Origin of the sequence: Streptomyces sennicomposti, assembly GCF_019890635.1 — a bacterium.
Taxonomy (GTDB): Bacteria; Actinomycetota; Actinomycetes; order Streptomycetales; family Streptomycetaceae; genus Streptomyces; species Streptomyces sennicomposti.
Map to the genome: position 1 here is coordinate 1 of NZ_JAIOAB010000022.1, position 57,671 is coordinate 57,671.

At 71.3% G+C, this 57,671-nt stretch carries 36 protein-coding genes (1 of these 36 running past the window's edge); 17 read left to right on the plus strand and 19 right to left on the minus strand.

Going from position 1 to position 57,671, the window contains the following annotated elements; all coding sequences use genetic code 11:
* The 10 genes from K7787_RS14930 to K7787_RS14975 form a co-directional block, all read left to right on the plus strand.
* A partial coding sequence (locus tag K7787_RS14930; protein ID WP_223001689.1) for an AMP-binding protein occupies positions 1-2,400 on the plus strand: 2,400 nt, incomplete at its 5' end.
* Between the two features lie 299 nt (positions 2,401-2,699).
* A complete protein-coding gene (locus tag K7787_RS14935) occupies positions 2,700-4,499 on the plus strand; it encodes a flavin-containing monooxygenase (RefSeq protein WP_223001690.1) in 1,800 nt (599 codons plus the stop codon).
* A gap of 258 nt (positions 4,500-4,757) precedes the next feature.
* Positions 4,758-11,393 (plus strand): non-ribosomal peptide synthetase, encoded by a 6,636-nt coding sequence (locus K7787_RS14940; RefSeq protein ID WP_223001691.1) that lies wholly within the window; start codon positions 4,758-4,760, stop codon positions 11,391-11,393.
* Positions 11,394-11,550: 157 nt separating this feature from the next.
* Positions 11,551-12,858: an MFS transporter gene (locus K7787_RS14945; protein WP_043262301.1), complete on the plus strand. Its 1,308-nt coding sequence runs from the start codon at positions 11,551-11,553 to the stop codon at positions 12,856-12,858.
* A gap of 19 nt (positions 12,859-12,877) precedes the next feature.
* Complete coding sequence (locus K7787_RS14950; RefSeq protein ID WP_223001692.1) at positions 12,878-16,663, plus strand: amino acid adenylation domain-containing protein; 3,786 nt, start codon at positions 12,878-12,880, stop codon at positions 16,661-16,663.
* Between the two features lie 133 nt (positions 16,664-16,796).
* On the plus strand, positions 16,797-17,765 hold the full coding sequence (locus K7787_RS14955) for a TauD/TfdA family dioxygenase (RefSeq protein WP_308036361.1): 969 nt from the start codon (positions 16,797-16,799) through the stop codon (positions 17,763-17,765).
* A 249-nt stretch (positions 17,766-18,014) separates the two neighbouring features.
* Complete coding sequence (locus K7787_RS14960) at positions 18,015-18,233, plus strand: MbtH family protein (protein WP_009192366.1); 219 nt, start codon at positions 18,015-18,017, stop codon at positions 18,231-18,233.
* Positions 18,234-18,251: 18 nt separating this feature from the next.
* A complete protein-coding gene (locus K7787_RS14965) occupies positions 18,252-18,395 on the plus strand; it encodes a hypothetical protein (RefSeq protein ID WP_223001693.1) in 144 nt (47 codons plus the stop codon).
* Between the two features lie 216 nt (positions 18,396-18,611).
* Positions 18,612-19,571 carry a fatty acid desaturase family protein gene (locus K7787_RS14970; protein WP_019980153.1) on the plus strand — a complete coding sequence of 320 codons (960 nt, stop codon included), beginning with the start codon at positions 18,612-18,614 and terminating at the stop codon, positions 19,569-19,571.
* Between the two features lie 45 nt (positions 19,572-19,616).
* The gene (locus tag K7787_RS14975) at positions 19,617-22,949 is read left to right on the plus strand and encodes a non-ribosomal peptide synthetase (RefSeq protein WP_223001695.1); all 3,333 of its coding nucleotides are present in this window, start codon (positions 19,617-19,619) and stop codon (positions 22,947-22,949) included.
* 132 nt (positions 22,950-23,081) lie between these two features.
* On the opposite strand, the gene K7787_RS14980 is transcribed toward K7787_RS14975, so the two are convergent.
* From K7787_RS14980 to K7787_RS15005, 6 genes are all read right to left on the minus strand, one after another.
* Complete coding sequence (locus tag K7787_RS14980; protein WP_223001696.1) at positions 23,082-24,794, minus strand: carbamoyltransferase N-terminal domain-containing protein; 1,713 nt, start codon at positions 24,792-24,794, stop codon at positions 23,082-23,084.
* A 64-nt stretch (positions 24,795-24,858) separates the two neighbouring features.
* Positions 24,859-28,098, minus strand: a complete 3,240-nt coding sequence (locus K7787_RS14985; RefSeq protein WP_308036362.1) for an aminotransferase class III-fold pyridoxal phosphate-dependent enzyme — start codon at positions 28,096-28,098, stop codon at positions 24,859-24,861.
* A gap of 22 nt (positions 28,099-28,120) precedes the next feature.
* Positions 28,121-30,679: a type I polyketide synthase gene (locus K7787_RS14990; RefSeq protein WP_223001698.1), complete on the minus strand. Its 2,559-nt coding sequence runs from the start codon at positions 30,677-30,679 to the stop codon at positions 28,121-28,123.
* Positions 30,672-34,025 carry a non-ribosomal peptide synthetase gene (locus K7787_RS32110; protein WP_223001699.1) on the minus strand — a complete coding sequence of 1,118 codons (3,354 nt, stop codon included), beginning with the start codon at positions 34,023-34,025 and terminating at the stop codon, positions 30,672-30,674. The genes K7787_RS14990 and K7787_RS32110 overlap by 8 nt, the downstream gene beginning before the upstream one ends.
* A 5-nt stretch (positions 34,026-34,030) precedes the next feature.
* A complete protein-coding gene (locus K7787_RS15000) occupies positions 34,031-35,440 on the minus strand; it encodes an acyltransferase domain-containing protein (protein ID WP_223001700.1) in 1,410 nt (469 codons plus the stop codon).
* A 574-nt stretch (positions 35,441-36,014) separates the two neighbouring features.
* Positions 36,015-36,272: a phosphopantetheine-binding protein gene (locus K7787_RS15005; protein WP_223001701.1), complete on the minus strand. Its 258-nt coding sequence runs from the start codon at positions 36,270-36,272 to the stop codon at positions 36,015-36,017.
* 304 nt (positions 36,273-36,576) lie between these two features.
* Here K7787_RS15005 and K7787_RS15010 point away from each other — a divergent pair, with 304 nt between their 5' ends.
* Positions 36,577-37,620, plus strand: a complete 1,044-nt coding sequence (locus K7787_RS15010) for a MupA/Atu3671 family FMN-dependent luciferase-like monooxygenase (protein WP_169436995.1) — start codon at positions 36,577-36,579, stop codon at positions 37,618-37,620.
* Positions 37,621-37,855: 235 nt separating this feature from the next.
* Here the strand turns inward: K7787_RS15010 and K7787_RS15015 are convergent, their stop codons facing one another.
* The 13 genes from K7787_RS15015 to K7787_RS15075 all read right to left on the minus strand — a co-directional run bounded on the left by K7787_RS15015 (position 37,856) and on the right by K7787_RS15075 (position 52,172).
* On the minus strand, positions 37,856-39,040 hold the full coding sequence (locus tag K7787_RS15015) for a 2-oxo acid dehydrogenase subunit E2 (protein WP_223001702.1): 1,185 nt from the start codon (positions 39,038-39,040) through the stop codon (positions 37,856-37,858).
* Positions 39,033-40,040 carry an alpha-ketoacid dehydrogenase subunit beta gene (locus K7787_RS15020; protein ID WP_223001703.1) on the minus strand — a complete coding sequence of 336 codons (1,008 nt, stop codon included), beginning with the start codon at positions 40,038-40,040 and terminating at the stop codon, positions 39,033-39,035. Before K7787_RS15020 ends, K7787_RS15015 begins: the two co-directional genes overlap by 8 nt.
* A 3-nt stretch (positions 40,041-40,043) precedes the next feature.
* Positions 40,044-40,973: a thiamine pyrophosphate-dependent dehydrogenase E1 component subunit alpha gene (locus K7787_RS15025; RefSeq protein WP_223001704.1), complete on the minus strand. Its 930-nt coding sequence runs from the start codon at positions 40,971-40,973 to the stop codon at positions 40,044-40,046.
* A gap of 90 nt (positions 40,974-41,063) precedes the next feature.
* Complete coding sequence (locus K7787_RS15030) at positions 41,064-42,164, minus strand: C45 family autoproteolytic acyltransferase/hydrolase (protein WP_223001705.1); 1,101 nt, start codon at positions 42,162-42,164, stop codon at positions 41,064-41,066.
* Positions 42,161-42,775 (minus strand): GNAT family N-acetyltransferase, encoded by a 615-nt coding sequence (locus K7787_RS15035; RefSeq protein WP_223001706.1) that lies wholly within the window; start codon positions 42,773-42,775, stop codon positions 42,161-42,163. Before K7787_RS15035 ends, K7787_RS15030 begins: the two co-directional genes overlap by 4 nt.
* 1 nt (position 42,776) lies before the next feature.
* Positions 42,777-43,037, minus strand: a complete 261-nt coding sequence (locus K7787_RS15040) for a phosphopantetheine-binding protein (RefSeq protein WP_009192381.1) — start codon at positions 43,035-43,037, stop codon at positions 42,777-42,779.
* On the minus strand, positions 43,027-44,565 hold the full coding sequence (locus K7787_RS15045; protein ID WP_223001707.1) for an AMP-binding protein: 1,539 nt from the start codon (positions 44,563-44,565) through the stop codon (positions 43,027-43,029). The genes K7787_RS15040 and K7787_RS15045 overlap by 11 nt, the downstream gene beginning before the upstream one ends.
* Positions 44,562-46,577: a class I tRNA ligase family protein gene (locus K7787_RS15050; RefSeq protein WP_223001708.1), complete on the minus strand. Its 2,016-nt coding sequence runs from the start codon at positions 46,575-46,577 to the stop codon at positions 44,562-44,564. Before K7787_RS15050 ends, K7787_RS15045 begins: the two co-directional genes overlap by 4 nt.
* Positions 46,574-47,650: an NAD(P)/FAD-dependent oxidoreductase gene (locus K7787_RS15055; RefSeq protein WP_223001709.1), complete on the minus strand. Its 1,077-nt coding sequence runs from the start codon at positions 47,648-47,650 to the stop codon at positions 46,574-46,576. Before K7787_RS15055 ends, K7787_RS15050 begins: the two co-directional genes overlap by 4 nt.
* A gap of 3 nt (positions 47,651-47,653) precedes the next feature.
* Positions 47,654-48,949, minus strand: a complete 1,296-nt coding sequence (locus tag K7787_RS15060; RefSeq protein WP_223001710.1) for a lysine N(6)-hydroxylase/L-ornithine N(5)-oxygenase family protein — start codon at positions 48,947-48,949, stop codon at positions 47,654-47,656.
* Between the two features lie 110 nt (positions 48,950-49,059).
* The gene (locus K7787_RS15065) at positions 49,060-50,286 is read right to left on the minus strand and encodes an acyl-CoA dehydrogenase family protein (protein WP_223001711.1); all 1,227 of its coding nucleotides are present in this window, start codon (positions 50,284-50,286) and stop codon (positions 49,060-49,062) included.
* Between the two features lie 295 nt (positions 50,287-50,581).
* Positions 50,582-51,499, minus strand: a complete 918-nt coding sequence (locus K7787_RS15070) for a beta-ketoacyl-[acyl-carrier-protein] synthase family protein (protein ID WP_223001712.1) — start codon at positions 51,497-51,499, stop codon at positions 50,582-50,584.
* A gap of 214 nt (positions 51,500-51,713) precedes the next feature.
* Positions 51,714-52,172 carry an acyl carrier protein gene (locus tag K7787_RS15075; protein ID WP_106434071.1) on the minus strand — a complete coding sequence of 153 codons (459 nt, stop codon included), beginning with the start codon at positions 52,170-52,172 and terminating at the stop codon, positions 51,714-51,716.
* Positions 52,173-52,562: 390 nt separating this feature from the next.
* Between K7787_RS15075 and K7787_RS15080 the strand changes: the two genes are divergently transcribed.
* From K7787_RS15080 to K7787_RS15105, 6 genes are all read left to right on the plus strand, one after another.
* The gene (locus K7787_RS15080; RefSeq protein WP_009192389.1) at positions 52,563-53,480 is read left to right on the plus strand and encodes an NHL repeat-containing protein; all 918 of its coding nucleotides are present in this window, start codon (positions 52,563-52,565) and stop codon (positions 53,478-53,480) included.
* Positions 53,481-53,607: 127 nt separating this feature from the next.
* Complete coding sequence (locus tag K7787_RS15085) at positions 53,608-54,477, plus strand: 3-hydroxyacyl-CoA dehydrogenase family protein (RefSeq protein ID WP_247720905.1); 870 nt, start codon at positions 53,608-53,610, stop codon at positions 54,475-54,477.
* 547 nt (positions 54,478-55,024) lie between these two features.
* Positions 55,025-55,678, plus strand: coding sequence for a GntR family transcriptional regulator (locus tag K7787_RS15090; protein WP_009192391.1), 654 nt, complete (start codon positions 55,025-55,027; stop codon positions 55,676-55,678).
* Positions 55,679-55,726: 48 nt separating this feature from the next.
* Positions 55,727-56,485, plus strand: a complete 759-nt coding sequence (locus K7787_RS15095) for a PIG-L deacetylase family protein (RefSeq protein WP_009192392.1) — start codon at positions 55,727-55,729, stop codon at positions 56,483-56,485.
* Positions 56,485-57,180 (plus strand): 4-carboxy-4-hydroxy-2-oxoadipate aldolase/oxaloacetate decarboxylase, encoded by a 696-nt coding sequence (locus K7787_RS15100; RefSeq protein ID WP_223001714.1) that lies wholly within the window; start codon positions 56,485-56,487, stop codon positions 57,178-57,180. The genes K7787_RS15095 and K7787_RS15100 overlap by 1 nt, the downstream gene beginning before the upstream one ends.
* Positions 57,177-57,671, plus strand: partial view of a 4-oxalomesaconate tautomerase gene (locus tag K7787_RS15105; RefSeq protein WP_223001715.1) — the start only. 588 nt of this gene lie beyond the right edge of the window; the window shows 495 of its 1,083 coding nt (coding positions 1-495); the start codon lies at positions 57,177-57,179; its stop codon lies beyond the right edge, outside the window. Before K7787_RS15100 ends, K7787_RS15105 begins: the two co-directional genes overlap by 4 nt.

Below are 57,671 nucleotides of genomic sequence, written 5' to 3' on the forward strand. Positions count from 1 at the left end.
GGAACGCAGACGCACGGCCGGCCGGACCCCGACCTTTTCGGAACGATCGGATTCTTCTCCAATACGGTGGCGCTGCGCTGCCGGGTGGATTCGGCACTGACCTTCGACCAGTTTCTCGGTCTCGTGAGCGAAACGGTCCACGACGCACTGGACTACCAGGACGTTCCGTTCGAGGTGGTGGTGGGCGCACTGGCTCCCGACCGTGCCGCCGACCGGAATCCCCTGTTCCAGGCTGCCATCACCTATGGCATGACCGATCTGAGCGACGTATGGGCGCTGGAAGGTCTCCAGGTCACGCTCCTGCCGGACCCCGCGGAATTGTCGGGGCTCCAGTTCGACCTGTCGCTGGACGTACAGCGGCTGGCGGGCGAAGTCTCGCTCGACGTCGAATTCAACCGCCGGCGGTTCTCCGACGCGGCCATGCGGCGGTTCGCCAAGGCCTACGGCGACCTGCTGGGCGCACTCACCCGGCAGCCCGATGTCGCGCTCGGCGGCATTCCGCTGCTCGACCAGGCCGCACTGACGGAAACGCTGGCGCTCGGCGCGAGCGGTGAACCGGAGGGCGGCCGTACTCCCTCGGACCCCACGTCCGCATGGGACCTTTTCGAACTGACGGCGGCCACCGTGCCCGAACGGGAGGCAGTCGTCGCGGACGGCACGCGGCTCACCTTCGCCGAACTGGCCGGCCGGGCGCGGACGATGGCCGCGGGCCTCGGGGCTCGCGGCGTGCGCACCGGCACCGTGGTGGGGATCTGCCTGGACAGGCGCAGCGATCTGATCGTCGCGATGCTCGCCACCTGGTGCGCGGGCGGCGCCTTCCTGCTGCTGGATCCGCGCCAGCCCGGGTTCCGCCGCCGCCTGCTCCTCCAGGAGGCGGACATCGCTCTCGTCATCGCGGACGAGACGTTCGCCGAGGTGGAGACCGTCTCGACGGCCGCCCTCCTGGCGGACGCCGAGAAGACCCCGGGAGACGATCCGGCCGAGGGCGGCTTCGTGCGGCGCCCGGCCGCCGCTCCGGCCTACGTGGTCTTCACACCGGGTTCCACCGGACGGCCCAGAGGCGTGGTCATCGATCAGGCGAGCCTGGTCGCCCTCGCCACCACCCGACTGGCCCCGGTGTACGCACGGTTGCCCGAAGGCCGCCAGGTGAATGTCGGTGCGCTGAGTGCCCTGACCTCCGGCGTGTTCGTCAGCCAGTGTCTCGGCATGATCGCCTTCGGGCACCGGCTGCTGCTGATCGACGAGGACGAGCGAACGGACCCGTATCAGCTGCTCGCCCGTGGATCGGACCCCGAAACGGCGATCGAGGTACTCGACTGCGCGAGTGGCCGGCTCGAAATGCTGGTCGACGACGGCCTCCTGGCGCTCCCGCACCCGCCGAAGATCGTGGTGATCGGCGGCGAGAGCCCGTCGGACCGGCTGTGGCAGCGCCTGCACGACGAACCCGGGCTGCTCGCGTTCCACGCGTACGGCCTCAACGAGTGCACCGTCGAATCGGCCAGGGCGGAGATTCGCAAACACCCGGAGCCGGTGGCCGGGCGCGCGACCGGCACGTCCCGGATCTACGTCGTCGACGACCAGTTGCAGTTGCTGCCGCCCCTGTTCGTCGGTGAGATCTGCGTCGGCGGCCCCGGGGTGGCCCAGGGGTATGCGGGACAGCCGGCGCACACCAGCGAGCGATTCGTGGCCGACCCCTTCAGCCCGGTCCCCGGACAGCGCATGTACCGCACCGGCGACAAGGGCCGGCTGCGTCCCGACGGGCAGTTGGAGCTGTGGGGGCGTCTCGACGACCAGGTCACGATCCGCGGCCTGCGCATCGAGCCGGCGGAAGTGGAGAGCGTGCTGCTCGCGCACCCCGCCGTCGCCCACGCCGCGGTCGTGGCGGCCCAGGCCGGCACCCGCATGGCCGAACTGGTGGCGTACGTCGTGCCGGGCGACGCAGGCCAGGACGCGCTGACGCCCGCCGCCGTCCGGGAGTTCCTGCGCGGCAGGCTCCCCTCCGCGCTGTTGCCCGACCGGGTGCAGGTTCTCGCCGCTCTCCCGACCACTGCCGACGGGAGGGTGGACCGCGGGAAACTGTCGGGCGGCGATCCGACGGGCACCGTGTCGGACACCGCCCGAGGCGTCCCGGGATCCGCCGGCCCCCGTGAACGGCAGCTGTGCCAGATCGTGGCCGAGGCGATCGGTGTTCCGCGGGCGGGCGTCGACGACAACTTCTTCGACCTCGGCGGAGATTCGCTGCTCGCCATGGTCGTGATCGGCCGGGTACGCGCCGTCATGGGCTGTGAGCTGCGGCTTCGGGCGTTCTTCGACATGCGGACGCTCGGGGAGCTGGCCGCTCAGCTCCGTGCCGAGGACAGCGCGCCCCGGCCCGTGCTGGGCAGGAGAGCGGACTCATGACGGTGGCGACGACGCCCGGCCCCCGATCGCGGACAACCCGGCCTCGGGGATGACAGACTCGACCGGCAACACAGCTCCGGCTTCGGCGATTTGAGGTGCGAACCTCGTCCTTGCCGGAGTTCCGCCCCTGCTCAGCACGCTGACACGCGGCCCCGCCCCCACCTCGGACGGATCTTGACGAGGCCTGTGGGTGTGTCTCGCCGGCGAGACACACCCACGGGCCTCGGCGGGCGCCGGCCACGGCACATTCCAGGCGCCGGCCGGGCGGCCGGAGAAATGCACTCGGAGGAGAGACTTCTATGTCCAGGCAGAACGTGTCGGAGCACATCGCGAAGGTCGCCGCGGAGCGGGCCAAGAGACTGCGGCCGGACGGCATCGACCAATACCTGCCCCTGAGTGGCGGGTTCGCGCACATGAACGAGGACCCCTTCACCGATCGCATCGAGCGCGAGCCGTACCGCGACCACGTCACGGTCGCGGTCATCGGCGGGGGGTTCGCCGGCCTGATGACGGGCGCCCACCTGAAGGAGGCGGGGGTCGGCGACGTCAGGATCGTCGACACCGGAGGCGACTTCGGCGGAACCTGGTACTGGAACAGGTACCCGGGCGCCCAGTGCGACATCGCGTCCATGATCTACCTGCCGTTGCTGGAGGAGACCGGCTACGTGCCCACCGAGTGGTACGTGCGCGGCCCGGAGATCCTGGAGCACTGCCAACGCATCGGCAAGCACTACGGGTTGTACGAGAACGCGCTCTTCCACACCCGGGTCACCGGCTTGGACTGGGACGAGTCCACCCGGCTGTGGACGGTGCGGACCGACCGCGGTGACGAGTTCACCGCCCAGTTCGTGAGCCTGGGGCTCGGCCACCTGTCCGTGCCGAAGCTGCCCGGCATCCCGGGCATCGAGACCTTCGCGGGCCACACCTTCCACGCGAGCCGGTGGGACTACGCCTACACCGGCGACCCGGTCGGCGGACCGCTCGGCAATCTGCGGGACAAGCGGGTGGCGATCATCGGCACCGGCGCCACCGCGGTGCAGTGCGTCCCTCACCTGGCCACCGCATGCCGGGAACTGTTCGTGTTCCAGCGCACGCCGTCCGTCATCGAGGTCCGCAACAACCGGCCGATCGACCCGGAGTGGTTCGCGCAGATGGCGACGCCCGGATGGCAGCAGCGCTGGCTGGACAACTACGCGGCCAACATGACGGCGGCCGAGCAGCCGGCCGAGGACCTGATCAACGACGGCTGGACCGCCATGGCGAAGATGTGGCGCAACGCCGGAGAGGGCTCGCGGCCGGACTCGGACACGTCGGAGGAGATCGGCGGCGAGTACTACGCGGACATCGAGAAGATGGGCCGGCTCCATGCCCGGGTGGAGGAGACGGTCAAGGACGCACGGACCGCGGAACTCCTCAAGCCCTGGTACTTCCTTCCGTGCAAGCGCATGACCTTCCACGACGAGTATCTGGACGCCTACAACGAGCCGACGGTGCGTCTCGTCGACACGGACGGCAAGGGGGTCGAGCGGATCACGCCGCGAGGCGTCGTGGTGGACGGCACCGAGTACGAGGTGGACTGCGTCATCTACGCGTCGGGGTTCGAGGTCGGCACCGCGCCCACCCGGCGTGCCGGATTCGACCCCGTCGGCAGGGACGGCAGGCGGCTGTCGGAGCACTGGAGCGACGGTATGCGCACGATGCACGGACTTCATGTGCACGGGTTCCCGAACGCGTTCCTCGTTCAGTCGCTCACGGGCGGGACGCGGTTCTCCAACCTCTCGCACAACCTGTCCGAGGCGGCCAGGACCGTCGCCACCGTCATCGCGCACGCGGTCACCACGGGGGCCGATGTCGTCGAACTCACCCGGCAGGCGGAGGACGCCTGGATGAGCAATGTGGGAGTCGATCCGGAGTGGCGCACATTCCTGGGCACGGAATGCACTCCCGGCTACTCCAACAACGAGGGAATGGATCTCGGTCCGCATTCTCTTTGGGACGAACACGAGTTTCCCGACGGCCTGGGTTTCTTCCGGCACCTTCAGGAATGGCGGGGCAGCGGGGCGTTCGACGGCCTGGAATTCCACCGCTCGGACAGGTGACGCCGCTCGCCCCGTCTCGCCGGCGAGACAGTCCTCCCGGGCTCCGTCGAGTGCTGCCCGGGAATCGTTCACCCTGGCGAGTGCCGCCTGTTAGCCTCGCGAAGTCGATACAACTCCGTTTTCCCTTTGCCAATTAATTCGGCCGACACAACGGCTCCCGATACCGCTGCGGCCCGATGCCTGGCCGGTGGTTTCGGCGCCTGAGCCATCGGCTGCGGATCGCGACTGGTAGCGGTCGGAAACAGCGAGGTAGCCTGCATGATTCCGTTGTCGTTCGCGCAGCAGCGGTTGTGGATCATCGGTCAGCTGGCGGGGCCGAGTGCGGCGTACAACATGCCGTTGGTGCTGCGTCTGTCCGGGACGCTGGACCGGCAGGCGCTGACGGCGGCGCTGGGCGACGTGGTGGGCCGGCACGAGAGCCTGCGGACCGTCTTCCCGGACATCGACGGCGAACCCGTCCAGCACATCATCCCCGCAGACGCCGTCACCCTGCCCCTGACCTGGACGGACACCGACGACGAACAGGTCACCGGCCTCGCCGTCCAGGCCGCCGCACACGTCTTCGACCTCACCACCGAAATACCCCTACGAGTGAGCGTCTTCGCCACCCGGCCCGACGAACACGTCCTGCTCCTGCTGGTCCACCACATCGCCTGCGACGGCTGGTCCGTCGGCCCCCTCGGCAAAGACCTCGCCACCGCCTACACCGCACGCACCACCGGCACCACCCCGCAATGGACCGACCTCCCCGTCCAGTACGCCGACTACACCCTCTGGCAACGCGACCTCCTCGGCTCCCAGGACGACCCCACCAGCACCGCCGCCCGCCAAAGCGCCCACTGGCGCGACGCACTGACCGCACTCCCCACCGAACTCGGCCTCCCCCTCGACCGGCCACGCCCCACGACAGCCACCCACCACGGCGCCCACACACCCCTCACCATCGACACCCACACCCACACCCGCATCACCGAACTCGCCCGAAACACCGGCGTGACCCCCTTCATGGTCGTCCAGGCCGCCCTCGCCGTCCTCCTCGCCCAACTCACCGGCGAAACCGACATCCCCCTCGGCACACCCGTCGCCGGACGCACCGAAGAAGCCCTCCACGACCTCATCGGCCTCTTCCTCAACACCCTCGTCCTGCGCACCGACGTCTCCGGCGACCCCACCTTCACCCAACTCCTCACCCGAGTACGGGACACCGACCTCGCCGCCTTCGAAAACCAAGACCTCCCCTTCGAACGCCTCGTAGAAATCACCGCCCCACCACGAACCGCGGCACGCCACCCCCTCTTCCAGGTCATGCTCTCCTTCGACACCAACACCGAAGCCGCCTTCGACCTCCCCGGACTCACCACCACCGAATTCCAACTCCCCGGACACGACACAGCCAAATTCGACCTCAATTTCGAGTTCGAGGAGCGGTTCGGTCCGGAGGGACAGCCGACCGGCATCAAGGGGAATCTCGAGTACGCCACCGACCTCTTCGACCACCACACGGTCCAGGCATGGGCCGAGCGGCTCAGCCACCTGCTCGCGGAACTGACCTCCGACCCCGACCGGCCCATCGACCTCGCGGACCAGCAGACGCGGACCCGCGGCTTCCGCGGCGAACTCGGCGAGACCGAGGCGGTGCTCGCGGGGTATCCCGGCATCGCCGAGGCCACGATCGTCGCCCGCGAGGACCTCCCGGGCGGCAAGCGTCTGGTCGGCTACGTGGTGCCCGGCCCCGGCCTCGACCCGGACGCCGCCGTACGGCTGCCCGCGATGCTGCGCGAGCACGCTGCCGGGCTGCTGCCCGCGCACCTGGTCCCGGCCGCGGTCGTGGTCCTGGACCGGCTGCCGCTGACGGACGACGGAAAACCGGACCACGAGGCGCTGCCCGCGCCGGACGACGCCGTCGTGGCCGCCCGCCGTGCTCCGACGACCGTCCAGGAAGAGATCCTGTGCGCCGCGTTCGCCAAGGTGCTGAACCTGGAGCTGTCCACCGTCGGCATCGACGACAACTTCTTCCTCCTCGGCGGTCACTCCCTGCTCGCGACCCGGCTGGTCGCCCGCATCCGCGCCCTGCTCGGGGTCGAACTCGGCATCCGTACGCTGTTCGAGGCCCCCGACATCGCCGCCCTGGCCAAGGCGCTGGCCGGGGCCGGCCCCCCGCGTCCGGCGCTGGTGACCGCGGAGCGTCCGGAGCCGCTGCCGTTGTCGTCCGCACAGCAGCGGTTGTGGTTCCTGCACGAGTTGGAGGGACCGAGCGCCACCTACAACATCCCGGCGGTCATCAGGCTGTCCGGCGCGATCGACACCGGAGCGCTGGACGCGGCGCTGCGGGATGTCCTCGGGCGGCACGAGGTGCTGCGCACGCTCTTCCCCTCGGCCGAGGGACGGCCGTACCAGCGGGTGGTGCCGGTCGAGGAACTCGGCGAGGTGCTCACCGTGGTGCCGGCCGCCCTGGTCGGGCCGTCCGGACCGACCGCGTCGATCAGCCGGGCGGAGGGCCACTGCTTCGACCTCTCGGCCGACGTGCCGTTCCGTGCCTGGCTGTTCGAGGCCGATGCGGACGACCACGTGCTGGTGCTGCTCGTGCACCACATCGCCGGTGACGGCTGGTCGCTGGCGCCGCTGGCCCGGGACCTCTCGGCGGCGTACACAGCGCGCCTGGCCGGCCAGGCGCCCGGATGGGAGCCGCTGCCGGTCCAGTACGCGGACTACACGCTCTGGCAGCGTGAACTGCTCGGCGAGGCGCAGGACCCCGAGAGTTTGCTGAGCAGGCAACTGGCCTACTGGCGCGGCGCGCTGTCCGGCATACCGGAGGAACTGCCGCTGCCCGTCGACCGTGCCCGCCCCGCGGTGGCCACCCATCAGGGCGGGAGCGTGACGCTGGAGATCCCCGCGCTGCTGCACGCCCGGGCCGCCGAACTGGCCCGGGACGAAGGCGCGACGGTCTTCATGGTGCTCCAGGCCGCCTTGGCCGTGCTGCTCTCCCGGCTCGGCGCCGGCCAGGACATCGTGATCGGAACCCCGACGGCCGGGCGCACCGACGCCGCGCTCGACGACCTCGTCGGGTTCTTCGTCAACACCCTCGTCCTGCGCACGGACGTGTCCGGCGGTCCGTCCTTCGGCGAACTGCTCGCCCGGGTGCGGGAGCAGACGCTCGACGCGCTGGCGCACCAGGACGTACCGTTCGAGCGCCTGGTCGAGGAGCTGGCCCCGGCCCGTTCCATGGCCCGCCATCCGCTGTTCCAGGTCACGCTCGCGCTCCAGAACAACGCCGATCCCGTGCTCCGGCTGCCCGGCCTGCGCACGAGCGTCCTGCCCGACGAGGACACCGCGGCGAAGTTCGACCTCTCCTTCGACCTGCGCGAACGCTTCGACGAGCACGGCCGGCCCGCCGGTATGTCCGGCGAGGTCTTCTACGCCGTCGACCTGTTCGACCATGCGAGCGTCGAGCAGCTCGCCGAACGCTTCACCCGTGTCCTCGACACCCTGACCAGCGGCCCGGACCAGCGGGTCGACCAGGTTTCGGTGCTCTCGGCCGCGGAGCGGGAGAAGGTGCTGCACACCTGGAACGGCACCTCCCGCTCCGTCCCGTCCACGACCCTGCCGGCGCTCTTCCAGGACCAGGCCGCCCGCACTCCCGAGGCCACCGCGATCGTCTTCGACGGCGCCGCCTTGACCTACGGCGAGCTCAACAGCCGCGCCAACCGGCTCGCCCACCACCTGATCGAGCACGGGGTCGGCCCCGAGGACATCGTGGGCATGGCCCTGCCGCGGTCGATCGACCTCGTCGTGGCGATGCTCGGCGTGCTCAAGGCGGGTGCGGCGTATCTCCCGATCGACACCGAATACCCGAGGGAACGGGTCCGGTTCATGATCCAGGACGCGAAGCCGTCGTACGTGGTGACGCTCCGGGCCACCGCGGCATGGCTGCCGGCCGACGCCCCCCTTCTGGTCCTGGACGACGCTGCCACCCGGGAGGAGCTGAGCGCACACCTGGCCTGGAGTCACGACCCGGCCGACATCGAGCGCACCGGCCCGCTGACCCCCGCCCATCCCGCCTACGTCATCTACACCTCCGGCTCCACCGGAACCCCCAAGGGTGTGGCGGTACCGCACCACAGCATCACCAGCTTCATCGCCGTTCACCGTGATTCGGTCTTCGCCTGCGCCGCCGATCTGTCGGACAGTCGCCCGCTGCGGGTCGCGCTGACCACCTCCATCTCCTTCGACGCGGTGTGGGACCAGCTGTCGTGCCTGCTGGAGGGGCACGAGCTGCACGTCGTGAGCACGGAGGTGCTCTCCGACATCGGCCTCCTCGCGACCTGGCTGGACGCGCACGACGTCGACTTCCTGGAGCTGACCCCCACGCACATGGCCGCCGCTGTGTCGGAAGGCCTGTTCGACGACGGCCGCCGTACTCCGGCGCTGCTCGTGGTCGGTGGCGAGGCCGTGCCCGACTCGCTCTGGGAGTGGCTCGGATCGCTGAGCGGGGACACCCGCAGCTTCAGCTTCTACGGGCCCACGGAGTGCACGGTCTACCAGGTCTTCGCCGAGCCGCGATGCACGCCGCGGCCGGTACTCGGCAGCCCCACCTTCACCATGCGGACGTTCGTGCTCGACGACGGCCTGGAACCGGTGGCCCCCGGTGTGACGGGCGAGTTGTACGTGACGGGCGCCGGTCTGGCGCGTGGCTACCTGAACCGTCCCGCACTGACCGCGGAGCGGTTCGTGGCGTGCCCGTTCGGTGCGCCCGGCGAGCGGATGTACCGGACCGGGGACCTGGCGCGGTGGCGGGCGGACGGCACCCTCGAGTTCGTCGGCCGGGCCGACGACCAGGTGAAGATCCGGGGGTTCCGGATCGAGATCGGGGAGGTCGAGGCGGTGCTGGCCCGGTATCCCGGTATCGCCCGGGCCGTGGCGGTGGTCCGCGAGGACATCCCCGGTGACAAGCGTCTGGTCGGATATGCGGTACCCGCTCCGGGCCGGTCCCCGGAACAGATCGCGCAGTTGCCCGGCCTGTTGCGCCGGCATGCCGCGGGGCCGCTTCCGGACTACATGGTGCCGGCCGCGGTCGTGGTCCTGGACCGGCTGCCGTTGACCGCGAACGGCAAGCTGGACCGCAAGGCCCTGCCCGTCCCGGACTACGCGCTCGCCTCGACCCACCGCGCTCCGACGACCGTGCGGGAGGAGATGCTGTGTGCGGCGTTCGCCGAGGTGCTGGGTCTGCCCGGTGTCGGCGTCGACGACCACTTCTTCGAACTCGGCGGGCACTCCCTGCTCGCGACCCGGCTGGTCGCCCGCGTCCGCGCGCTGCTCGGGATGGAGATCACCATCCGCGCGTTGTTCGAGGCCCCCACGGTCGCCGCCCTGGCCGGTGCGCTGGTCGAGGCGGGACCCTCCCGTCCGGTGCTGGCGGCCGGGGTTCGTCCGCAGTCGCTGCCGTTGTCGTTCGCGCAGCAGCGGTTGTGGATCATCGGTCAGCTGGCGGGGCCGAGTGCGGCGTACAACATGCCGTTGGTACTGCGTCTGTCCGGGGCGCTGGACCGGCGGGCGCTGACGGCGGCGCTGGGCGACGTGGTGGGCCGGCACGAGAGCCTGCGGACCATCTTCCCGGTCATCGACGGCGAACCCGTCCAGCACATCATCCCCGCAGACGCCGTCACCCTGCCCCTCGCCTGGGCGGACACCGACGACGAACAGGTCACCGGCCTCGCCGTCCAGGCCGCCGCACACGTCTTCGACCTCACCACCGAAATACCCCTACGAGTGAGCGTCTTCTCCACCCGGCCCGACGAACACGTCCTGCTCCTGCTGGTCCACCACATCGCCTGCGACGGCTGGTCCGTCGGCCCCCTCGGCAAAGACCTCGCCACCGCCTACACCGCACGCACCACCGGCACCACCCCGCAATGGACCGACCTCCCCGTCCAGTACGCCGACTACACCCTGTGGCAACGCGACCTCCTCGGCTCCCAGGACGACCCCACCAGCACCGCCGCCCGCCAAAGCGCCCACTGGCGCGACGCACTGACCGCACTCCCCACCGAACTCGGCCTCCCCCTCGACCGGCCACGCCCCACGACAGCCACCCACCACGGCGCCCACACACCCCTCACCATCGACACCCACACCCACACCCGCATCACCGAACTCGCCCGAAACACCGGCGTGACCCCCTTCATGGTCGTCCAGGCCGCCCTCGCCGTCCTCCTCGCCCAACTCACCGGCGAAACCGACATCCCCCTCGGCACACCCGTCGCCGGACGCACCGAAGAAGCCCTCCACGACCTCATCGGCCTCTTCCTCAACACCCTCGTCCTGCGCACCGACGTCTCCGGCGACCCCACCTTCACCCAACTCCTCACCCGAGTACGGGACACCGACCTCGCCGCCTTCGAAAACCAAGACCTCCCCTTCGAACGCCTCGTAGAAATCACCGCCCCACCACGAACCGCGGCACGCCACCCCCTCTTCCAGGTCATGCTCTCCTTCGACACCAACACCGAAGCCGCCTTCGACCTCCCCGGACTCACCACCACCGAATTCCAGCTCCCCGGACACGACACAGCCAAATTCGACCTCAACTTCCTGCTGCGGGGGTCGTACGAGCCGGACGGACGACCGACCGGGATCACGGGGATCATCGCGTACGCCACCGATCTGTTCGACCACCAGACGGTCCGGGCATGGGCCGAGCGGTTCGGCCACCTGCTCGGAGAACTCACCTCCGATCCCGACCGTCCCATCGGTAAGGTCGAAGTCCTGGACGTGGCTCAACGAGACGCGGAACAAGGCCGGTTGGAGACCCGGCCGGCTCTCGGCCCCGGACGGCGGCGGGTGCTGGCCCGTCCCGGTCTTCCGCCGGCACAGCCGCTCGGCGAAGCCGCGGACTGAGCGCCGGGGAAAGTCCAGGCACGCCGCCGCACCGCCCGGCACGTCCTCGATCACCCGTGCGGCGAATTCGACCCGATAGGAAGACTGTGATGGACCAACGCGCCGAGACCCTGCGTTCCCGCCCGGGAGCCGAGATCCGTGAGGCGGTGTGGCGCTCATGAGCGAGGACACCGCGAGCGCCGGGAAGAAGCCGGCTTCGCTGTTCCGCCAGCGGAACTTCGCGCTGCTGTGGACAGGTCAGTCGGCCTCGCTCCTCGGTTCCCAGATCACCTACGTCGCGATGCCGCTGACCGCGGTCCTGCTGCTCCACGCCACGCCGATGGAAGCCGGGGTGCTCGTCGCCCTGGAGACGCTGCCGTTCCTGCTCTTCGGGCTCTTCGTCGGCGTGATGCTGGACCGTCGGGCGCGCCGTTCCGTGATGATCGCCGCCGACGTCGTGCGCGCCGCGGCCCTCGCCTGGATCCCCGTCGCGCACGCGCTCGGCGTGCTGAACATCGGTCAGCTCTTCGTCGTGGTCTTCGTCGTCGGTGTGATGACGGTGTTCTTCGACCTCGCGCACCAGTCCTACACACCCGGTCTGATCGGCCGGGACCGGCTCGGCGAGGCGAACGCGAAGCTGGAACTCTCGGACTCGATGGCGCAGGTCGTCGGGCCGGGCGCGGCGGGCCTGCTGATCAGCGCGCTCAGCGCACCGGTGGCGATCGCGGTGGACGCGGCGAGCTACGTGCTGTCCTTCTTCACGGTGGCGGGACTGCCGGCCGACGAGCGGCCGAAGCCTCAGCCCGGAGCGGCGACCCTCTCGGTCCGCGCCTCGATCCGTGAGGGATTCGCCGCGATCGTGCGGCACCCGCTGCTGCGCTGGTTCACCACGGCCGCGCTGATCATCAACCTGTTCTCCGGCGCCCTGATGTCGGTGTTCTTCCTCTATCTGCTCCGGGTGCTCGACATGGGCTCGGAGCAGGTCGGCCTGATCGTCGCGGCCGGCAGCGTCGGCGCCCTGGTCGGCGTCCTCCTGGTCGGCCCGCTGACCGGACGGTTCGGCGTCGGCCCGACACTGATTCTGACGATGGCGCTGCCCGGGCTGGGGTATCTCGTCCTCGCGGCCGTACACGGCCACTCCCTGGCGGCGATCGCCGTCGTCGCGCTCTCCTCCTTCGTCGTCCAGTTCAGCGTTCCCGTCTTCAACGTGACGGTGATCAGTTTCCGGCAGGTCTCCACCCCGGACGAGCTGCTCGGGCGGGTGAACGCCACAGCCCGTACCTGCGCCTTGGGCGCGTACTCGCTCGGCTCGCTGCTCGGCGGCGCGCTCGCGTCCGGAACCGGGCTGCGGACGGCTGTGGTGGTGGCCGCGAGCGGGACGTTCCTGGCCTCACTGGCCCTGCTGTTCTCACCCGTGCGTGCGGTACGCCGCCTCGAGGCGTCCCCCACCGAAGCCGGCTCGGTCCCCGCTCCGGAGCCCGCGTGACCATTCAGGAGCAGACATCATGACGAGCGTCGACACCTGGCAGGAGGAGGGCTATCAGCTCTCCCCGCAACAGCTCGCCCGGTCGGGCGAGGTCCGGAGCACGGCGGTGCGCACCGTCCGCTCCGCCACCCGGATTCCGGTGCCGGACCTGGAGGCCCGGATCGCGACGGCGGTCGCGACGCACGAGAGCCTGCGGACGCGGTACGCCGAGTTCGCGGGGCTGGCCACGCCGGTCCAGGTCGTGGACCCGGTGGGCCCGGTCGCCATCGAGCGGCCGGGAGCGGATCGCACCGTCTTCCGTGCCGGCGCGCTGACCGTCGAGCACGAACTCGGTCCGGACGGCACGCGGCTGGTTCTCACCCTGCCGCGGCTCAGCGTCGACGACGCTTCCTGGACCCGGCTCGTCGGCCTGCTGCTGGAGGACGCGGGCGCCGCGGCCGGGGAGACGGTGCTGCAGTACGCCGACGTCGCCGCCTGGCTCGGTGAGGTGCTGGACGAGTCGGCCCAGGCGCCGGTGGCCGACGAGGCGGCGCGGCCGTCGTCGAAGCCGTCCTCGGCGCTGCCCTTCCTCACTCCCGTCGCCCTCCGGGACCCGGCCGCCGGACCGGTGAGCGCCTCGGCCGTCGTCGAGGGACCGGCGCTGGACCGGCTGGACGACCTCACCGCACGGTGCGGTGTGAGCGAGGCGGCGGTGCTGCTGGCGCTCTGGCGCTCGCTGTACGGCCGGTACTGCCGCGACGCCGACGACCAGGTGCTGGTGCTGGCCGACGGCCGGTCCACGGAAGGCCTGGAGAACGTGCTCGGCCTGTTGGAGCGTCCGGTACCGGTGCGGCTGGAGATCGGCGCGGACACCCCGGTCGCCGACGCGCTCCGGGCCTCGCAGGACGCGCTCCGCTCGGTGGCGGCGATCGAGAACCGGATCGACCCGGGGATGGCGGCCTCCGCGCACCGTGCGGCGGACGGCGGCCCGCTCTCGTACCGGCACCGTCCGGACCGGTGGGCCGAGGAACTCTCGGCCGGTGCGTCCGTCCGCGAAGCTCCTGGCGCGCTGCACCTGGACTGCGTGCGCGGGCCGCGGAGCCTGCGCCTGACCTTCGTCGGCGGTGCGGGCCGCGTCGCCCGGGCGGACTTGGACCTCGTCGCGGAGGCGTTCGGACATCAGCTGGCCGATCTGCTGTCCGGTGGCACGGAGCGCGCCGTCGGCGCCCTGCGCCTCACCGCGCCGGACGCGCCGCACGCCGAGGCCGGGCCCCGTGCGTCGTACGCCTCGGTGCTCGACCGCTTCCTCGCGCAGGCGCAGCGCACGCCCGCGCGGCCCGCGCTGCGCTGCGGCGAGACCGTCGTGTCCTACCGGGACGCGGCGCAGGGCGCGGACGCGGTGGCGCACCTGCTGCGCGAGCACGGCGTGCGGGCCGGGCAGCGGGTCGCGCTGTTCGTTCCCGCCTCGGCGGAGACGGTCGTCGCGATGCTCGGCGTGTGGCTCGCCGGCGCGGCGTTCGTCCCCCTGGACCCCACGTGGCCGCGGCAGCGGATCGAGACGATCCTGCGGGAGGCCGACCCCGCGCTGCTGCTCACCCCCGATCCGCGGGCCGATCACCAGGCCTCCGTCCGCGGCGTGTGCACGGCCGACTCGGTCGTCGACCCGGGGCGCGCGGTGACTTCCGGCGCGGCGGCCACGGGCGCCGCCTATGTGATCTTCACGTCGGGCACCTCGGGGGTTCCCAAGGGCGTCGTCATCGGGCACGAACAGCTGTCGCACTACGCCTCGGCGATCGGCGAGACGCTCGCCCTGTCCGAGGGCGCCGAGTTCGCGGCGGTCTCCACCCTCGCCGCCGACCTGGCCTACACGGCCCTCTTCCCGACCCTGGCCGGCGGTGGCTGCGTCCAGCTCGTCCCCACCGAGACCGCCACGAGCCCCGCGGCTCTCACCGAGTGGTTCCGGGGGAACCCCGCGGCCGCGATGAAGCTGGTCCCCTCGCATCTCTCCGCGCTGCTGGCCGAGGCTGCCGATCCGCTCGCGCTGCTGCCGAGCGAGGTGCTCGTGCTCGGCGGCGAACTGCTGCCGCGTCCGTTGTACGAGCGGCTGCGGGAGATCGCGCCGTCCTTGCGTGTGTACAACCACTACGGCCCGACCGAGTCGACGGTCGGCGCCGCGTGCCTTCCACCGGACGCCTCGATCGACGAACGCTGTTCCTCGGTCCCGGTGGGCTCCGGCCTCGGGGCGAACGTCCTGACGGTGGTCGACGCGGGGGGCGCCGCGCTGCCGCCCTGGTGCCCCGGTGAGGTGCTGATCAGCGGGCCCGGCGTGGGCCTCGGCTACCTCGCGCGGTTGCGCGAAGGCGGGTCGGGCTTCGGTACGGCGGACACCGCGGACGCCCACCGGACCGGTGACCTCGGCCGCCTGGTGCCCGGCAACGGCGTCGAGATCCTCGGCCGGATCGACGACCAGGTGAAGCTGCGCGGATACCGCGTACAGCTCGGCGAGATCGAGACGCTGCTGGCGGACCGGCCCGGCGTCGGCGCGGCGGCGGTCGTGGCGCGCGCGGACGCCGACGGACTCGTCACGCACCTGGACGCCTATCTCAGTGCCGCCGGCGAAGTGGACATCTCCGTCGAGGACGTGCGGGCAGCCGTGGTTCCGCATCTCCCGGCCGCCCTGGTGCCGACCGGGTGGCAGGTGCTGGAGCGGTTCCCGCTGACCCGCAACGGCAAGCTCGACCGCCGCGCCCTCGCCCCGATCGCGCCGCCGAAGGCCCGGGCCGGCCGGCCGCGCGACTCGGTGGAACAGCGTCTGCTGGCGATCTGGTCCTCGATCCTCGACCAGGACATCTCCTCCCCCGACGCGGACTTCTTCGAGTTCGGGGGGCAGTCGCTGCGTGCGATCAAGCTCATGGCGCAGATCAACAACGCCTTCGGCCTGCGCCTGCCGATGTCCGCGGTGTTCAGCGCCCCGACCGTCGCGGCGATGGCGGAGCTGGTGCGCAAAAGCGACGTCCAGGACTCCAACCTGGTCCCGCTGCGCGCCGCCCGCGGAGCGGGTGAGGAGGCCCCGGTCTTCTGCGTCCACCCCGGTGGCGGCAACACGCTCAGCTACTGGGAGCTGGCCCGGCTGATACCGGCGGACCGGTCGGTCTACGGCATCGAGGCCTGGGGGCTGCACGGCCGGCCGGCGCAGGACGATTTCGCCGCCATGGCCGAGGAGTACGCGGCGAACATCGCGGCCGTCGGCGATGCCGCTCCCGTGATCATCGGCTGGTGCTTCGGCGGCATCATGGCCTACGCCACGGCCCAGGCGCTGCGCCGTTCCGGGCGCGAGGTGGCGCGGCTGATCATCGTCAACTGCGGCGTCCCCGGTGACGCGGAGAGCGCCCTGGCGCGGCAGCCCGCCGACCATCTCCTGCGCCGCTTCGCCTTCCACTACCAGCTGGACCTGCCCGAGGGGCCGCTCGGGCTGCTCGGTCATCGGGAACTGCTCAAGGCCATGCAGGACGTCGGGCGGCTGCCTCCCGACTCCGGTGAGGCGGAGCTGCGGAACCTGCTGGACGTCTACATGACCAACATGACCGCTCTGGACCGCTGCTTCGTGCAGGAGCGGGCCGAACTCGGCCGAGCCGACTTCCCGGTGCTGCTGGTGCGCGCCGAGCCGGCCGACGAGCCGCGGGATCCGGACCGTACGTGGGGCTGGGGATCGGTGGTCGGGCCCGGGCTCGGCTTCGCCTCGGTGGCCACGACCCACCACGGCATCATGCGACAGCCCGCGGTGGAGGAACTCGCCGAGCTGATCCGAGGGGAGATCGACGCATGACACGGAGCACGGCCGGGTTCACCGCCGAGGAGACGAGGACCAGGACATGAACGAAGCGACTTCCAGGACACCGGGGCCGCGCTCCCTTCTGGGCGCGACTCGGCGGCAGGTGCGGAGGCCCGGCGGAGAGCCGGTGAACATCGGCTTCCTGCCGAAGTCGCCGACGACCCCCGTCCTCATCACGCCCACCGGTCCCGGCGTCGACCTGCCCGGCTGGCTGCGCGCGAACCGGGAGGAGCTCGAAGCCCGGCTGCTGCGGCACGGCGCGGTCCTGCTCCGGGGGTTCCACGGCGGTTCGGTGGAGAAGTTCGAGCAGGCCGCCTCGGCGATCTGCGGCACCCTTTTCCCTGAATACGGGGACCTTCCGCGAGAGGGCGAGTCGGCCCGCGTATACAAGTCGACGCCGTATCCGGAAGACCTCTCGATCCTGTTCCACAACGAGAGTTCGCATCTGCCGCGGTGGCCGATGCGGCAGTTCTTCTCGTGCGTCGTGGCCCCGCAGTCCGGTGGACAGACGCCGATCGTCGACTGCCGGACGGTCATCGCCCGGATGCGTCCGGAGCTGGCCGAACTCTTCGCCACCAAGAAGCTCCGTTACGTCCGTAACTTCATCGACGGCGTCGACGTCAGCTGGTCGCGCTTCTTCGGCACCGACGATCCGGCCGAGGTCGAGCGCAAATGCGCCGCGGAGGGGACGAGTTTCGAGTGGACGCCGGACGGAGGCCTGCGGACCTCGCGTCAGGCCGAGGCGGTGCTGCGCCACCCGACGACCGGCGAGGCCGTGTTCTTCAACCAGCTGGCGCTGCACCACCCGTCGTCGCTCGACCCGGAGACGCGCTCCTCGCTGCTGGAGATCTGCGGCGATCAGGGAATGCCGCGCAACGTCTTCTGGGGCGACGGCACTGTCATCGACGACGCCCTGGTGGACGAGGTCCGCGACCTGATGGACCGGGAGTCGGTCGCCTTCTCCTGGCAGGAGGGTGACGTCCTCGTCATCGACAACATGCTGGTCGCGCACTCACGCAGTCCCTTCACCGGGCCGCGGAAGATCGTGGTGGCGCTCGGCGACATGACCGGCGAGGCCGTGCCTGCCGTGAGCTGAGCCCGGTTCTAGCCGCCGGCGCGGACACCTGGGCGGCGGCGCGGCAGGCAGCGGTCCGCCGCGCCGCCATCGCCGCCTGCCTTCTTTCCGCGGCGATCAGGAACAGCGACATCCCATGAAACCGACGCCGGTGTCTCGCCGGCGAGACATGCCCGATACGAGGCCGGTCATTCAGCCGCCGCAACGGTGACGGCTGATTATCGTCACTGTTACGCTGACGGCCGTTTGATCGATTCATCAGGAGAATCCGTGGCAAATCCGTTCGACGATGACGAAGGCGCATGTCTGGTTCTGGTGAACGACGAGAACCAGCATTCGCTGTGGCCCGCCTTCAGCGCGGTACCGGCCGGCTGGAGGGTGGTGTACGGCCAGGAAACCCGCAAGAACTGCCTGGAATACGTTTCCGCGCACTGGACGGACATGAGGCCGGCCAGTCTGATCAGGGCGATGGGCGATGAACCGCGGTAGAGCGGTATGAGGTACGGGGTGACGGACAACGAGTTCCGCACCCCCATGGACACGCTGCCGGGCGGTAGCGTGCGGACCCTCTCGGCCCATACGAGCGTCAGCGTCGACGCCGAATTCCTGAATATCGGCGGCCATTCCCTTTCCGCCGTCCGCCGCGGGTAGATCCGACGCCCTGTCGCGTTGCCCCGCCGTGCCGCGCGGGCGGATCACCAGACGCGGATCACTCGACCCTTCTTCATCCACCCGCCCTCCCCCGTTCCTCGGGGGCCGAAGGGCGCCACTTCCACAACTTCGTGCCTCATCCACACGAAGTCGCTGATGCCTGCCCGGCTGCCGCAGCGATCTCGCGGGAGGCTGCCACAGGGGAAGGTTCCGAACATGACTTCCGACGCAAGCACGGCGTCGCCACCGGGCCTGTTCCGACGGGCCAAGGTGAACGCCGTCGACGAACGGACGTTCATCCTCAAACTCTGCGTCGCGTACGCCCTTTGGGCACTCGGCGTGGCGCTCGCGCTGTCGACCGGGCTGTGGCCGCTGCGGGTGCTGGGCGTCGTATTGATCGGCGCGATGTACGCGCACTGGCTGGAACTACAGCACCAGTGCCTGCACCACTCGGCATTCCGGCGCGCCCGCTGGCACCGGATCGCCGGCCTCCCGCTGGGCGTGCCCATGCTGGTCTCGTACAGCCATTACCGCGTCCTGCATCTGCAGCACCACCGCTATCTGGGCACCGACCAGGACTCGGAGTTCTTCGGCTTCGACTCGCGTCAGCCCGTCACCTGGAGGGCGCTGGTCCGCGAGGCCCTGGCCTTCGGCCGGCTGGGCGGCGCGATCGCGGACATCGCGCGCGCCTGGACCGGTTCCTGGACGTACGACTCCGGCCAGATAGCACCGGCCCGCAAGCGTGAAGTAGTGGCCGAGTACCGGCTGTTCGTCCTGCCGATCCTCGCGGCCGTCGCGCTCGCCGTGCTCGGCCAGGGCGAACTGGTGCTGTGGGTGTGGCTGTTGCCCCTGCTGGTCGCGGTGCCCCTGCACTTCCTCGTCGAACTGCCCGAGCACATCATGTGCGACAACTCCAGCACCGACGTACTGGCCAACACCCGCTCCATTACCGGCAGTTGGTTCAGCACCTGGTACACCAACGGCAACAACCTGCACATCGAGCACCACGCGGCCATGGTCGTCCCGATCAACCAGCTCCGCGAGCGCCACGACCTGACACTGTCGTACGCGAAGCACACCTCCCCCAGCTATCCGCAGTTCTTCCGCGCCATCGCCAAGGAGGCCGCCGCCAACGGCCGCAGGGCCCGCGCACAGGACGGCGCCCGTGCCGAATAGCGCCATCCGGGCATCCATGGGACGCACTCACGAAGGCAGGACGGCATGAGCGACACCTCCGAGCGGCTGCGCGAGCAGTCCCCCGCCCGGAACGCCCCGCGCACGCGGGTGCTCGAGGAACGCACCGCGGCGGCGCCGGCCGGGATCACCGCACGTCCGGCGGGCGCGGCCGCCCCCTTGTCCTTCGCACAGCAGCGCCTGTGGTTCCTGGACCGGCTCGGCCCCGGGAACGCGGCGTACAACCTGCCGTACGCGCTGCGGTTGTCGGGGCCGGTCGACCTGGACACGGCGGTACGGGCCTGCCAGGCCCTGGTGCGGCGGCACGAGACCCTGCGGACCGCCTTCCCCTCGGTCGACGGCGAGCCGACGCAGACCGTCGCCCCGGCGGACACCCACGTCTGGGAGCCCCGGGTCGTCGACCTGCGCGGCGCGGACGACGCCGAGGAGCAGGCACGGCGGCTCGCGGCGCAGGACGCGCGGGCGCCGTTCGACCTCGGCCGGGGCCCGCTGCTCAGGGTGACGCTGGTGGCGCTCGCCGAGCGGGAAACCGTCGCACTGATCACCCTGCACCGCATCGTCGCCGACGACCGGTCGATGACGGTGCTGACGGACGAGTTCCGCCGTCTGTACGACGCCTTCCGCACCGGCGGCGCCGATCCGCTGCCGCCGCTCGCCGTCCAGTACGCCGACTACGCCCACTGGCAGCGCGAGCGGTTCGCGGGCGGTGCGGCGGACCGGGTGGCGCACGGACCGGCGCACTGGCGTGAGCGGTTCAGCGGTGAGCTGCCCAGTCTGCGGTTGCCGACCGACCGTCCACGGCCGACCGTGCGGACGTACGCGGGCCGGACCCGGTCCTTCGCCCTGTCCGCCGAGGTGACCGCCGGGCTGCGGGAGCTGGGCGGAGCCGCGGACGCCACCCTGTTCATGACGCTGCTCGCCGGATACGCGGCCCTCCTGCACCGCTACTCGGGCCAGGACGACATCGTGGTGGGCACGTCCGTGGCCGGCCGTGACCGGCCGGAGACCGAGCCGCTCGTCGGCCCCCTGGCGAACACCCTGGCCCTGCGCACGGACCTGGCGGGCGACCCGACGTTCCGCGAACTGCTCGTCCGTACCCGGCGGGCGTGCCTCGCCGACTTCGCCCACCAGGACGTTCCCTTCGCGCGCGTGGTCGAGGAGGTGCGGCCGGACCGCGATCTCAGCCGCGCGCCGCTGTTCCAGACGATGCTGTCGCTGCACGACGCCCCCCGGCCCACGCCGGACCCGGCGGGGCCGCGCGTCGGCCCGTTCAGCGGCGAGGGCCGGACCACGGCGCTGTACGACCTGAGCCTGCACGTCGTCGACGAGGGCGACCGGCTGCGCTGCGCATGGGAGTTCAACGTCGACCTGTTCGCCGACGCCACCATCGAGCGGATGGCCGCCCACTTCGAACGGCTGCTGCTCGGCGCCGTGACGGACTCCGGTCTGCCGCTGTCCCTGCTGCCGCTGCTCTCGGAGCCGGAGCGGACCGAGATCCTTAACCGGGACAACCTGGTCTCCGTCGAGGTCGCCCCGGACACATGTGTGCACTACCTGTTCGAGGAGCACGTCCGCGCCACCCCCGACGCCGTGGCGGTGGTGGACGGCGAGGACCGGGTCAGCTACCGCGAACTCGACCGGCGGGCCGGGATCATCGCCGCCCGGCTGCGCGCGCTCGGCGTCGGCCCGGAGTCCCGGGTCGGGCTCTGCGCGCCGCGCTGCCCCGACTCGGTGGCGGCCCTGCTCGGCGTCCTCAAGGCGGGCGGCGCGTACGTGCCGCTCGATCCGGCCCACCCGGAGGACCGCCTGCGCTACATGCTCGCGGACGCCTCCGTACGCCTGCTCCTGACCCGCCACGACGTGGTGGCCTCGGTACCCGGGCTCGCCGAAGGGATGAGCGTCGGCTACGTCGACGACTGGCTCGCCGAGGGCGCCGTCGCGGCGCGGGACGAGCCGGCCGCCGTCCCGCCGGCGCGGCACGCCGAACCGGACGCGGACAACCTGGCGTTCCTCGTGTACACCTCGGGCTCCACCGGCCGGGCCAAGGGGGCGATGCTCACCCATGGCGCCCTGATGAGCGCCTTCCGCTCCTGGGAGCGGGTCTACGGCCTGGGCACGGTGGTGCGCCGGCACCTCCAGGCCGCGAACATCGCCTTCGACGTGTTCACCGGCGACATGGTCCGCGCGCTGTGCTCCGGCGGCACACTGGTGCTCTGCCACCGTGAGGCGCTGCTGGATCCGGCCCGGCTGTACACGCTGCTCCAGCGGGAGCGGATCGACTTCGCCGACCTCGTCCCGGTCGTCATCCGCCGGCTCAGCTCCTATGTGGCCGAGCAGGGGCGGATGCTGGACAACTTCAAGGTGCTGGCCGTCGGCGCGGACATCTGGTTCATGCAGGACTACTGGAACCTGGCGAAGCTGTGTCCTCCCCGCACCCGTCTGGTCAACTCGTACGGCGTCACCGAATCCACCGTGGACAGCAGCCTGTTCGAGACTGCGATGCCCGAGCGCGCCGACGAGGAGCCGGTGCCGATCGGACGCCCGCTGCCCAACACCCAGTTCTACGTGCTCGACGACCGGCTCCAGCCGGTGCCCCTCGGAGTCAACGGCACCCTCTACGTCGGCGGCCTGGCCCTGGCCCGCGGCTACGTGGGGCGCCCCGAACTCACCGCCGAGCGGTTCCTCGCCCACCCCTTCTCGCCAAGGCCGGGAGCCCGCCTGTACAACACCGGCGACCTGGCGCGGATGCTTCCCACGGGTGACGTGGAGGTGCTGGGCCGGGTGGACCGGCAGGTCAAGCTGCGCGGCTTCCGCATCGAGCTGGAGGAGGTCGAGTCGGTGCTCGGCCTGCACCCGGACGCCCAGGACGCCGCCGTGATCGTCCGGGAGGACGCCCTGGGTGAGCGGCGCCTGGCCGGCTATGTCGAGCCGCGAGCGGGACGCAGCCCCGACCCGGTCGCCCTCCTGCAGTACCTGCGCACCCAACTGCCGTACTACATGGTGCCGTCCACCATCACGCTGCTCGAACGGATGCCGCTGAACGCGAACGGCAAGCACGACCGCAAGGCTCTGCCCGCTCCGGCGCCCGCGGCGGATGCGGTCGAGCGGCCGGCCGCCGGGTTCGCCACCGCCACCCAGGAGCGCGTGGCGCGGATCTGGGCGGAGGCGCTGGGGGCCGACGTGGTCACCGCCGAGGACGACTTCTTCCAGCTCGGCGGAGACAGCCTGCCGGCGCTGTGGGTCCTGTTCGCACTGCGCCGAGCCTTCGGCGTGGACCTGCCGCTGATCACCCTGTTCGAGGCGACGACGGTGGAGGAGCTGGCCCGCCGCGTCGACCTCGCCGCGTCGGCGCCCGCTTGATCCGGTGCTCCCGCCGGGCCTTTCGGCCGTGAGATCCGGCGATTCGCCGGGGTGCTGACGGGGAGCAGCGATCAACGCAATCGCCCCGGGTCCTGACGTCTCCGTCAGGACCCGGGGCGATTGGCGTTCGTCTCAGTACGCCGAGTCCTCCCGCCGGTACAGGACGCCCTCGCTCCACACCAGGTCGAGCTGGCCCCACTCGATCGCCGACGCCACGTCGGGGAAGAAGCTGCGGCCGTTGTAGTTCGCGCTCGTGTTGCACAGCACCGGGATGCCGCTGCACTTGTGGTACTCGCGCAGGATGGCGTGCAGGTTCGGGTCGTCGGACGCGTTGACGGTCTGGAGCCGTGCGGTGCCGTCCAGGTGCATGACGGCCGGGACGCGGTCGATCCACTCGGGACGGACCCGGTGTTCGAACAGCATGTACGGGTCCGGCGTGCCCGGGGCGAAGACGGTCGGGGCGTGCTCTTCCAGGCAGATGGGCGCGACCGGCCGGTAGTGCTCCCGGCTCTTCACGTCGTTCAGGAGCCTCTTCATCGACGTCTCGACCGCCGATGCGATGATGCTGCGTCCGCCGAGCGCGCGGGGTCCCAGTTCAGCGCGGCCGTCGAGCACGACCGCGGGCTGGCCTGTGGTGTGCAGGATCTGGGCCAGTTCCTCCGGGGTGCAGGGCGACGTGCTCCAGCCGCGCGGCACGTCCGGCGTCCGTTCGAGAGCCGGGCCCAGCCGGGTGCCCCACTGGATCGGCCGCAGCCCGGAGCCGCCGGCCGCGGCCAGGCAGGCCGTGCCGATGGCGACGCCGGAGTCGTCCGGGAACGGCGGCACCCACATGGCCTTGATCGTCGGGTGGGAGCGCAGGGCGCTGTTCCACTTGATGTTCAGCGCGCAGCCGCCGGCGAAGCACAGGTTCCAGGCGCCGCCGCCCTTCCACGCCTGGATCTTCTTGGTCACCCGGTCGATCAGCAGTTCCTCTAGGAACGTGTGGACGCTGGCCAGAACGTCCTCGTCGCAGACCCCGAGCGCGGCGGTGCGGGCCTGCACGGCGGAGAGGAACTGGTGCACGTAGGCGTGCGACGGCTCACCGGTGCTGCCGCACCCGATGATGGCCCGCCGGTACTCCCGCACCCGCGGCGAGTCGGCGTCGAAGAACTCGGAGAACTCCTCGCGGAAGACCTGCTTGATCCGCTCCTGCGGGGTGCCCAGGGCGATGTACGCCATCATCTTCCCGGCCACGGAGAGGTCGTCGACGTTCTTCGACTTGTTCTGCCGCTTGAACGGGCCCCAGTACTGCGAGGTCATCGCGTAGGTGTGGCCGATGAGCGGGAACGCCTCGCCGCCGGGCTCGATCCGGCCGTCGGCGTCCACGCAGTACAGTCGCGGGAAGCAGCCGCCGTCCCAGACCAGCACCATCGACGGCTCGCCGCGGCGCGCGAACGGGCTGGTGCAGTAGGCCGAGGCCAGGTGGCCGGCGACGTGGACGTAGCTGTCGTAGTCCAGCGCCTGGCCGCCGATCTCGATCCGGCCGCGGTGGCCCGGCAGCCCCGGGTCGGGCACCAGCTCGGTCTCCCGGTAGGGGGCGACCAGGACCTCGGTCCGGATGCCGCCGGCGAGCACCTCGACGTGGCCGCCCGCGGCGCCGTCCCAGCCGTCCAACGCCCAGGTGCCGACGTCGCCGACCTTGAGGCCGAACTTGTCCATGACGCCGACCAGGTCGTCGAGTTCGTCGACGTTGCTGTAGCGGGCGCCGTTGGCGATCTTCTGCATCTCGACGTTGAACACCAGACGGTCCTCGTCGAGGATCGCGATGCCGCCGCTCTGCGTGAGTTTCAGGCCTGCCGTGATCATGATCTTGCGGCTCCCGTGTGTCCGAGGCTGATGTGGTCGTGTCCGAGGTGGTGCTCAGAGGTCGTCATGGAGCGGGCCGGTCCAGCTGGGCCAGTGGGCGCTCGCCGTGCGCGACCAGGCCGGTGAGCAGGTTCTGGTAGCGGCGCGCGATGCCGGCGGCGAGATCGGGGGCGACGACGTCCCGCGCGATCTCGAAGTCGCACCGGAAGCCGTCCGCGCCCTCGACGATGTTCAGCGCCAGGGGGTGGCCGGTGTGAGTGATCGGCAGCGGGTCGGCCTCCGACACCGTGAGCCCGTCCATCGGGGGCGCCGCCACGCGGCGGTAGAACGAGATGGACGTCGCGAGCAGGTCGGCGCGCAGGCCGGCGCCGGGCGCGAGTTCCCCGATCAGGTCGGCGAAGGGGTGGTCCTGGCTCTCGAGCCCGGTCACGAGGTGTTCCATGACGTCGGCCACGTAGTCCGCGGCCAGGACGTCCGCCGTCCGGCGCAGACGCAGCGGCAGCAGGTTCGAGCAGTACCCGACCACCTGGTCCAGCTCCGGCGGGCGGCGGGCGGTCAGGACCGGGACGACGATGTCGTCCTGGCCCGTCGCCTGGTGCAGCACGGCGCCCCAGGCCGCGACCAGGTAGGCGAACGCCGTCGCGCCCTGCTCCCGGGCGGTGTCGCGCATCCGGTCGCAGAACTCGGAGTCGAGCCGGAGGCTGTGCCGCACCGCCCGGTGGGGGAAGGGCCCGGACGTTCCGGACTCGGGTAGCTTCGGAGCCGCCGCGCCCTGGAGCAGGGTGCGCCAGTGGTCCCGGTGCTCGGCGGCGTCGGGGCCGCCGACGACCCGCTCGTGCCACGCGATGTAGTCCCGGAACTGCGCCGCGGGCGGCAGCAGGGGCCTGACATCCTGACAGCCGGCGTTGTACAGCGCGACGAGGTCGCCGACCAGGACGCCGAACGACCAGCCGTCCACCGCGGCGTGCGCCCCGGAGATCAGCAGCAGATGCCGCTCCGGAGCGGTCCGCACGATCGCGGCGCGGAACACCGGCCCGGCCGCGAGGTCGAGCCGCTGCTCGGCCCAGGACTGCCGGAACCGGTCGAGGTCGTCGTCGTCCGGGCAGACGTGTTCGGTCAGGACCTCGTCCAGCGCCGTCTCCGCGGCGGGATGCACGACGAGAGTGACGCCGTCGGCGGCGAGCGTGGTCCGCAAGGCCTCGTGCCGCGCGACCAGGCCCCGCACGGCGCCGCGCAGCGCGTCCGGGTCCAGCCGACCGTCCAGCCAGAAGCCGACGGACATCTGGTACGCCGGCACGCCGCCCTCGTCCAGTGCCGCCTGCTGCCGCTGCGCGAGGGTGCTGCGCGGCGCGGGCGGCGCCATCACGGCCCCGGCCGGGGCCGCCCGGCCGGGGCCGAGCACACCGTGCTCCCTCAGCTCGGTGATGGAGTCGCGGACCGCTGCCCGGACGTGGTCGAGATCGGCCTGCTCGTGCGCCGTGGACAGGAAGAAGTTGCGCAGCTCCCAGACGAACACGCCGCGGTCGAGCAGGTTGAGGTAGAGGGGGTCCATGTTCTGTTCGTGCTCGAACCGGAAGAACGACGAGAACCGGCGGACCTCGATCGGCACGTCGAGCTCGTGGAAGTCGGCGTTCAGCCGGTCGACGAACACCTCGGTCTTGCGATCGAGGTCCCGCTGCAGGGCCGGGCCCTCACGGCGAAGGTGGTCCAGAACCGCCCGGGCCGCCACCATGGTCATCGGATGCTGGCTGAACGTGCCGGCGAAGAAGGTGGACTCCGCGGTCGGGCGGGAGTCGTCGCCGAAGTGCCACACGCCGCCGTCGATCGTGTCCATGATCCCGCCCCGGCCGGCGATCACGCCGATCGGCATGCCGCCGCCGATGATCTTGCCGTACGTGGCCAGGTCGGCCTCGATGCCGTAGAGCCCCTGGACACCGGCCGGGTGGCAGCGGAAGCCGGTCACCATCTCGTCGAAGATCAGCTTCGTGCCGTGCCGCCGGGTGATCTCCCGGACCCGGCGCAGGAACTTGGGGTTCTGCACCCCGGGGGTGCGCAGGGTCACCGGCTCGGTCATCACCGCGGCGAGCCGCGGACCGTGCCGGTCGATGAACTCCAGCGCGTCCTCCGAACCGAATTCGAGCACGTGCACGTTCTCCACCGCGCGTGCCGGGATGCCCGAGGTGATCGGCCGGGTGATCCGCACGCCGTTCTCGGCGGAGGCCGCGGCGAGCACGCTGTCCGCGTGTCCGTGGTAGGCGGTGGAGAAGACCACGACGTCGTCGCGGCCGGTCGCGGTGCGGGCGATGCGCAGGGCGGTCATGACCGCTTCGGTGCCGGTGTTCAGGAAGGCGACCCGCTCCATGCCGGTGAGTTCGATCAGGCCGGCGGCGACCTCCTCGACCACCTCGGTGCGCGAGGCGATGACGAAGCCGAGGTCCAGCCGCTCGCGCAGGGCCGCCATGACGGCGGGCGGGTTGTGCCCGAGGAGATGGACGCCCCAGCCCAGGGTGAGGTCGACGTACTCGTTGCCGTCGATGTCCCACAGCCGCGCGCCTTGCCCGCGGTCGGCGACGATCGGGTACAGCATCTCCTTGGTCGTCGGCCGGAAGCCGATGGACGAGCGGCTGTCGGCGATCAGCGGGCGGAACCGCTGGGCGAACTCCTTCGAGCCCTTCGTCCTGCTGCCGAACCGCTCGGCCAGGACCTTGAGATACCGGGCGCGTTCCCGCGACTCCACGAGGCCGGCTCCGCCGCGCGCACCGGGTGCGAGCGGGGCGGCCGGCCGCGATGAGGCCGGCCGTCCCGCCGGACGGGCGGCGGGCGCCGGTGCGACGGCGGCCGGTCCGGCGCCCGAGGCGGCGCCGCCCGCCAGCAGTGCGAGCTGGCTGCGCATGACGGCGAGCTGTTCGGTGATCAGCCGCTCGACGGGCGTCGTGGTTCCGGGCGACGGCGCGGCGCCGGCCGAAGCCGGCGTCAGCGGCGCGGGTGCGAGGGGCTGCGGCACGTCGACGGCCGCGGCGATCACGGCTGCGGTGGCCGGGGCCGCCGCGGCCTCCGGCGGCGTCCTGGCCGGCGTGTTCGCCGCCAGGTGCGCCGCCAGCGCGGCAGGCGTCCGTATGTCGCCCAGCAATTGCCGGAGCGAGACCTTGCGGCCGAAGCGTTCCTCGACCAGCCGCAGCATGCCGAGCAGCGCCATCGAGTCCGCGCCGAGTTCGGCGAACGAGACGCCCAGGTCCAGCGCGTCCGGCCGGATGTCGAAGTAGCCGCCGACCATCGCGACGACCTCTGGGAGCAGTGGCTCCACGGTGTTCTCCTCGTGGTTCACGTCAGCCGACCCGGGACAGGTGCGCCGCGAGGCGGTCGATCGTCGGGTTCTTCAGCAGATCGATCGTCGGCAGGTGGACGCCGAGTTCCGTCCCGATCCGGCGGGCGAGCCGCACGGCGAGCACGGAGTCGTCGTCGATGTCGAAGATGCTCAGGTCGTAGCGGTCGACCTCGGTGCGCAGCACCTCGGTCCACAGCTTCGCCAGCAGCCGCTTCAGCTCCTCGCCGCGCGGCGGGCCGACGGGGGCCGTCGGCGGCGCCTGGTCCGGTTCGTCCAGCCGCAGCCTGCTGCGGTACAGCGGATGCGCCGGCAGCGGGACCCGGCGGGGCTCCCGGCCGGACCAGTCCGACCAGTCCACCGGCACACCCGCGCTCCACAGCCGGGCCGCGTCGTGGAGCAGCCTCGCCACCGGCGACGCCGCAGAGCCGCCGTCCGGGCCGCAGTCCCCCGGCAGCGGTTCGGCCGTCGTTCCGATGGCGACCACCGTCGCCCCGTCCGCGGTCCGGCCCCCGAAGGCCTCGGCGAGCCGGCCGCCCTCCCACACGTCCCGGGTCCAGTGCAGCGGGTCGAGGGCTCGCGGCTCGGGCAGCTCGCCGCCCACGACGGCCGACAGGACCGGGACGCGCGGGACCCGCGGGCGCACCTGCGGCGGGCCGTCGAGCAGCCCGGCCCGCCAGGACAGCAGGGCCAGCGCCTCGGTCTCGTCGAGGACGCCGCTGAAGCAGGCCGCGAGGACTTCACCGGCACCCGCGCCGCCGACCGCGTCGGGCCGTGCGCCGGATTCGGCCCACAGCGTCGCGAGCGCCAGTGCGGCGGTCACCCGCGCGGCCGGCGGACTCTGCGCGCTGATCGGGGCGTTGTCGGCGGACCGCCGCGCGATGTCGGCCACGGCCGGCACCCGCTCGGCGAGCACCCGGAAGTCCTCGACCGGGACCTCGCCGAACAGGAACGACACGGCCGGGGCGGTCTCCGCCGTCGGCGCGGCCGCGTCCCCCGCGGCGACCGCCCGCAGTCCGGCCACGGCGGTGGCGTGGTCGTCCGCGACGACCGCGCGGCGATGCGCGAACCCGCGCCGGCCGACCCGCAGCGTGTACTCGGCGTCGGCGAGGTCGGGGGCGTCCGGCCGCGCCAGCGCGTCGGCCAGCCGGCCGGCCAGGTCGCGCAGCGCCCGGTCGCTCCTGGCGCTCACCGCGAGCAGCCGCGGACCGGCGTCCGGCGTCGGCCGCGCGGGCAGCGGTGGCGCCTCCTCCAGCACGACGTGCGCATTGGTGCCGCCGATGCCGAACGAGCTGACCGCGGCCCGCCGCGGGGTCGGGCCCGGCTGCCAGGCCAGGGGCCGCGTATTGATGTGGAACGGGCTGCCGCCCAGCTCGATCCGGGGGTTGGGCCGGGTGAAGGTCGGGTGGCCGGGTATCTCGCGGTGCCACAGGGCCAGCACCGTCTTGATGAACCCGGTGATCCCGGCGGCGGCGGCCAGGTGCCCGACGTTCGCCTTGCACGAGCCCAGCGCGCACTGCCCGGGCCGGGCGCCGCCGCCGACGAAGGCCTCGCTGAGAGCGGTGAACTCGATGGGGTCGCCCAGTGCGGTCGCGGTCCCGTGCGCCTCGACGTAGGTGATGGTGTCGCTGTCCACCCCGGCGACCGCGTGCGCCTCGCTGATCACCGCCCGCTGCCCTTCGACGCTCGGGGCGGTGTAGCCGATCTTGCCGGACCCGTCGTTGTTGATCGCCGAGCCCTTCAGCACGGCCAGGACCCGGTCGCCGTCCTCGATCGCCTCGGCCAGCCGCTTCAGGGCCACCAGGCCGACGCCGTCGCCGAACGTGGTGCCGACGGCGTCCGCGTCGAAGGGACGGCACCGGCCGTCCGGGGAGAACATCATCCCCTCGCCGTGCACATAGCCCGGATACGCGTTGGCGATCACCGAGACGCCGCCGGCCAGCGCGATGTCGCATTCCCCCGCGATCAGGCTCTGCGCGGCCACGTGCACCGCGACCAGCGATGTCGAACAGGCGGTCTGCACGTTGACGCTCGGCCCCGTCAGGCCCAGCTTGTAGGAGATCCGCGTGGTCAGATAGTCCTTGTCGTTGGCGACCATGACCTCGATGCCGTCGTAGGTCAGCAGGTCGCAGGACCGGGCCACGACGTTCGTCAGATACGTGTTCATCGCCGCGCCGGCGAACACCCCGACCGCCTGATCGTCGGCCCCGCCGGAGTAGCCGATGGTGTCGAGCAGTTCCCACGCGACCTCCAGCATGAGCCGCTGCTGAGGATCGATCAGCTTCGCCTCGCGCCGGGTATAGCCGAAGAACTCGGGGTCGAAGTCGAAGGCGTCGGGCAGGGTGGCCGCTCGGCGGACGTAGTGCGGATCCCGGAGCACCCGCTCGGGCACACCGGCCGCGACGAGTTCGTCGTCGGTGTAGGTGGTCAGCATGTCGTCCCCGGCCCGCAGCCGGTTCCAGAAGGCGTCCAGGTCGGGGGCGCCGGGAAACCGGCCGCACATCCCGATCACGGCCACGTCGTTCGGCCGGACCGTCACGTCGCTCTCGTCGGCGTCAGGCATTCCTGCCTCCCCGTTCCCGGGCCCGCAGGCGCGCGCCGCGGACCGTGTCGTCCGCCAGCCGGCTGCGTCGGCTGGATGTCCGGTCCCGGTCGCGGCCCCCGCCTCCGCCGGTGGCGGCGGACGCGGCGCCGGCCCCGCCGAGGCGCGCGGCCAAAGTGGCCACGGTCGGATAGCGGAACATCTCGGACCCCTTCAACGGCGGGTCCGCGGTGTCGCCGTCGAGCAGTTCGTAGACCTGCAGCAGCAGCATGGAGTTGCCGCCGAGATCGAAGAAGTTGTCCTCGCGGCCGATGTCCTGGCGTTGCAGCACCTGCTGCCAGACGGCCGCCACCCGGCGCTCGTGGTCGCTCGGCGCCACGGCGACGCCGGTTCGAGCGGCCATGCTCGCGAACTGCTCGGCCAGTCGCGCGCGGTCGACCTTCTGACCGGCGTCGAGCGGGAACGCGTCGAAGAACCCGATCGCGGTGGGCACCAGATGAGGCGGCAGCGTGGCACGCAACTCCTCCCTCAGGGCGCTTTCCGTCAGGTTGCGCCCCGGCTCGGGAATCACGCAGGCGACGAGGCGGCTGTCGTCGGCGCCCGCGCCGACGACCAATGCCGTCGACCTGCCGACACCGGGCACCTCGTCCAGTCGGGCCTCCACGCCTTCCAGTCCGACCCGGAACCCACTGATCGTCACCTGGTCGTCGGCACGTCCCAGGATCTCCAGTCGCCCCCGGGCGTCGACGCGTGCCAGATCGCCGGTGCGGTACAGCCGGCCCTGCGGATCGAGCGGGCTGTCGAGGAAGCGTTCCTCCGTCGGCTGCGACGGGACGACGGGACCCCGGCCGACGCACTGTCCGCCGATGTGCAGTTCGCCGGTGAACTCCGGCGGCACGGGCCGCCCGCGCTCGTCGAGGACGTACACCCGGGCGTTCGCCAGCGGGAGCCCGACCGGCACGTTGGTTCCCGCGCAGTCTTCGGGCCCGACGGGCTGCGCGGTGGCCCAGACCGTGGTCTCGGCCGGGCCGTACGTGTTCCACAGCGTCCCGCACCACTCGCGGACGGTCCGGGCGAGGGGCGCGGGCAGGGGGCCGCCCGACGAGAAGACGTGCCTGAGCGACGGCTGCCGGGCCCCGGTCCGCCGGACCGCGGCGGACAGGCCGTCCAGGGCGGCGGGGGTCTGTACGAGGTGGGTGACCCGTTCCTCGACGAGCAGCGTGTGCAGGAGGTCAGGCGTTCGGGCCGCCCCCGACGGCACGACGACCAGGCACGCCCCGGCCAGCAAGGTGCCCCACAGCGACAGCTCGGAACCGGCCGGGTGGAAGAACGCCCCGACCGCGGTCTCGTCGACGGCGACGTGCGCACGCATCGACTCCAGCAGCGTCAGGACGTCGCCGTGCTCGACGTCGAACCCCTGGGGCGTCCCGGTCGAGCCGGGGGTGTAGACGGTGTGGGCCACGTCGCCGGCTCGCGGCAGATCGCCGGGCTCGCCGGCCGGTGGCAGCTCGGTCTCCGGCATGACCAGGACCGGCACCGCGGCGCCGTCCAGCAGACCGGCCAGGTCCGGCTGGGTGAGCACCACGCGCGCTCCGCTGTCGTCGAGCACCGTCCGGGACCATGCCGCGGGATCGGACGGGTCCAGGACCACGTAGGCCGCCCGGGCCCGCTGGACCGCGACGATCGCGGCCACCGTGTCGAGGGAGGGCTCCAGCAGGAGGGCGACCCGGCTGCCCGGCCCCACGCCCTCGGCCCGCAGCCGGGCCGTCCAGCGCCCGGCCAGCTCGTCGAGCTCGGCGTACGTGAGCCGGTCTCCGTCGCAGCGCACCGCCGTTCGATCGGCGTGCTGCTCCGCGGCCCGCCGGAAGCGGGCCGCCAAGCTGTCCTCCGGCGCGACGGACACCGGCGCGGGGTGCCGGTCGACGCCGTGCCCGGCGTCGGCCAACACCGGCAGATCCGCCACACTGCGGTCCGGGTCGGCGACCGCGGCCCGCAGCAGCGTCGCGTAGTGCTCGGCGGCCCGGCCGGCCGCGGCCGCGGAGAAGACGGACTTGCGGTACTTGAGCAGTCCGACGAGCCGGTCGCCGTCGTGGACGACCTCCAGCGTGAGTTCGAGCTGGTCGTCCTGCTTGGCCAGCGGGAACGGCGCCGCGGACAGTCCGCCCCAGGCGACCGGGGCCGCGCCCTCCTCGGCCGTGTGGAGAGCGGCGTGCGCCGGATGCCGACCGGACTTCTGGTAGATGAACATCGCCTGGAAGATCGGGTTGCGGCCGTCCACCCGGCGCGGCGCCAGCTCGCTGACGAGCAGCTCGAACGGATAGTCCTGGTGCTCGAACGCCTCGGCGACGGTGCGGCGCGTCCGGCCGAGCTGCTCGCGGAACGAGACCGCGTCGCTCAGGTCCGCGCGCAGCACGACGGAGTTGACGAAGTTCCCGACGCATTCGGCCAGCTCCGGGTCGGTGCGGCCGGCGAACGGGCTCCCGACGAGCACGTCACGCCGGCCGGTGTAGCGGCCGACGAGGACCTGGAAGGCCGTCAGGAGTACGACGTAGGGCGTGACCGCTTCCGCCTTGGCCAGCGCGAACACGTCGGCGGCGAGTTCCGCGGGGATGGGGAACATGAGCGAGCCGCCGCCACCGGCGTCCGCCGGGTCCAGATCGAACCGGGGCCATTCGGCCGGTTCCAGGTCACCGGAGAGCTGGGTGTGCCAGTAGGTGCGGGCCCGGCCGCCCCGTTCGCCGGCGATCAGCTCACGCTGGTACGCGACGAAGTCGCTGTACGGACTGTTGCGCCCGGGCAGCCGCGCCGGGCGCCGTTCGGTCTCGGCGACGTACAGCTGCTCGAGTTCGGCCAGCATGGTGCCGAGCGACCAGAAGTCGCACACCGCATGGTGGGCGGCCAGCAGAACGACCGCTTCTCCAGGCGCCACCAGGTAGGCCCGGGCGCGAAGGGGAGGCCCGGTCACGAGGTCGAACGGCTCGCGGTAGGCGGATCGCACCGCCTCGCGAAGTTCTTCCTCGGTCCACTGGCGGGCATCCAGTTCGGCGAAATCGGGTTCGAGCCAGCCGTGGACGGTCTGCCGGCCGGCGGTGCCGTCCCGGTCGTCGCCGCCCACCCGGCTGAAGGTGGTGCGCAGCGCCGCGTGCCGCCCGACCAGCGACTGCACGGCGCCGTGGAACGCGGCGGCGTCGAATCCGCCGGTGAACCGGGCGGTGAGGGCGACGTTGTAGGACGCGCTGTCCGGGTCCATCCGATGCAGCGTCAGCATCGAGCTCTGCGCGTAGGAGAGCGGATGCTCGGTGCGCGACTGTCCGGCCCGTGCCCGAAGCGCCGCCTCCAGCTTCTTCCGGAGGTCGTAGTCAGTCATGAGTGTCACTCCTCGGTCGATCCGACGGGGGTGGAAGCATCTGGGGCGGCCCACAGAGGCAGCAGGGCGTGCAACTGGTCCTCGGTCAGCGTGTCGAGCGAGGCCAACAGCCGCTCCGCCTCCTGGGGCGAGCACCGGTCCGGCCCGCCCGCCTCCTCCGCACCGGTCCGCGCCCCGAGTTCGAGCCCGAAGACCTCGACGACCGGCCGGCCGGCGTCGTCGACGACCGAGACGTCGACCACCTCTCGCGCCGTCCCGCCCACCCGGTGCCGGACCGCCGCGACTCCGGACCCCGCGGCGCTCGCCGGCTCGTGGATCACGATCCGCTCGAACCGGAACGGCAGCTCGGTGGACGGCGCCGGAGCCGGACGATCCGCTCCCGGCCGGTCGCCCGCCGTCCGCCCCGTCGCGCGGAACGGCGCGTGGTACCTCACCCAGTCGACCGGAATCCCCGCCTCCTCCAACCGAGTCAGATGCTCCAGGACCGTCGCCGAATCCGGGGTCCGGGGCGACAGGCCCGCCAGCCACAGCTCACCCCCGTCGCTCTGCGCCCGGCCGGCCGTGGTCAGCGTTCGACCGGACCCCACCTCCACGAAGACCGTGCAGCCGCCGTCCCTCAGCGTCCGGACTCCCGCCGCGAACCTGACCGGTGAGGTGAGCTGCCGGCCCCAGTACTCCGCGCCGGGCTCCCCGTCCGCGGCCCAGCCGCCGGTGAGGTTCAGCGCCAGCGGCACGGCCGGGGTCCGGTGCCGGACCCGGCCCGCCGCCGCGAGCAGCGCCGGGACGGCCGGGGCGACCAGCGTCGAGTGGAAGGCGTGGGTGGTCTCCAGCGGGATCGTCAGCCAGCCCCGCCGCTCGAACGCCGCCGCCAGCTCCCCCATCGCCGTGTCGGTCCCCGAGACCACGATCCGCTCCGGGGCGTTGTACGCGGCCACCGACGCCGCGCCGCCGTGTGCCCCGACCAGGTGTTCCAGCTCCGCCGGGTCGGGACCGCCCACGGCGACCATCCGGCCGGCGCCGGGCACGGCCGCGAAGGCCCGGCCGCGGGCGCTGACGAGTTCGAGCCCTTCCTCGACGCCGAACACCCCCGCCACGCAGGCGGCGGCGTATTCGCCGAGGCTGTGGCCGACCACCGCGTCCGGTGGCACCCCGCACGAGGTCCAGAACTCCGCCAACGCGACCTGCAGCAGAAAGACCGCGGGCTGGAGCAGCTCGGCCCGGGTCTGGGCGGCCGGGTCGGCGAACACGTCGAGCGGACCGACGCCGGTGAGCCGGCGGAACTGTTCGGCGTGCCGGTCGATGCCCGCGCGGAACAACGGGTGCGCGCGATGGAGTTCGACGCCCATGCCGACGTATTCAGAACTCTGTCCTGGGAACAGGAACCCGGTCCGCGGCCGGGTTCCGGCCGCCGTCACGAGGTGCCCCCGCGCCGCGGCACCGGCCGGGCGCCGCTCTCGACGGTCCGGGACCGCCCCGCCAGGTCCCGCGCGCCGCCGACGCTCAGCACGGTCTGGGAGATACCGGCGGTGTCATCCGGTCGCGGGCCCCAGGAGGAATGCATCCGTCGCCGCGCCGACGACGCGGCGACCGTTCGGACATATCCTCCGGCCGAGGCATCACCGTCTGGATCCGGCATGACCTGAACATTGTGGTACGGCATTCCGGGCACGAAGGAACTCCCAGCGATCTGTCAAGTCCGGAGAAAATCAGCCACGCGAGCCCGCGACGACATCCAATGGGCTGGAACGGAATGACACCGATTTCCAGAAGAGGTCGAAGCGCCATTGACCGAGGATCTTGCCGGACGGGTTTTCCGTATCGGTCTCCCGATGCCGATGCGACTTACCCGGCACCAGGAATCGAACCACAGAACCCGGTCGCCGGAGTAGCGGCGGATCCGCGTTCCGTCCCGTAGCCGCGCGCGCCGTCGGTCGCGTCACGGCGGCGTCGCATCCGGGACACCGCCCGGGCGCCACCGTCACGGCATGGTCAGGACGCCTCGCCGACCAGTTCGCTCAGCACGTCGCTGAGGTCGCTGAGCAACGGGTTCTTGAGGATGACGCCCGTGATCCGGGATATCCCGAGTTCCTGGCGGAGGGCCTGGCCGAGACGGACGGCGATGATGGAGTTGCCGCCGACGGCCAGGAAGTCGTCGCCGATGCCGATGTCCGGCTTTCCCAGAAGCTCCCGGACCTTGCCGACCACCAGCTCGTCCATGCGGTTGCGGAACCCACTGTCGACCGTCACCTGGCCACCTCTCGCACGTCATCGGCCGGCTCCCGCAGGCCGGCAGGCCGCATGTCCGACCCGTGTCCGGACACGTGGTCACGGCTCTCCTGTGTGAACGAAACCTGATTTCCCGAAGGACGCGTCCATCGTGCGCTTGTCTCGCCGGCGAGACAACTTTCCGCCGGCCGTTTTCCCTCGCCGTCCACGGTGAGGGTGTCCGCGAAGAACGCGGGTGCTATGAATCAGGAGCGGGCGCATTCATTGACCGATGTTCGCCACCCGCCTCCGATTCCGAACCCGTATCCGGTGGGGAGAACGCACAATGGATCTCAGCCTCTTCTATTTCGCCAACGACAGCGGAAGCGCCGAGGCCGACCGGTACCGGTTGCTGCTCGAAGGCGCCCGCTTCGCCGACGAGAACGGCTTCGCGGCGGTGTGGACCCCGGAACGCCATTTCCACCCCTTCGGCGGGACCTATCCGAACCCCTCGGTGACCAGTGCGGCGATCGCCGCGACGACGGAGCGTGTCAAGATCCGGGCGGGCAGCGTCGTGGCACCGTTGCACCACGCGCTGCGGATCGCCGAGGAGTGGTCTGTGGTGGACAACATCTCCCGGGGCCGCGTCGGGGTGTCCTTCGCCTCCGGTTGGCACGCCGTCGACTTCGCCCTGAACCCGGCCGCCTACACGAACCGCCGGGCGGAGATGTACGAGCGGATCGAGCAGGTGCGTGCCCTGTGGCGCGGCGAGGCGATCGAGGTCACCGACGGCGCGGGGAACCCGGTGCGGGTGCGGTCGTTCCCGCCGCCGGTCCAGAGCGACCTGCCGATCTGGGTCGCCAGTGTCGGCGACGTCGAGACCTTCCGGAGCGCCGGCCGGATCGGCGCCGGGCTCCTCACCCATCTGCTCGGCCAGAGTCCCGAACAACTGGCGCACAACATCGCCGAGTACCGGAAGGCCGCGGCCGACGCCGGCTGGCCCGGCCATGTCGCGGTCATGGTGCACACGTATCTCGGCGAGGACACCGACAGGGTCCGAGAGCTGGTCCGGCCGTCGCTGAGCGACTACATGCGCAGCTCGCTCGGGCTCATCCTGGCATCGGACCTCAGCACCGGAGACCTGGAGCCGGACGAGATCGACATGCTCGTCGAGCGGGCCTTCGAGCACTACTTCGACGACGTCGGCCTGCTCGGCTCGGTCGACAAGGGCGAGCAGGTCGTGGCGCGGCTCGCGGAACTCGGCGCGGACGAGATCGCGTGTCTCATCGACTTCGGACTGCCCACGGACGAGGTCATGACCGGCCTGACCTATCTCAAGCGACTGCAAGACGCGTGCGGCGCCGACGCGCCCGTCCCGCGCACGGTCTGACCCCGGTCCTCCCCGTGCCGCCGCGGTCGCCCGGCGAGGGTGCGGCTTCGCCGTGCCCGCGCCGGGGCCGGCCCGCCGAAGTGCCGGCCCGCCGAAGTGCCGGCTGCCGGATTTCGACTCGGCTGTCGGCTTTCGGCTGTCGGCCGAGTGGCCGGCCCGCGCCGAGCGGGAGTTCACGTCGAACGGTCCGCCGGTCCCAGCACCGTCCTGTGGTCCCGGCCCCGTCGTCCTCCCGTCAGCCCGCCAGCCGGGCGATGGCGTCGGCGGTCTCCAGGTCCTGCTTCACCGCGGTGAGGAAGCGGACCGCGTCGCGGCCGTTGAGATAGCGGTGGTCGTAGGTGACGGCGACCGTGGTGACCGGCCGGGTGAACGGCGTGCCGTCCTCGGCCAGGGCGACTTCGCTCCGCTCGGCGCACAGGGTCACGACGCAGGTGCGGCCCGGATGGACGATCGGCGCGGCCAGGATGATGTCCGGTTCGTTGTGCAGCGAGAGGGTGATCGCCTCGTCGGCGAACGCGTCCTCGCGGAAGTTCTGCCGCAGGGCGCTGACCCGGAAGTCCATGAGGTCGTCGGTCAGGTCGCCGATCGGACGGCGGGCGGCGTCCTTGAGCACCGGGATGAACAGCCCGGTCCCGACGTCGACGGTGACCCCCACGTTGGCGGCCGGCGCGAGGGTGAGGGTGTGGTCCGCACCGGGCGTGGCGAAGAACAGCGGGAAGTCGGCGTGGCGGGCGGCAATGGCCTTGACCAGCAGCTCGACCAGGCCGTACGGGGCGCCGCCGCGGGCGGCGCGGAACGCTGTCAGGTCGACCGCGATCGCGGCGAAGGCGGCCGGGATGGTGCGGTGCGCCTCGCTGACGACGGCGGCCACCGCGCGTTGGCGCGCACTGAGGCGGACGACGGCGGCGTCCTCGGACGCCGCGGACGCCCCAGCCGCAACGGCCGCCGCCCCTTGGTCCGTGAGCCCCTGGTCGATGAGCCGCTGGACGTCGGAGGCCTTCACCACCCGCTTGCCGAGCGCGCGCAGCTGCTCGGTCCGGATGCCGTGATCCTGGGCGAGGGTGCGCGCGGCGTCGCTGAGGACCGGGTCCGGGCCGCCGTCGTGGTCCTCGCCCTGGCCCTGACCCTCGGGTGCGGTGGTCACGGCGGCGGCCGCCGGGCTCGCCAGGTAGTCGTCCCGTTCCTGGCGGCTGTCGAACAGCAGCCCCACGGGCCGCCCGAACGCGCAGTGCGCTCCGGCCTCGACGAGCCGGTGGAGGACGCCGTCCGCGTCCGCGACGAGTTCCTCCAGGGCCTTCGCGGTCTCGACCTCGGCGACGACCGCGTCCGCGGACACCGCGGCGCCGTCGTCGACCGTCCAGCCGACCAGGACGCAGCCCTCGTCGTTGTTGTTGAACTTCGGCAGCAGCAGTTCACGCATGCAACGCCTCCCGGATGGCGCGGTGGATGTCGGAAGCTTGGGGCAGCACGGTCTGTTCCAGGTGTGCGGCGGTCGGGATCACCTCGGCCTCGGCGCTGCACAGCACGACGGGACGCCGCAACCGGTCCCACAGCCGCTCGTAGACGCGCGTGGCGACCTCCGAACCCCAGGTGCCGCCGGCGGCGCAGTCCTCGACCAGGCACACGACCTCGGCGCCGGCCAGGGCGGGCAGCAGCGGCTCCACGTCGAACGGGTACAACTGGGTCGGAACGATGACCTCGCAGGTGATCTCGTGCTCGGCGAACAGCGTCCCGGCCGCCGCCAGCGCCCGCCGGGCCACACCGCCGGGCACGACGATCACGCAGTCGGCCGCGTCGTCGCCGTCCGTCGCCCGCAGCCGTGCCGGGCCGCCGGCTCCGAACGGGAAATCGGCGACGAACGGCCCGTCCGTCCCCGGCTCGTGCATCGGCTGCGTGTAGAGCACCTTGTCCTCGAACAGGACGGCCGGCTCGCCGTCGGCGAGCAGGCGGGCCAGCAGTGCCGTACTGTCGTGGAACGGCGAGATCTCGTGCACCGACAGGTGCGGCACGCCGATGAAGTGCTTCTGCAGGCTCTGGCTGTGGGTCGGGCCGTACCCGCGCCGCCCGCCCGTGGGGCAGCGCACGATCACCGGGACCTCGACGCGGCGGCCGTACATCGCGACCGATTTGGCCGCGAAGTTGACGATCTGGTCGAAGGCCAGGGTGGCGAAGTCGCCGAACATGATCTCGACGATGGCACACCCGCCGGACAGCGCCAGCCCGTTGGCCACCCCCACCAGCGACTGCTCGCTGATGGGCGTGCTCAGGACCCGGTCGGGGTAGCCCGACGACAGCCCTTTGGTGATCTTGAAGGCGCCGCCGTACGGATCGGCGACGTCCTCCCCCAGCAGGAACAGGCCGGGGTCGGCGGCGAAGGCCGCGTGCAGGGCCCGGTTCAGGTTCTCGGCGACACGTTCCACGGCTCAGCCCCTCTCCCACACCGAGGCCGGACGGGCCAGGACCCGGTCCACGGCCTCGGCGATCCGCGTCCGCTGCTCGTCCTCGACCTCGGCGAACAGGCCGGGGTCCAGGCGCCGATAGGCGTCGTGCCAGTCGTGCTCCCGCTCGGCGGCGACCTCGGCGGCGGAGCGTGTGTCGTCGCCCTTGCTGTGCGGGCCGAGGCGGTGGGTCGCGAACTCCACGACGGCCGGCCCGCCGCCGGTGCGCGTCCGTTCGACCACCGGTGCCAGGCGCGCGCGGATCGCGGCGACGTCGCTGCCGGTCACGGGCACATGGGCGATTCCGAACGCCGCGGCCCGCCCGGCGATGTCGCCGGCCATGGCGCGCGCGGTCGGCGTGGTCTGCGCGATGCCGTTGTTCTCGACGACCACCAGCAGCGGCAGCCGCCACAGCGCGGCCAGGTTCAACGCCTCGTAGACGGCGCCCTCGCCCCAGGTGCCGTCGCCGATGCAGGCCACGGCGATGCCGGAACGGCCGGTCCGCTGGAACCACAAGGCCGTGCCCACGGCCACCGGCAGGCTCTCGCCCTGCACCCCGGTGGACAGGTAGGTGTCCCGGAAGATGTGCTGGCTGCCGCCGACGCCCGAACAGACGGCGCCCTCGCGGCCGGTCATCTCGGCCAGCAGGCCCTCGGGGTCGTCGAAGCGGGCCAGATAGTGTCCGTGGCCGCGGTGGTTGCTGAACACGAAGTCGTCCGGGGCCAGCAGCGGCCCCAGGGCCACCGGCACGTACTCCTGACCGAGGCAGGTGTGCGTGGTGCCGTTGAGCAGCCCGCGCGCGAACAGGTCCAGCACGGCCTGCTCGAAGTGCCTGATCATCAGCAGGCTGGAGAGGTCGTCGACGTCGATCCCGGCGTCGGTCCCGGCAACGCTGATGGCAGTACCTTCTTTCATGACGGGCTCCCTCCCGGAAGTTCCAAAGGATCAGGGCGCGGTCCTCGCCCGGGTCCGCCGAGCAGGGACCGGGATCTCGGCGTCTCGGCCTCAACCCGCACTGTCTGCGCCCGCTCGGGGAATGCCGGGAGTGCGGCAGTCCGGGTCCGCGAAGGCGAACTCCCTGGTGACAGACGTGGCGGGGTCGCCCGGCCTGATGTACAACCGGCCGCTCCCCGGCAAGGCGACGGCAGCGGCGACGGTGCGCTCGTACCGGATGTCACCGGTTCCGGCCACTCGGACGGGCGGGGCCGAGAGCAGAGCGAAATGCTCCTCCACCCCTGCGGCCGGCGCCATCGCGGCGAGACCGGCGCGGCACGCCTCCAGCCGTCGGCGTGAGGAGTTCCGCGCGAAGACGTTGATCTCGTCGAAGGGTTCGAACTCGGGGTGGAGGAAGTGGTTGGTGTGCTCTGCCTGTTGGGCTTCGAAGCACCGGAACCGGCCGTCCAGAGCCTCCACCCAGACCGCTTTGCCCGCGTCGCAGAGCATGAACGACCGTGAGCTGGCCAACGGGAGACCGCGCAGGCACTCGACCGCCTCATCGACGGTGGCGGCGGAGTCCAGCACGTGGCGAATGGCCAGGTACGGCGGGACTCCGGGTTTCCAGTCTCCGCCGAGGACCAGGTTGAGGCCCACGGCCAGGCCGTCGCTGTTGACCCCGAGATAGCCGAGCAGGCCCGCGAAACTGAGCACCAAAGCCCGGCGCGGGGAACCGGTGAGCCGGACGTCCAGGACGCTGATCTGATCGTCCAGGTCGCCGTTGAGGTCCACCGTCTGGGCCAGTACCGGACGGGAACCGGCCCTGGCGTAGGTGGTGCAGTCGCCGCGCGCCGGGATCTTGCGGTAGCCCAGGATCTCCCGGCGCAGTTGCAGCAGCAGCGCCTGGTCGCGGTGGATCCCGATCCCGTCGGCGAGTCCGGTGATCTCCTCGGCCAGCCGTGGCAGCTCTGCCGTGATCACCGCGTCGAACGCGGACAGCACCGGTTCGAGCCCGGCCGTCGTGACCGGTTCGTCCAGCAGCAGGTTGAGGCGGCAGAGCGAGTCGTCGACGAAGCCGCGCAGCGGACAGGCGAGAGCTGCCCCGTGCTGTCGGCCGACCTCATAGGGGTTGCCGCGCAGATGCAGATGGGCGACGCCCGCTCCGCCGTTCACACCGTTCCGCTTCGACGGGTCACCTTCGCGTTGGCGGCCAGCTCGTCCTTGAGCCACGACCACTCGCCGCGCAGCACGCTGTAGTAGACAGCGTCCCGGCGCCTGCCGTCCGGCATCGGGTTGAAGCTGCGCAGGACGCCCTCCTCCACGGCGCCGATGTTGCGCAGGCCGCTTCGGGCCTGCGCGTTGAGCTGGTCCGTCTTGAACTCCACGCGCTCGGCGCCCAGGTTCTCGAAGGCGTGCTGGAGCAAGAGGTACTTGGCCCAGCGGTTGACGCCCCGGCCCTGGAAGTCGACGCCCAACCAGGACCAGCCGATCTCCAGGCGCGCGTCCGCCTCGGAGAGGTTGCCGAAGCTCATGCTCCCCGCGCACCGCCCCGTGGTCTTGTCGGTGATGTGGAAGACCACGCGCCTGCCCGCCGCGTGGTCGGCGACCATGCCCTGGAAGAAGGCCTCGAAGTCCTCCTCCGTCTCGACCAGGCTCACGAAGTAGCGCCAGATCACCGGGTTCATCGCGATGGCGTGGATCGACTCGCGGTCCTCGGGAGTGATCGGACGCAGCCTCACGTGGTCGTTCTCCAGCGTGGCCGCGGCCAGCTCTGCCCAGCTCACTTCAAGAAGCCTTTCCGGCGTGGCGTGACAGGGTGTCGACGACGTCGTGGAGCGTGCGCATCTCCGCGACGTCGCGCTCGGTCAGGGAGGCGAGATCGACCGCGAGGTCCTCGCACAGCCGAGTCAGGAACAGGACCTTCTGCAACGAGGTCAAGCCGTAGTCGGTCAACTCGAGGTCGGGTTCGATCTCGTGCGGATCCGCGGGCGGCTGGAGCGCGGCCGACAGGTTCTCCCGCGCGATGGTCTCGACGTCACTGGGCATGGATACCGTCCTGGTTGTTCGTGATCTGCGACTGGAAGGCCGCGAAAATGGCCTGTCGTCTCGGCTTGAACTGCGAGGTGAGCATTCCGTTGGCGATGCTGGGCCGCGGACTCGCGACGACGACCTTGCGAATCTGTTCGTCACGGCCGAACGAGGCGTTGGTGCGGGCCAGTTGTTCGGCGATCGCCTCCAGGTCGGCCGTGTCGGAGGAAGGCGAGACCACCGCCACCAGGGACGTCTGCGCGGGGCAGAACACCACGCACTCCTCGATCGCCGGGCTCGTCCGCATGTGCTCCTCGATCGGCCGGACGATCACCTTCTTGCCGTTCCCGAGCACGATGACGTCGTCGGCGCGTCCCTGGATGAACAGGAAGCCGTCCTCGTCGACGTAACCGAGGTCGCCGGTGCGCACCACCCCGTCCGCGACGAACATCCGCTCGGAGTCACCGGGCTCGGCGAACTCGTAGCGCCGGTTCACCGGATGCTCGCTCCGTACCAGGATCACGCCGTCCTCGTCGAACAGCACCTCCTTGCCCCGCAGCACCCTGCCCACGCTGCCCTCCCGGTGGGCGCCGGGATGGTTCTTGCTGACGATGCACGTCTCGTTCAGCCCGTAGCCCTCGTAGACGGGAAGGCCCGCGTCGGTGAGGTAGCGCAGCACCTCCCGGTCCGCCGGCGCCGATCCGGTCCACAGGTAGCGGATCCGGTCGCCGAACAGCCGCCGCGCGGCCGCGCGGCGGGCCGCCTCCGGCGTGACGCCGTCCGCACGAGCGGCGTCCTGGCCGATCTGCTGCCTGGCGGCCTCGAAGAACGCCGGTACCCCCATCACCACAGTCGGCCGGGCCGTTCCCAGCGCGGCGAAGGCCGCCTCGTACGTGGTGACGGTCGCGTCGTGGCCGAAGCAGAGGGCGGAGTAGAGCCAGTACCGCTGCTGCAGCAGTGACAGCGGCAGGAAGACGAAGAGGTTGTCGCCGCTCCGGTGCCCGAAGATCTCCTGCACGGCCCGCATCGACGCGTCGATACTGCCGACCGTGGCCCCGAGCCCCTTCGGCGCACCGGTGCTGCCGGAGGTGAACTTGATCGTCGTCACCTCCTCGGGGCCGTACACGACGGGTCCGGGCGGCTCCGGCCATGCCTGCCCCGCGGCCTCGGCGACTTCGGCGAACGTTCGGACAGCCGCCGGCGCGTCCGCCGGCACGTCCTGGTCGGTGAACAGAACCGTGAGCCCGTAGCGTGCCACCAGCTCTGCGGCATCGGCGAACTTGCCCGGCTCGAAACCTGCGACCACGGCCTTGAGCCGCAGCGCGGCGAGGTCCAGCAGGACCCATTCCAGGCTGTTGGCCGCCAGGATTCCGATGCGGTCCCCGGACCCGACGCCGAGGCTTTGAAGGTAGGCGGCGACACGGCCTGACTGCTCGTACAGTTCGGTCAGGTCCAGTGTCCTGCGACTGCCGAGCCGGATGAAGGAGATCCGGTGGCCGGGAGCCGGCGGCCCCGCCACCAAGCGGTTGATCACGGAGTCCGTCATGTCGTGGCTCCCCCGGCGAGCGACCAGTCCGACGGCAGGGCCTCGAAGTAGGCCTGCTGTTCGAGGTCGATGCGGGTGCCGGGCGCGACCAGCTCGACCTGGGAGGGCCAGGACGAGAGGTCGGTCGTCCCCAGCGCCCGGGCGAGCCGGGCGGCGAAGCGAGGCATGATCGGCGTGGCCGCGCGGGCCAGCAGTCGTGCCGCGGCCAGTTCCAGCGCGACGGCCGTTCGGGCCTCGTCCTGCCAACCGGCGATCAGCGCGGTCCGTGCCTCCGCTTCGGCGAACCGCCGGGCGTCGACGACGATCCCGTCCAGTTCGGCGGCCGCACGGTTCAGCGAGAACCCGTCCTGCCCGTAGCTGTCGGCGACAGCGGCGAGCCGTATTCCCAGGCCGTTGAGGAACGCCGTGTGCTCAGGGGTCCAGACACCTGCGTCCGGGGCGACCCCGCCGTACTGTCCGGCGACCCGTGCGCCCAGGTCGTTCAGCCAGCCCTGCCAGCCGTCCACCAGGACCCGCCGCACGGTCTCCGTGTACGCCTCGAGCGCGAAGTTCGTCCGGTGCCGCTCCGGACGCGTGAGCGACAGGTAGTAGCGCACCGCGTCCACGGTCTCCGGCCGCAGGATCTGCTTGCCCCAGATGGCATGGCGCCTGCTGGTGGAGAACTTGCCGTCCTCCAACAGGTAGAACTCATTGACGTGGTAATCGATATCGGGATTCCACCGCGGGTACGCCAACCGGTAGAGAGCCGGGTAGAGCACGGCGTGGTAGAAGCTGTTGTCGTAGCCGAAGAAGTGGACGAACTTCCAGTCCTGCTCGGGAGTCAGGGCCTGCCAGTCACGGCCCAGCCGCCCGCCGAGGGCCTCGACGCCGTGGAGAAAGCCGTAGGACATCTCGGGCCAGACCCAGATCACCTGCCCGTCCACCGTCGTCTCCGCGGGCGCGACGCCCCAGTCCGAAGGGTGGGTCACGGGAAGGTCGAGCCTGGGGCGCGCGAACACCCGGTCCGCCAGTTCGCGGAGCCGGGCCGGGACCCGGCCGAGACGGTGGTGGTCGGCGACCTCGCCGCCGAACTCGTGCAGGGGCAGGACGAAGCGTGCGACAGGTCGCCGCTTCGGCGGCGCCTGTGACCGGCTGCTGCGCGGGTCGACCAGGTCGACGCAGACGTTCGGTTCGCCGCACTCCTCGCAGATGTTGCCGCTGGTGCCGCCCCCGCATCCGGGACAGCCGCCCGAGACGTCCACCTCGTAGAGGTAGGCGTCCGTCCCGTCGTCCACCAGGGCGGGCGTCTGCCTGACGGTGACCGCCCCCGAGTCGACCAGCTTCGAGAAGTATCCGCGCAGGCCGTCCCGGTAGCCGGGGTCCTCGTTGGTCACCGTGTACTGGTCGACCTCGATGTCCATCAGACGGAGCGTCGCGGCGATCTCGGCACTGTAGTGCTCGGCGGTGCGCGCCGGTTCGCGCTCCTCACGGCGGGCGCGGTCGACCACATAGCTCTGGTAGTCGTCGCTCCCGGTGAGGTGCCATGCCTCGGCGCCCCGCATGCGCTGGAAGCGGACGTAGGCGTCAGCTCCCAGGTAGGGACCGGACAGGTGGCCGAGGTGGAGGTCGCCGTTCGGAGTGGGCGGGGTCGAGAAGACGAAGACCGGCCTCTCGTGGAACCGGCGGCGCGTGCCGCCGGCCGCCGCGGCCTGGGCGGCGCGCGCCGGGTCGCGCCAGTACAGGTCGAAGAAGACCAGGTCGACGTCTCCGTCGTTCTCGACGACGTGTGTCTCGAAGGGCTCGAACTGGCACACCGTTCCCGGCTCCACCCGGATCCGCCGACCGTCGAAGGCCACCCATCCGCTTCCGGCGACGACGACGAACATCTCGATCTCGTCGTGCTGGTGCGGATCGGAGGTGACACCCGGAGCGACCCGGCCCCAGCCGGCTCCCGCGCTCATCTTCTCCACGGAGCTCATCTCGATGCCGAATGCCTGGTGCAGTTCCTCAGCGGAGAAGACGCTCACGTTCATTGCTGGCCCCCTTGGTCGGAAACGTTCTCGACGGCTCTGCGGAGCAGATGCGCCGCCTCTGCTGCGATGGCGGGTGCGAGCCTGTAGCCGGAGCCGTTGGCGGCGCCCGCGAACACCAGTCGGCCCTCCTCGTCCAGAGCACGTACCAGCGGCTCCCGGTTGGCGCTGTACGCGTCGCAGAACACCCTTCCGCTGCGGGCGGAGCCGGCCAGGCGGGGGGCGCGGGCGAACAGCACCTCGCGGGCGTCGGCCAGGTCCGCCGCGCAGACGCTGCCGGTGAGCCGGTCGGGGTCGACGTCCCAGACCTGGCTGGTGTAGCTGAAGAGCCAGCGCCTCTGCTCGTGGAGCGGGAGCAGGAACGCGTCCTCGTCGTGGAAGACGACGACGCCGTCCTCGGCCGCGGGCGGCACTTCGATGTGCAGCGCGACGACCTTCTTCACCCTGGCGCCCAGGGGGGCGAGCCGTTCCCGCCAGGCCGGCGCGGCCAGCCACGGGCCGGGGGCGAGCACGACCGAGCCGGCTGTGACGCGCTCCCCTGTGCTGAACCCGAGTTCGTACCCGCTCGCGACCCGGTCCAGGGAGGCGACGAAGACGCCTTCCCTGAAACTCGTCCGCGGCCGCAGGGACCGGGCCAGTGCCCGGGTCAACGCCCCGACATCGGCGTACTGGCAGCCCTCGCCCGTCCAGGCCGCCGTCTCGTCCGACAGCGGTGGCAGCCAGTCCGGCAACGCGTCCACGCGGGACAGTCCGGCCTCGTCGAGATAGGCCGCCTCCACCTGGTCCACAGCCGCACGGTCGGACACCACCAGCAGGGGAACCGGATGAATGGGCAACGCCGGATCGGCGTCGAGCAGGGCCCTGTAGTAGGCCTGGCTGTAGCCGGCCATGCGGCGTACGCGTTCCGTCGCGCCACGGGGGAAGTGCAGCCCGGCCGACCGGCGACTGGCTCCGGACCCGACGGCGTCCTGTTCGAGCACCAACACGGAGGCGTGCGGGGCCCGGAGCGCCAGCTCCCGCGCGATCGTGCACCCGATGATTCCGCCACCAACGACTGCGAAGTCGACCTGTGTCATGGCTCAGCCCACGCTCTCGTCCGGGCTGAGCTTCGCCGACCATTCGATGAACGAGGGAACCGTGTCGTCGCTGCGCACACATCGCACGCGGTCGATGATCCGCTGGCTCCGCCAGGCCAGCAGGCTGAGGTTCTTGTCCGCCAGTCCGCGCTGTCGCAGAGCCGCGTTCTGGAGGAAGATGCTCCGGTTCGAAGGGCCGTCCCACATCACGGCGAAATCACTGTCGATGCGAAACTCGTCGCCCTCGCGCTCGAGTCGGTCCGCGATCGGCGCGAGGAAGTCGGGCGCGGTGGTGCGGAACCCGGTCGCCCAGACCACTACGTCGGCGTCGACCTGCCCGAGGACCGCCGGATGATTGCTGTTGGACAGCTTCAACGACCAGGCGTTGTCGGAGGCGGCGACCGCGATCACGTTCCGGTTCGGGTACAGCGAGACCAGGTCGGTGTTGCCGTGGATGAACCGCTCGGCGTAGATGCGCTGATAGATCTCGCGGAGTGTGCCCTCGGAGATGCCGTCACTGGTGAGGAGGTGCTCCCGGTTGAACGATTCGCGCGTCCCCTGGTCCAGCCTGGCGAAGTAGTCCGAGTAGCCGGGCATGTAGAAGTCGTTGGTGAAGGGCGAGTCGTCGATGGGGTAGAAGTTGCGGCGGCGTGACACCCACGAGACCCGGCGCGGTCGCTCGGCGGACGGACGCGAGACGAGGTCGAGGAACGCCTCGGCGCCCGACTGGCCGCCGCCGACCACGCAGACCCTCTTGCCCGCCAAGTCGCGTCCGCGAGGCACGAATTCGCTGACGTGGAACTGGGTGGGGCCGAGGTGGTCACGGGCTTCCGCCGGCACCCAGGCGGTGCTGCCGATGCCGATGGACACGTTGTTCGCCGTGACGGTGCGCCGGTTGGTGCGCAGCACGAACACGCCGTCGAAGTCGACGGAGACGACCTCCTCTCCGAACACCACGTTCTGGTTGCGCCGGCTGGCCCATTCCAGGTAGTTGCGGAACTCCTGCCGCGGCACCGCACTGAACTGGGCGTTGATGAAGTGGTAGATCCGCCCTTTGTCCTTCAGGTAGGACAGGAACGAAAAGGGACTGGTCGGGTCCGACAGACTCACCAGATCCTTGAAGACGGACACCTGGAGGGTCGCGTCGGGTATCTGCTGTCCGTCATGCCAGCTGAACACCTCACGCTTCTCGAGGAAGAGGTTCGGCAGCCCAGGACTACCGTGCAGAAGAGATGCAAGACTCAGGTTCGCAGGGCCGACGCCTATGCCGACACACTCGTAGTGCTGTTCGTCACTCATGCTTCTCCCCGTGTATGCGTCGGCTTGTCTTCCCGCGCCGGCCGCCAGGGTGGGCCACGATGCGCGGGGACGGCTCTGCCCGCGTCGCTGAGGCGACCGGGGAGGACAAGTCAGCGTTCCACTCGACTCGCACTGTTTGCGGATGCCGCTCGGGACCGGCCCACGAGCGGCCGTCGTCCCAGCGTGTCCGCGATGATCAGCTTCTGGACCTCGGACGCTCCCTCGTAGATCCTCAGGGACCTGACCTGCCGGTACAAGCGTTCGGGGACACTGTCGGCGACCAGGCCGGCAGCCCCGTGGATCTGGACGGCAGCGTCGACGATCTCCTGTGCGGCCTCGGTGGCGGCCACCTTGGCGATACTCGAGTGCTTCGCGTAGCCGGGATTCCCGTGGTCGAGTTCCCACGCGGCCCGCGCGACCAACAGCGCGGAGGCGTTGAGCTTCACCTCCATGTCGGCGAGCGCACCCTTCACGAGCTGGAGATCCATCAGCCTGCCGCCGTGCATCCGCCGCTCGCGGGCCTGCTGGACTGCCGAGTCGACGGCGCGCCGAGCGAATCCCACCGCGGCCGCCCCCACCGTCATCCGGAATCGCTCCAGCAGGTCCGTAGCGACCACGAACCCCTGTCCGGGGCGTCCGAGGACGCTCGATTCGGGGACCAGGCAGTCTTCGAAGGCCAGGTGTCCGAGCGAGCGCGGAGCAATCAACCGCACCTCCTCCAGCACCCGGACCCCGGGCGTGCGCGCCGGCACCAGGAATGCCGTGAGCCCCAGCGCACCGGGTCCCCCGCCCGTGCGGGCGATCACGCAGTGCACATCCGCGATGCCGGCATGGGCGATCCAGGCCTTGCGCCCGTTCAGCAGATAGCCGCCGGACACTCGGTCGGCGGTCAGGCCGACCGCCGACATGTCGGAACCGGCCTCCTTCTCCGAGATCGCGAACGAGCCCGCCGTCTCGCCCGACGCCATGCGCGGCAGATACTCCAACTGCTGCTCACGGTTTCCGTACCGGACGATCGGGGTTGCCGACAGCGCCTGGATGGAGAAGGCGAAGTCCGCCAGATCGTCGGCGTACGCGAGGATCTCCCTGGCCAGACAGATCGAGCGGTGGTCACCGGCGGCGGACCCGCTCGCGGGATCGAGGAAGCCCAGCCATCCGGCGGAGCCGAGCGCGCGCAGGATCTCCCGGCCGGCCTTCTCCGGGGTCCGCTCCAGAGGACGTGACCACAGGCCGGCCCGGCCGGCGCACCAGTCGGCGAGCCCCACGGCCAGCGTGCGGTGCTGCTCCTCGTAGAACGGCAACGCCAGGATGCCCTCATCGAGACCGCCGCCCAGCACGTGAGTCATGTCGCCCTTTCAGATCCGCAGGTCAGCATCGGTCGTGACGGCCGGGGACCCGGCGGCACCTTGATCAGGCGATGCCCGATGAAACTTACGCGCCCCAGGCGCGGCCCCACCAGATTCGCCGCCCTCCCGCGGCACCACGCCGATGCCGGCGCCGTGCCGGGTCTCCTCCGGTCGGGAGACGAGGTGCCGTGAGCCCGCGGCGACGTGTCGGCCGGCGCCTGTCTCGCCAGCGAGACAACGCCCCCGCCGACCGACGCCGATGCCGCCGGTGACGCCGGTTCGGGTGTTAACGCGTCTGCTTGCGGAGCAGAACCCCGTACCGTACCCCTGGAACCGAGGCGGCCAGCAGGTAGTGGCCGTCGTCGCGGAGTCGACCGGCTGCCGCGAGGTCCGTCAGGTTGATGACGGGGTCGGCGGCGAAGCAGTGGCCTACCCGTGCGATGTTGTCCGTGTACAACTGCGCTGCCGTGAATCCCGCCTGAAGCTCTTTCATGACGATGACGGCTTCGAAGATGTTGGTGTGCACGAGGATGTCGACCTGGTCGATGCTCATCGAAGCACGTTTCATCAGCTGCGCGTTCACGCGGCGGGAGAGGTCCGGACTGATCTGGTTCGACCAGTCCAGGTCCTTCGTCTCGTGCGCTGCGGCACTCGCGACGATCTCGTACTCCCCGTCGGCGTCCGACACCAGCACACCGGCCGCGCCATCGCTGAACAGGGCAAACTTGGCCAGTCTTTCCGCCTCGACGGTGACTCTGTCGGTGGTCACGACCAGGACCCGCCGATGGATTCCGGCAGCGACGAAGGCCTCGGCGACTCGCAGGCCCGCCAGCAGGTTCGTGCATCGGTCGAGCGTGATGCCGAGGAAGTCGGTCTCACACGTTCCCAACCCCTCCGCGACGGTCCGCACGAAACCGCCGTGGCTGTCCGGACCCCCTGGGAAGCTGGTGCAGCACAGCACCAGTGCGTCGACGGAGGAGGGATCGACGCCGGCGGCGCGGAGAGTGGCCCGGCCCGCCTCGACCGCCAGGTCCTCCAGCGACTTGTGGGTCCGGTGCACATGGCCCCAGCCCCAGAGTTCGGGGGCGTACGGCACACCCAGTTCGGCGGCCCGCGCCTCCAGATCCGGAGTCTCGCTGTGGTGCGACGCGATCTCCCCCAGGACGTACTGCGGTCCGCTCAGGAAGACGGAGGAGGAACTCATCGGGGCTCCACGACGTGATGTGTATGTGGTCGGTCAAGTCAGGGCGATGGCCGGCTCGGCCTGGGGCCCGGCATGCCGCCGACGACCACGCCGGCCGGCGTCCGGCCCCGGACGACGAAGCACACGCTGGAAAGAGGGTCACCCGTAGAGCCTTGATCACCGCACCGGTCGCCGGCCGGCACGGACGACGGACCGCCCGTGCCGGGGGCCGGGCTCAGTTCGCGGGCGTCGTCTCGGATCCGGGCCCGAGTCCGGCCGCCAGGCGCTCCACCCCGGCGTCGTCCAGGCCGTCGAGGGTCGCCAGCAACTGCGCGGCCGCCTCCGGAGAGGCGTCGTCGAGGTCCGCTCCGGCGGGTCCGTCGGCCACCGGTCCGGCAGCGAACGCGGCGACGGACCCGCCCTCCGCCCGCACCCGCGCCGTCAGGCCGTCCAGGGTGAGGTCCAGCAGCTCGCCGGCCGGGACGTCCACCCCGAGGTCGGTCCGCAGCCGGCTCCACAGCTCGATGGCCGCGAGCGAGTCGAACCCGAGCGAGACCAACGGTGTGTCGCGGCTGAACGGGCTGGTCAGTCGCGCCCGGATCAGCTCGTCGAGATAGCCGCGGACGGCCTGGAGGCTGTCGCCGGTGCCGGTCGTCACCTGCCCGCCGCCTCTCCGCCGCGACTCGTCGGCCATCTCCCCGATCCTGGAACTGGGTTCGCCATGACTCTCCCATGCAACGATCCGACACTCGACATCCGGACGGCGGCCGGCGCCACTTCGCCGCGGCGCGCGGACACCCTCGCGGGCCTTCCACATGCTGCGCGTGTCTCGCCGGCGAGACAACACCACGACGCTCTCTTCGGGCTCGGGGCGTACGCCGGTGTGGACATACGTGTTCCTGCCCGGTCGTCGCCCCCCACTCCGTGGCCGGCGCACCCGGCCGGTTCCTGAGCCGTTCGGGTGGCCGGTGTCCGGTGCGGACGAGGCACTGCGGTGATGTCCGCGCCCACCGGGCGTGGACGGCACGAGAACGGTCGAGGAGGACAGGGACAGAACCGCCCGGGGAAGAGTTCAGGGGCAAGGATGGGCACGGTGTCGAAGGAACTGCTGGTGTTGCAGGTATGGCCGGGGAAGGTGCTGCGGGTGAGCACCGCCGACGGCGAGGTGAACACCCTTGTCGAGGACGCCGGCGCGGCACCCGACGGCATCGTGGTCGACGCGGGCGTCGCCTACTGGACGACCATGGGGGCTCCGGTGGTCGACCCGGACGTCCCGGGCGAGGCCGGCCAGGATTTCTCACGCCGCAACGGCGGCATCCACGCCTTCGACCTCGGCGGCGGTTCGCCCCGTGATCTGCTCCCGGAAGGAGCGATCACCACGGGCAAGCAACTGACCTCCGACGGCGCGGGGACGCTTTACTGGGGTGACCGTGAGGGGCACCGGATCAGCCGGGTTCGCACCGACGGGAGCGGTCTGACCGATCTGGTGGCCACCCCGGACGCCGACGGCGTCCTCGGCGAGTGCGTCGGGGTGGCCGTGGATCGTGACCGCGGACACCTGTACTGGACGCAGAAGGGCCCGGCCAAGGGCGGCCGGGGGCGGATCTTCCGTGCGGGTCTGGAGATTCCGGCGGGGCAGAGCGCGGCCGACCGCTCTGACGTCGAACTGCTGTGGAGCGACCTCCCCGAGCCGATCGATCTGCACCTGGACGGCGGGTGGCTGTACTGGACCGATCGTGGGGCGGCCCCCGACGGCAACACGCTCAACCGAGCGCCCCTGCCCGCCGAGGGCGCCCGCGGGCGGGCCCCCGAGATCCTCGCCGACGGCTTCGCCGAGGCCATCGGCCTCGCCGTCGACAGCGCGTCGGGCCTTGCCTTCGTCTCCGACCTCGGCGGCCACATCCGCGCCGTACCGCTGCCCGACGGCCCCGCCGCCTCCCGGGCGCCCTGGGACGTCGTCAGCCTCGGACGCCCACTGACCGGGCTGTGCCTGCTGAGCTAGGCGGACCGGGCCGGCCCGCGGTCCCGCAACTCATCCGTACGCGCCGCCAGGCGGACCGGCGGCAAGAGCGGTTTTCCGACAGGCGATCGCGGTTCCCGGCGGTCCCATGAGAGCAGCAGGAGCGACCATGTCCTTCACACTTCCCACGGACATCGAGAACCGGCCGGTGGCCGTGATCGGCGCGGGCACCCTCGGGCGTCGGATCGCGCTGATGTTCGCCGACCGCGGCGGACTGGTGCGGATCTACGACAAGTCGGCGCAGGCCGGCGAAGCGGCCCGCAGCTTCGTGGAGGAGAGCCTCCCGGAGGTCGTCGCAGGGCTCGACGGCGGCCGACCGGGCCGGGTGGACATCACCGACGACCTGGCCGAAGCCCTCGCGGACACCTGGCTCGTGGTCGAGGCGGTGCCCGAGCGACTCGACCTGAAGAAGGAGATCTTCGGCGAACTCGACCGCACCGCCCCCGCCGACGCCATCCTGGCCAGCAACTCCTCGTCCTACGCCTCGGACGAGTTCATCGACCGGGTCGAGCACCCGGAGCGGGTACTGAACATCCACTTCTACCAGCCGCCCGCTCAGAACGCCGTCGACATCATGTCGGACGGACAGACCGATCCGCGGATCATGGAGCTGCTCAAGAAGGAGTTGCCCCGGTACGGGGTGTTCCCGTTCGAGGCTCACAAGAAATCGACGGGCTTCATCTTCAACCGCATCTGGGCGGCCATCAAGCGCGAAGCCCTGGCCGTCGTCGCCGAAGGGGTGTCCACGCCGCAGGACGTGGACGAGATGTGGAAGATCAACATGGGTACTCCGGCCGGCCCCTTCCGGATGATGGACCAGGTGGGACTGGACGTCGTGCTGGACATCGAGAAGCACTACGCCGCCGAGAACCCCCACCTCCCCACCGGCCCCCAAGACCTGCTGAAGAAGTACGTGGACGCGGGGCACCTGGGGGTCAAGTCCGGGCAGGGCTTCTACACCTACGACCGACAGGACTGACAGTGATGATTGCTGCGGCTTCGCTCGGCGGTCTGACCCCAGGCCTGACCTGCGGCCGGACCGGCCGCACGCCATCGCCGCTCTCGCCGTGACGTCCCTTCGAAGCCCTGCGCCCCGGTGCCTTCGAGCGCCGGCCGGCAGAGCGGCAAGGGCGGTGACGCACCCACCGGACGTCGGACGGTGACGTTCCCCGACGGCGGTCCGCGCCGCCGCCGACGGCAGCACCCGCGCGGCCGCCGTCAGGTTCCTTTCGGTACCGCGGCGGGGTCGCCGAAAGTGACCGGCTACAAGAGCCGAGCGCCAACCCCATGAAACCGTACGCCCGTTGAGCAGGCCCTTGCCAGTGCCGCCCGCCCGGGCCTGGACCGTCCTGCGCCCCTTCCTGCAACCCCGTCCTGCACCGTCCTGCCCCCCCCCTTCCCACGCCGCAAGACGACACGGTCGCCCGTCGACCGCGACTCACCCGTCGGCAAAAGTGAGAACAGAATCGTTGACAATTCTGTTCGCCTAGATTTAGCGTCGACAGGCACTCACTCAGGGAGGGCAGATGCCGAAGGAAGCCCGTCCAGGCTCCGGAGAGCAGGCCAAGCAGTACGCGTTGGAGCGGCTCAGGAAGGCGATCCTGCGGGGCGAGATGGCGCCGGCCCAGCGGCTGGTGGAGAACGAGCTGGCCGAGAACTACGGCGTCACGCGTGCCAGCATGCGTGCCGCACTGCTCGATCTGACCTCCGAGGGGCTGGTCGAGCGGATCCGCAACCGCGGTTCGCGGGTGCGGGTGGTGACGGTCGAAGAGGCCGTGGAGATCACGGAGTGCCGGATGGTGCTCGAAGGGCTGTGTGCGGCCAAGGCGGCGACCGAGGCCACCGACGCGCAGCTCGACGAGCTGACCGCTCTGGGCAAGGCCATGTCCAAGGCGGTCGCCGACGGCGATCCGGTCACCTACTCCGAGCTCAACCATGACCTCCACGCCCTGATCCGGGACATCTCCGGCCAGCACACGGCCGTCCGTCTCCTGGAGCGGCTCAACGCGCAACTGGTGCGCCACCGCTTCCAGTTGGCGCTGCGGCCGGGCCGTCCGCAGCAGTCCCTGAGTGAGCACCTGGCCGTGATCGAAGCGATCGGGGCCAGGGATCCGCAAGCGGCCGAGACGGCCGTTCGCGCCCACCTCAGGAGCGTGATCGACGCCCTGCGCGCCGACTGAACCGCGCTCCTGGGGCGGGTGCGGCACCTGTCACCAAGGAGATGCAGCATGACTCACGGCAACGACGCGCCCGCCGTCGCCCCGCCCCGTTCGACCCTCGTCGTCACCGCGCACGCCGGTGACTTCGTGTGGCGGGCGGGCGGCGCCATCGCCCTGGCCGCCTCCCGTGGCGAGCAGGTCACGATCGCGTGCCTGACCTTCGGCGAGCGCGGCGAGTCGGCGAAGGCGTGGCGGGAGGGGAAGAAACTCGACGAGATCAAGGCGATCCGCCGCGAGGAGGCCGAGCGCGCCGCCGCGACGCTCGGCGCCGAGGTCCGCTTCTTCGACGCCGGCGACTACCCGCTGGTCGCCACCGCCGAGCTGACCGACCGGCTCGTCTCCGTCTACCGGGAGACGCAGCCGGACGTCGTGCTCACGCACCCGGTCGAGGACCCGTACAACGGCGACCACCCGGCCGCCCACCGCATGGCCCTGGAGGCCCGGGTCCTCGCCCAGGCCATCGGCTACCCCGGCGAGGGCGAGATCATCGGCGCCCCGCCCGTCTTCTACTTCGAGCCGCACCAGCCCGAGATGAGCGGCTTCAAACCCGAGGTGCTCCTCGACATCACCGAGGTCTGGGACACCAAGCGCAAGGCCATGGAGTGCCTGGGCGCACAGCAGCACCTGTGGGACTACTACACCGATCTCGCCGTACGCCGCGGAGTGCAGCTCAAGCGGAACGCCGGCCCCAATCTGGGCCTGGCCCACAAGACCATGGCCGAGGCGTACATGCGGCCCTACCCGCAGATCGCGAAGGAGCTCGCCTGATGCCCGGCGTCATCGTCACCGACCCGCCCAAGGCCGAGGCGAAGGACGTCGCGGCGCTCGCCGGGTACGGCACCGCCACCGTCAGCGAGGCCATGGGCCGCACCGGCTTCCTCGGCAGCCACCTGCGCCCGATCCAGCAAGACGTCCGGGTCGCCGGCACCGCCGTCACGGCGTTGTGCTGGCCCGGCGACAACCTCATGATCCACGCGGCGGTCGAGCAGTGCGGCGAGGGCGACGTCCTCGTCGTCACCACCACATCGCCGTGCACGGACGGCCTGTTCGGCGAGCTGTTCGCCACAGCGCTCGCCCGTCGCGGGGTGCGTGGCGTCGTCCTGGACACCGGCATACGTGACACCGCCGAGCTGCGCGCGATGGGCTTCCCGGCCTGGTCCGCCGCCGTCAGCCCGCAGGGCACGGTCAAGGCGACCGGCGGCAGCGTGAACGTGCCGATCGCGATCGGCGGCCAGGTGATCCGCCCCGGTGACGTGATCGTCGCCGACGACGACGGCGTGGTGGTCGTCCCGCGCGAACGTGCCCGCGACACCGCCGAGGCGTCCGAGGCCCGCGAGCGGAAGGAGGCCGGGGCCCGCGCCGCCTTCCTGGAGGGCCAACTGGGCCTGGACCGCTACGGGTTGCGGGAGACGCTCACGAGGCTCGGGGTGACCTACCGGCCGTACGGGGAGGCCGGGTCGTGACCGGCCCCACCGAGGTCCGCTGCATGCTCATGCGCGGCGGCACCTCCAAGGGCGCCTACTTCCTGGCCGACGACCTGCCCACCGAACAGACCGTCCGCGACGAGCTGTTGCTGCGGATCATGGGCAGTCCGGACCCGCGCCAGATCGACGGCCTCGGCGGCGGCCACCCGCTCACGAGCAAGGTCGCCGTGGTGTCCCCGTCGGCCGGCCCCGAGGCCGACGTCGACTACCTGTTCCTCCAGGTCGCCGTGGACAAGGCGGAGGTGTCGGACCGCCAGAACTGCGGCAACCTGCTCGCCGGGATCGGCCCGTTCGCCGTCGAGCGCGGACTCGTACGAGCAGGGACCGACGAGACGTCCGTACGGATCCGCATGGTGAACTCCGGTGACTTCGCCACGGCGACGTTCCCGACCCCTGACGGCCGCGCCGACTACGGCGGCGCCACGGAAATCTCCGGAGTTCCCGGGAGCGCCGCCGCCGTCGTCATCGAA

Coding starts and splice junctions, on each gene's coding strand:
- K7787_RS14935 (WP_223001690.1), top strand. CDS start 2,700: ATGTCCAGGCAGAACGTGTCGGAGCACATCGCGAAGGTCGCCGCGGAG.
- K7787_RS14940 (WP_223001691.1), top strand. CDS start 4,758: ATGATTCCGTTGTCGTTCGCGCAGCAGCGGTTGTGGATCATCGGTCAG.
- K7787_RS14945 (WP_043262301.1), top strand. CDS start 11,551: ATGAGCGAGGACACCGCGAGCGCCGGGAAGAAGCCGGCTTCGCTGTTC.
- K7787_RS14950 (WP_223001692.1), top strand. CDS start 12,878: ATGACGAGCGTCGACACCTGGCAGGAGGAGGGCTATCAGCTCTCCCCG.
- K7787_RS14970 (WP_019980153.1), top strand. CDS start 18,612: ATGACTTCCGACGCAAGCACGGCGTCGCCACCGGGCCTGTTCCGACGG.
- K7787_RS14975 (WP_223001695.1), top strand. CDS start 19,617: ATGAGCGACACCTCCGAGCGGCTGCGCGAGCAGTCCCCCGCCCGGAAC.
- K7787_RS14980 (WP_223001696.1), bottom strand. CDS start 24,794: ATGATCACGGCAGGCCTGAAACTCACGCAGAGCGGCGGCATCGCGATC.
- K7787_RS14990 (WP_223001698.1), bottom strand. CDS start 30,679: ATGCCTGACGCCGACGAGAGCGACGTGACGGTCCGGCCGAACGACGTG.
- K7787_RS32110 (WP_223001699.1), bottom strand. CDS start 34,025: ATGACTGACTACGACCTCCGGAAGAAGCTGGAGGCGGCGCTTCGGGCA.
- K7787_RS15010 (WP_169436995.1), top strand. CDS start 36,577: ATGGATCTCAGCCTCTTCTATTTCGCCAACGACAGCGGAAGCGCCGAG.
- K7787_RS15015 (WP_223001702.1), bottom strand. CDS start 39,040: ATGCGTGAACTGCTGCTGCCGAAGTTCAACAACAACGACGAGGGCTGC.
- K7787_RS15025 (WP_223001704.1), bottom strand. CDS start 40,973: ATGAAAGAAGGTACTGCCATCAGCGTTGCCGGGACCGACGCCGGGATC.
- K7787_RS15040 (WP_009192381.1), bottom strand. CDS start 43,037: ATGCCCAGTGACGTCGAGACCATCGCGCGGGAGAACCTGTCGGCCGCG.
- K7787_RS15045 (WP_223001707.1), bottom strand. CDS start 44,565: ATGACGGACTCCGTGATCAACCGCTTGGTGGCGGGGCCGCCGGCTCCC.
- K7787_RS15050 (WP_223001708.1), bottom strand. CDS start 46,577: ATGAACGTGAGCGTCTTCTCCGCTGAGGAACTGCACCAGGCATTCGGC.
- K7787_RS15055 (WP_223001709.1), bottom strand. CDS start 47,650: ATGACACAGGTCGACTTCGCAGTCGTTGGTGGCGGAATCATCGGGTGC.
- K7787_RS15060 (WP_223001710.1), bottom strand. CDS start 48,949: ATGAGTGACGAACAGCACTACGAGTGTGTCGGCATAGGCGTCGGCCCT.
- K7787_RS15070 (WP_223001712.1), bottom strand. CDS start 51,499: ATGAGTTCCTCCTCCGTCTTCCTGAGCGGACCGCAGTACGTCCTGGGG.
- K7787_RS15075 (WP_106434071.1), bottom strand. CDS start 52,172: ATGGCCGACGAGTCGCGGCGGAGAGGCGGCGGGCAGGTGACGACCGGC.
- K7787_RS15080 (WP_009192389.1), top strand. CDS start 52,563: ATGGGCACGGTGTCGAAGGAACTGCTGGTGTTGCAGGTATGGCCGGGG.
- K7787_RS15085 (WP_247720905.1), top strand. CDS start 53,608: ATGTCCTTCACACTTCCCACGGACATCGAGAACCGGCCGGTGGCCGTG.
- K7787_RS15090 (WP_009192391.1), top strand. CDS start 55,025: ATGCCGAAGGAAGCCCGTCCAGGCTCCGGAGAGCAGGCCAAGCAGTAC.
- K7787_RS15095 (WP_009192392.1), top strand. CDS start 55,727: ATGACTCACGGCAACGACGCGCCCGCCGTCGCCCCGCCCCGTTCGACC.
- K7787_RS15100 (WP_223001714.1), top strand. CDS start 56,485: ATGCCCGGCGTCATCGTCACCGACCCGCCCAAGGCCGAGGCGAAGGAC.